Annotated in this window: 50 protein-coding genes (2 of these 50 cut by a window edge); 24 read left to right on the top strand and 26 right to left on the bottom strand. The window is 46.2% G+C overall.

Annotation, left to right across the window (positions count from 1 at the left end; translation table 11 throughout):
- Positions 1 to 741, top strand: partial view of an o-succinylbenzoate--CoA ligase gene (locus AB3114_RS06405; protein ID WP_367342431.1) — the 3' portion only. 675 nt of this gene lie to the left of the window's left edge; 741 of the gene's 1,416 nt are visible here — the last part of the coding sequence; its start codon lies off the left edge, out of view; it ends in the stop codon at positions 739 to 741.
- Positions 742 to 815: 74 nt separating this feature from the next.
- Here AB3114_RS06405 and ppsA read toward each other — a convergent pair whose 3' ends face one another.
- Positions 816 to 3,212 carry a phosphoenolpyruvate synthase gene (ppsA, locus tag AB3114_RS06400; RefSeq protein WP_367342430.1) on the bottom strand — a complete coding sequence of 799 codons (2,397 nt, stop codon included), beginning with the start codon at positions 3,210 to 3,212 and terminating at the stop codon, positions 816 to 818.
- A 341-nt stretch (positions 3,213 to 3,553) separates the two neighbouring features.
- On the opposite strand from ppsA, the gene AB3114_RS06395 reads away from it, so the two are divergent.
- Positions 3,554 to 5,305 (top strand): hypothetical protein, encoded by a 1,752-nt coding sequence (locus AB3114_RS06395; RefSeq protein ID WP_367342429.1) that lies wholly within the window; start codon positions 3,554 to 3,556, stop codon positions 5,303 to 5,305.
- Positions 5,306 to 6,487: an LTA synthase family protein gene (locus AB3114_RS06390; protein ID WP_367342428.1), complete on the top strand. Its 1,182-nt coding sequence runs from the start codon at positions 5,306 to 5,308 to the stop codon at positions 6,485 to 6,487. It abuts the gene before it with no gap.
- Between the two features lie 327 nt (positions 6,488 to 6,814).
- Here the strand turns inward: AB3114_RS06390 and AB3114_RS06385 are convergent, their stop codons facing one another.
- The 6 genes from AB3114_RS06385 to cdaA all read right to left on the bottom strand — a co-directional run bounded on the left by AB3114_RS06385 (position 6,815) and on the right by cdaA (position 14,370).
- Entirely contained in the window at positions 6,815 to 8,155 is a 1,341-nt protein-coding gene (locus AB3114_RS06385) for an NCS2 family permease (protein WP_367342427.1), read from the bottom strand.
- Positions 8,156 to 8,337: 182 nt separating this feature from the next.
- The gene (locus AB3114_RS06380; RefSeq protein ID WP_367342426.1) at positions 8,338 to 9,240 is read right to left on the bottom strand and encodes an alpha/beta hydrolase; all 903 of its coding nucleotides are present in this window, start codon (positions 9,238 to 9,240) and stop codon (positions 8,338 to 8,340) included.
- A gap of 29 nt (positions 9,241 to 9,269) precedes the next feature.
- Positions 9,270 to 11,087 carry a glutamine--fructose-6-phosphate transaminase (isomerizing) gene (gene glmS / locus AB3114_RS06375; RefSeq protein ID WP_367342425.1) on the bottom strand — a complete coding sequence of 606 codons (1,818 nt, stop codon included), beginning with the start codon at positions 11,085 to 11,087 and terminating at the stop codon, positions 9,270 to 9,272.
- A 163-nt stretch (positions 11,088 to 11,250) separates the two neighbouring features.
- Entirely contained in the window at positions 11,251 to 12,606 is a 1,356-nt protein-coding gene (glmM, locus tag AB3114_RS06370; RefSeq protein ID WP_367342424.1) for a phosphoglucosamine mutase, read from the bottom strand.
- A gap of 41 nt (positions 12,607 to 12,647) precedes the next feature.
- A complete protein-coding gene (locus AB3114_RS06365; protein ID WP_367342423.1) occupies positions 12,648 to 13,529 on the bottom strand; it encodes a YbbR-like domain-containing protein in 882 nt (293 codons plus the stop codon).
- Positions 13,519 to 14,370, bottom strand: a complete 852-nt coding sequence (cdaA, locus tag AB3114_RS06360) for a diadenylate cyclase CdaA (RefSeq protein WP_367342422.1) — start codon at positions 14,368 to 14,370, stop codon at positions 13,519 to 13,521. Before cdaA ends, AB3114_RS06365 begins: the two co-directional genes overlap by 11 nt.
- Before the next feature lie 160 nt (positions 14,371 to 14,530).
- Between cdaA and AB3114_RS06355 the strand changes: the two genes are divergently transcribed.
- Positions 14,531 to 15,187: a DUF1361 domain-containing protein gene (locus AB3114_RS06355; RefSeq protein WP_367342421.1), complete on the top strand. Its 657-nt coding sequence runs from the start codon at positions 14,531 to 14,533 to the stop codon at positions 15,185 to 15,187.
- 304 nt (positions 15,188 to 15,491) lie between these two features.
- On the opposite strand, the gene murB is transcribed toward AB3114_RS06355, so the two are convergent.
- Complete coding sequence (murB, locus tag AB3114_RS06350) at positions 15,492 to 16,394, bottom strand: UDP-N-acetylmuramate dehydrogenase (protein ID WP_367342420.1); 903 nt, start codon at positions 16,392 to 16,394, stop codon at positions 15,492 to 15,494.
- 119 nt (positions 16,395 to 16,513) lie between these two features.
- Here murB and AB3114_RS06345 point away from each other — a divergent pair, with 119 nt between their 5' ends.
- Genes AB3114_RS06345 through AB3114_RS06330 form a run of 4 tightly spaced genes read left to right on the top strand, consistent with a single transcriptional unit; the run spans position 16,514 to position 19,527 of the window.
- The gene (locus AB3114_RS06345; RefSeq protein ID WP_367342419.1) at positions 16,514 to 17,050 is read left to right on the top strand and encodes a 3'-5' exonuclease; all 537 of its coding nucleotides are present in this window, start codon (positions 16,514 to 16,516) and stop codon (positions 17,048 to 17,050) included.
- 14 nt (positions 17,051 to 17,064) lie between these two features.
- Positions 17,065 to 17,868, top strand: coding sequence for a Cof-type HAD-IIB family hydrolase (locus tag AB3114_RS06340; protein ID WP_367342418.1), 804 nt, complete (start codon positions 17,065 to 17,067; stop codon positions 17,866 to 17,868).
- 2 nt (positions 17,869 to 17,870) lie between these two features.
- Positions 17,871 to 18,713: a Cof-type HAD-IIB family hydrolase gene (locus AB3114_RS06335; RefSeq protein WP_367342417.1), complete on the top strand. Its 843-nt coding sequence runs from the start codon at positions 17,871 to 17,873 to the stop codon at positions 18,711 to 18,713.
- A complete protein-coding gene (locus tag AB3114_RS06330) occupies positions 18,706 to 19,527 on the top strand; it encodes a Cof-type HAD-IIB family hydrolase (RefSeq protein ID WP_367342416.1) in 822 nt (273 codons plus the stop codon). Before AB3114_RS06335 ends, AB3114_RS06330 begins: the two co-directional genes overlap by 8 nt.
- Before the next feature lie 54 nt (positions 19,528 to 19,581).
- Here the strand turns inward: AB3114_RS06330 and AB3114_RS06325 are convergent, their stop codons facing one another.
- The 4 genes from AB3114_RS06325 to AB3114_RS06310 all read right to left on the bottom strand — a co-directional run bounded on the left by AB3114_RS06325 (position 19,582) and on the right by AB3114_RS06310 (position 22,356).
- Positions 19,582 to 20,106: an N-acetyltransferase family protein gene (locus tag AB3114_RS06325; protein WP_367342415.1), complete on the bottom strand. Its 525-nt coding sequence runs from the start codon at positions 20,104 to 20,106 to the stop codon at positions 19,582 to 19,584.
- Entirely contained in the window at positions 20,099 to 20,563 is a 465-nt protein-coding gene (tsaE, locus tag AB3114_RS06320) for a tRNA (adenosine(37)-N6)-threonylcarbamoyltransferase complex ATPase subunit type 1 TsaE (RefSeq protein WP_367342414.1), read from the bottom strand. The genes AB3114_RS06325 and tsaE overlap by 8 nt, the downstream gene beginning before the upstream one ends.
- A 107-nt stretch (positions 20,564 to 20,670) precedes the next feature.
- Entirely contained in the window at positions 20,671 to 21,648 is a 978-nt protein-coding gene (gene pta, locus AB3114_RS06315; protein ID WP_367342413.1) for a phosphate acetyltransferase, read from the bottom strand.
- A gap of 15 nt (positions 21,649 to 21,663) precedes the next feature.
- Positions 21,664 to 22,356 (bottom strand): uracil-DNA glycosylase, encoded by a 693-nt coding sequence (locus tag AB3114_RS06310; RefSeq protein ID WP_367342412.1) that lies wholly within the window; start codon positions 22,354 to 22,356, stop codon positions 21,664 to 21,666.
- 161 nt (positions 22,357 to 22,517) lie between these two features.
- On the opposite strand from AB3114_RS06310, the gene AB3114_RS06305 reads away from it, so the two are divergent.
- Entirely contained in the window at positions 22,518 to 23,111 is a 594-nt protein-coding gene (locus tag AB3114_RS06305; protein WP_367342411.1) for an LURP-one-related/scramblase family protein, read from the top strand.
- 83 nt (positions 23,112 to 23,194) lie between these two features.
- Positions 23,195 to 23,614 carry a helix-turn-helix domain-containing protein gene (locus AB3114_RS06300; RefSeq protein WP_367342410.1) on the top strand — a complete coding sequence of 140 codons (420 nt, stop codon included), beginning with the start codon at positions 23,195 to 23,197 and terminating at the stop codon, positions 23,612 to 23,614.
- A 91-nt stretch (positions 23,615 to 23,705) separates the two neighbouring features.
- Here the strand turns inward: AB3114_RS06300 and AB3114_RS06295 are convergent, their stop codons facing one another.
- Both AB3114_RS06295 and AB3114_RS06290 read right to left on the bottom strand, forming a co-directional pair.
- On the bottom strand, positions 23,706 to 24,260 hold the full coding sequence (locus tag AB3114_RS06295) for an RBBP9/YdeN family alpha/beta hydrolase (RefSeq protein ID WP_367342409.1): 555 nt from the start codon (positions 24,258 to 24,260) through the stop codon (positions 23,706 to 23,708).
- Positions 24,261 to 24,271: 11 nt separating this feature from the next.
- Positions 24,272 to 25,309: a zinc-binding dehydrogenase gene (locus AB3114_RS06290; protein ID WP_367342408.1), complete on the bottom strand. Its 1,038-nt coding sequence runs from the start codon at positions 25,307 to 25,309 to the stop codon at positions 24,272 to 24,274.
- A 156-nt stretch (positions 25,310 to 25,465) separates the two neighbouring features.
- Between AB3114_RS06290 and AB3114_RS06285 the strand changes: the two genes are divergently transcribed.
- Both AB3114_RS06285 and AB3114_RS06280 read left to right on the top strand, forming a co-directional pair.
- Entirely contained in the window at positions 25,466 to 26,551 is a 1,086-nt protein-coding gene (locus tag AB3114_RS06285; protein WP_367342407.1) for a prephenate dehydrogenase, read from the top strand.
- A gap of 175 nt (positions 26,552 to 26,726) precedes the next feature.
- Positions 26,727 to 28,121: an amino acid permease gene (locus AB3114_RS06280; protein ID WP_367342406.1), complete on the top strand. Its 1,395-nt coding sequence runs from the start codon at positions 26,727 to 26,729 to the stop codon at positions 28,119 to 28,121.
- Between the two features lie 60 nt (positions 28,122 to 28,181).
- On the opposite strand, the gene yicI is transcribed toward AB3114_RS06280, so the two are convergent.
- Positions 28,182 to 30,470, bottom strand: coding sequence for an alpha-xylosidase (gene yicI, locus AB3114_RS06275; protein ID WP_367342405.1), 2,289 nt, complete (start codon positions 30,468 to 30,470; stop codon positions 28,182 to 28,184).
- A gap of 319 nt (positions 30,471 to 30,789) precedes the next feature.
- Here yicI and AB3114_RS06270 point away from each other — a divergent pair, with 319 nt between their 5' ends.
- The 4 genes from AB3114_RS06270 to AB3114_RS06255 all read left to right on the top strand — a co-directional run bounded on the left by AB3114_RS06270 (position 30,790) and on the right by AB3114_RS06255 (position 35,971).
- Positions 30,790 to 32,178 carry an MFS transporter gene (locus AB3114_RS06270; protein WP_367342404.1) on the top strand — a complete coding sequence of 463 codons (1,389 nt, stop codon included), beginning with the start codon at positions 30,790 to 30,792 and terminating at the stop codon, positions 32,176 to 32,178.
- Positions 32,179 to 32,247: 69 nt separating this feature from the next.
- Entirely contained in the window at positions 32,248 to 33,156 is a 909-nt protein-coding gene (locus tag AB3114_RS06265) for an ROK family protein (protein WP_367342403.1), read from the top strand.
- 15 nt (positions 33,157 to 33,171) lie between these two features.
- Entirely contained in the window at positions 33,172 to 34,635 is a 1,464-nt protein-coding gene (locus AB3114_RS06260) for a glycoside hydrolase family 1 protein (protein WP_367342402.1), read from the top strand.
- A 160-nt stretch (positions 34,636 to 34,795) separates the two neighbouring features.
- Complete coding sequence (locus tag AB3114_RS06255) at positions 34,796 to 35,971, top strand: MFS transporter (protein ID WP_367342401.1); 1,176 nt, start codon at positions 34,796 to 34,798, stop codon at positions 35,969 to 35,971.
- A 70-nt stretch (positions 35,972 to 36,041) separates the two neighbouring features.
- On the opposite strand, the gene xylB is transcribed toward AB3114_RS06255, so the two are convergent.
- From xylB to AB3114_RS06210, 9 genes are all read right to left on the bottom strand, one after another.
- Positions 36,042 to 37,547 (bottom strand): xylulokinase, encoded by a 1,506-nt coding sequence (gene xylB, locus AB3114_RS06250; RefSeq protein ID WP_367342400.1) that lies wholly within the window; start codon positions 37,545 to 37,547, stop codon positions 36,042 to 36,044.
- A gap of 87 nt (positions 37,548 to 37,634) precedes the next feature.
- Positions 37,635 to 38,984, bottom strand: a complete 1,350-nt coding sequence (gene xylA / locus AB3114_RS06245) for a xylose isomerase (protein WP_367342399.1) — start codon at positions 38,982 to 38,984, stop codon at positions 37,635 to 37,637.
- Positions 38,985 to 39,147: 163 nt separating this feature from the next.
- The gene (locus AB3114_RS06240; protein WP_367342398.1) at positions 39,148 to 40,299 is read right to left on the bottom strand and encodes an ROK family protein; all 1,152 of its coding nucleotides are present in this window, start codon (positions 40,297 to 40,299) and stop codon (positions 39,148 to 39,150) included.
- Positions 40,300 to 40,467: 168 nt separating this feature from the next.
- Positions 40,468 to 40,590: a hypothetical protein gene (locus AB3114_RS06235; RefSeq protein ID WP_367342397.1), complete on the bottom strand. Its 123-nt coding sequence runs from the start codon at positions 40,588 to 40,590 to the stop codon at positions 40,468 to 40,470.
- Between the two features lie 151 nt (positions 40,591 to 40,741).
- Positions 40,742 to 41,557, bottom strand: coding sequence for a Cof-type HAD-IIB family hydrolase (locus tag AB3114_RS06230; RefSeq protein WP_367342396.1), 816 nt, complete (start codon positions 41,555 to 41,557; stop codon positions 40,742 to 40,744).
- Complete coding sequence (locus tag AB3114_RS06225; RefSeq protein ID WP_367342395.1) at positions 41,550 to 42,740, bottom strand: phosphoglycerate dehydrogenase; 1,191 nt, start codon at positions 42,738 to 42,740, stop codon at positions 41,550 to 41,552. The genes AB3114_RS06230 and AB3114_RS06225 overlap by 8 nt, the downstream gene beginning before the upstream one ends.
- Positions 42,741 to 42,753: 13 nt before the next feature.
- Entirely contained in the window at positions 42,754 to 43,830 is a 1,077-nt protein-coding gene (gene serC, locus AB3114_RS06220; RefSeq protein WP_367342464.1) for a 3-phosphoserine/phosphohydroxythreonine transaminase, read from the bottom strand.
- 215 nt (positions 43,831 to 44,045) lie between these two features.
- The gene (locus AB3114_RS06215; RefSeq protein ID WP_367342394.1) at positions 44,046 to 44,804 is read right to left on the bottom strand and encodes a biotin--[acetyl-CoA-carboxylase] ligase; all 759 of its coding nucleotides are present in this window, start codon (positions 44,802 to 44,804) and stop codon (positions 44,046 to 44,048) included.
- A 71-nt stretch (positions 44,805 to 44,875) separates the two neighbouring features.
- Positions 44,876 to 48,310, bottom strand: a complete 3,435-nt coding sequence (locus AB3114_RS06210; protein ID WP_367342393.1) for a pyruvate carboxylase — start codon at positions 48,308 to 48,310, stop codon at positions 44,876 to 44,878.
- Positions 48,311 to 48,578: 268 nt separating this feature from the next.
- On the opposite strand from AB3114_RS06210, the gene AB3114_RS06205 reads away from it, so the two are divergent.
- From AB3114_RS06205 to AB3114_RS06185, 5 genes are all read left to right on the top strand, one after another.
- A complete protein-coding gene (locus tag AB3114_RS06205) occupies positions 48,579 to 49,241 on the top strand; it encodes an NAD(P)H-binding protein (RefSeq protein WP_367342392.1) in 663 nt (220 codons plus the stop codon).
- Between the two features lie 419 nt (positions 49,242 to 49,660).
- Complete coding sequence (locus AB3114_RS06200) at positions 49,661 to 50,788, top strand: vitamin B12 independent methionine synthase (RefSeq protein WP_367342391.1); 1,128 nt, start codon at positions 49,661 to 49,663, stop codon at positions 50,786 to 50,788.
- A 149-nt stretch (positions 50,789 to 50,937) separates the two neighbouring features.
- Positions 50,938 to 51,318 (top strand): GntR family transcriptional regulator, encoded by a 381-nt coding sequence (locus tag AB3114_RS06195; RefSeq protein ID WP_367342390.1) that lies wholly within the window; start codon positions 50,938 to 50,940, stop codon positions 51,316 to 51,318.
- Positions 51,299 to 52,210 carry an ATP-binding cassette domain-containing protein gene (locus tag AB3114_RS06190; RefSeq protein ID WP_367342389.1) on the top strand — a complete coding sequence of 304 codons (912 nt, stop codon included), beginning with the start codon at positions 51,299 to 51,301 and terminating at the stop codon, positions 52,208 to 52,210. Before AB3114_RS06195 ends, AB3114_RS06190 begins: the two co-directional genes overlap by 20 nt.
- Positions 52,203 to 52,907, top strand: a complete 705-nt coding sequence (locus AB3114_RS06185) for a hypothetical protein (protein WP_367342388.1) — start codon at positions 52,203 to 52,205, stop codon at positions 52,905 to 52,907. Before AB3114_RS06190 ends, AB3114_RS06185 begins: the two co-directional genes overlap by 8 nt.
- Before the next feature lie 200 nt (positions 52,908 to 53,107).
- Here the strand turns inward: AB3114_RS06185 and AB3114_RS06180 are convergent, their stop codons facing one another.
- Positions 53,108 to 53,563: a hypothetical protein gene (locus tag AB3114_RS06180; RefSeq protein WP_367342387.1), complete on the bottom strand. Its 456-nt coding sequence runs from the start codon at positions 53,561 to 53,563 to the stop codon at positions 53,108 to 53,110.
- 160 nt (positions 53,564 to 53,723) lie between these two features.
- On the opposite strand from AB3114_RS06180, the gene AB3114_RS06175 reads away from it, so the two are divergent.
- From AB3114_RS06175 to AB3114_RS06165, 3 genes are all read left to right on the top strand, one after another.
- Positions 53,724 to 55,091 carry an MFS transporter gene (locus AB3114_RS06175; RefSeq protein WP_367342463.1) on the top strand — a complete coding sequence of 456 codons (1,368 nt, stop codon included), beginning with the start codon at positions 53,724 to 53,726 and terminating at the stop codon, positions 55,089 to 55,091.
- Between the two features lie 252 nt (positions 55,092 to 55,343).
- Complete coding sequence (locus tag AB3114_RS06170) at positions 55,344 to 56,708, top strand: DHA2 family efflux MFS transporter permease subunit (protein WP_367342462.1); 1,365 nt, start codon at positions 55,344 to 55,346, stop codon at positions 56,706 to 56,708.
- 213 nt (positions 56,709 to 56,921) lie between these two features.
- Positions 56,922 to 57,098, top strand: coding sequence for a hypothetical protein (locus tag AB3114_RS06165; RefSeq protein WP_367342386.1), 177 nt, complete (start codon positions 56,922 to 56,924; stop codon positions 57,096 to 57,098).
- Between the two features lie 42 nt (positions 57,099 to 57,140).
- Here the strand turns inward: AB3114_RS06165 and AB3114_RS06160 are convergent, their stop codons facing one another.
- Positions 57,141 to 57,671: the 3' portion of an aldose epimerase family protein gene (locus AB3114_RS06160; protein ID WP_367342385.1), read on the bottom strand. Its footprint extends 510 nt past the window's final position; 531 of the gene's 1,041 nt are visible here — the last part of the coding sequence; the start codon falls outside the window, past its right edge — the gene reads right to left on this strand; the stop codon is at positions 57,141 to 57,143.

Below are 57,671 nucleotides of genomic sequence, written 5' to 3'. Positions count from 1 at the left end.
CCAATCACGATCATGTCTGTCGTACCTTTCATGCTGCAAAAATTAGTCCAACGTCAGGAATCAACTGGCCGTCATTATCAACATGCTTTTCGCTGCATGTTGTTGGGTGGCGGAACTACGAACCAAGTGATCTTGAAGCAGTGTGAGCAGTTACAAATTCCAGTTGTCCAGTGTTATGGCATGACCGAAACCTGTTCACAAATCATTGCCTTACGCTCCCAGGATGCTTTAAAAAAGCTGGGCTCCGTTGGTCAGCCACTCTTCACTACCCAACTCAAGTTAGCTAAGAATGGTGAAATTCTATTAAAGACTCCCGCGCTTACACCTGGTTATCTGAATCTGCCTGGTAAATTAGCAGCCAAGATGGTCGATGGTTGGTACCGCACCGGTGACGTCGGCCACTTAGATGATGATGGTTATCTCTACATTGATGGTCGCCTCGATGAAATGCTCATTTCCGGTGGAGAAAATGTCTTCCCCCAAGAAGTAGAACAAGTTTATCAAAGGCTGAACTCCGTTCGAGACATTGCCGTCGTTGGACGTAAGGATAATGTTTGGGGTGAAGTCCCGGTAGCATTTGTAGTTAGCGATGATCCGCTAAATGTCGCTCAACTGCGGTCATACGGCCGTCAGCACTTGGCTCACTACAAAGTTCCCCGGGAATTTATCCAAATTGATCGATTGCCTAAAAACGCAAGTGGCAAGATCAAACGCTATCTCTTAAGGGAAAAGTTATCATAGACAATAAAACGGCGCTGGTGAAAAATCCACCAGCGTCGTTTCTTACTATCTTGGTTTAAGCAGCCTCACAAGGCTTACCATTCGTAGTTCTCTGGATCATGCTGACCACGACCAGTAGCCTTGTCCAAAAGAATCCGACGCTCAAACTGAGCAACATTGCGTTTCGTTGTCTTAACCATGTCAGGGTTGACAGAAATGCAATCAATTCCACTTTGGATCAAGAACCGTGAGAATTCAGGGTGAGTCGATGGTGCCTGACCACAAATGGAGACTTTCTTGCCATCTTGGTGAGCTACACGAATCAGGTGGCGGATTGCCCGCTTAACAGCCAAGTCACGTTCGTCGAAGAGGTGAGCTACCGTATCGTTATTCCGGTCACAGCCGAGCAGCAACATTGTCAGGTCGTTACTACCAATTGAGTAACCATCAACGTACTTGTTGAACTTGTCGGCCAAGATGATGTTCGATGGAATTTCTGCCATCATCATAACCTTAAAGTCATCAGAACGATACAGCCCTTGAGCATTCATAATTTCGGTAATGCGTTGAGCTTCAGCAACCGTCCGTACAAACGGAATCATAACGTTGAGGTTCTTCAGGCCAAATTCGTTCCGCACTTTCAAAACAGCCTTCAGTTCAAGCTTGAAGCCTTCGATGTAGTTCGGGTCATAGTAACGTGAAGCACCACGCCAACCCAAGAGATCAGCTGGTTCGTGTGGTTCGTACTTGTCGCCACCCTTTAAGTTGCGGTATTCACTCGACTTGAAGTCAGAGAACCGTAACGTAACGGGACGTGGCATCATGGCACGACAAACTTTGCTAATCCCGTCAGCTAGCATGTCAACAACCTTATCAGGCCGACCGGTTTCGATCAAGTAGAGTGGGTGCTCATGAATGTAAGTAGTCCACAGGAATTCCTCACGCATCAGGCCAATCCCATCAGCTGGCAAGTTGGAGTACTTATCAGCCAGATCCGGGTCACCAAGGTTCATCATAACTTGAGTGCCAGTTGGTTCGAAGTATTCAGGAGCGGCCAGGGTTGCCTTGACTTCAGTCTTCTTCTCTGGCTTAACGATTGAAGCAACGTTACCACGGTAAACAACACCGTTCTTCGCGTCAACGGTGACTTCTTCACCGTCCTTAAATTGTTCGGTAGCCGCCTTACCTAAAGCTTCCGTCCCGACGATACATGGAATCTGCATTTCCCGGGAAACAATGGCAGCGTGGCAAGTTAAACCACCATTATTGGTGATGATGGCAGCCGCCTTCTTCATTGCTGGAACCCAATCAGGCGATGTCCGCAGGGTTACCAGCACTTCACCCTTCTTAAATTCATCAATGTCGGAAGGATCATCAATGATGTGAACTTTACCAGTAGCAAAACCTGGACTAGCTGGTAAGCCGCGCACAACAACTTCGGCATCCGTAGAGGTTTCCATAGTTGAACTTTCCCCAGCTTTCTTCTTGTTCTTGTTACGACGTGACCAAACAGTTTCTGGACGGGCTTGAACTAACCACAGCTTATTAGTCCGTTCATCCAATGCAAACTCCATGTCCATGTAGCAGCCATAGTGCTTTTCAATTTGCTTGACGTAACCAGCCAGCTCTAAGACTTGGTCGTCAGTCAAAACGGCTTTATCCTGTAATTCTTCAGGTACCTTGGCTTCATAAGTGCCACCATCGTCATTTCGCAGCAACTCAATTGGCTTATGAACGATGTTCTTGCGCACAATCTTCATCGTCTTCTTGTCAACCAAGAAGTGGTCTGGCGTCACTTTACCTAAGACAATGTATTCACCAAGCCCGTAAATCGTATCAATAACAATCTTCGTGTCATCACCGTTAGCAACGTTGACGGAGAACATAATTCCGGAAGCTTTAGAGAAGACCATCATCTGAACAGCTGCAGACAAAGCAACCTTGTCAAACGGGAAGTTTTGCTTGTGACGGTAGTAAGTTGCCCGGTCAGTGAAGAGTGAAGCATAACACTGTTGGACCCGGTTCACAACGTCTTTGGCACCATGGATATTCAAGTAAGATTCCTGTTGACCAGCAAATGAAGCGTCTGGCAAGTCTTCAGCGGTAGCAGATGAACGAATAGCAACGAATGGATTTTCTTGCTTCATTCGTTTTGCCAAATCACTGTATGCCTGCTTGATGTCATTTTCCAAGTCTGCCGGCATCTTGGCGTCAGTAATAATCCGCCGAATTTCTGTGCAGGTAGCATGCAGTTCATCGGCATCTTCGTAATCCTTAATACCTTTCAGCAGCTCACGCACCTGGTCGTTCAAACCAGTCTGTTCCATGAAATACCGGTATGCCCGAGCAGTCGTTGCAAAGCCGTATGGTACCGGAACATTCATTTCCGAAGTCATTTCACCCAGTGACGATGACTTTCCACCAACGATGTTGACATCTTTGCGGTGCAACTCGTCAAACCACAAAACATTAGCTTTCTCTCGATCAATCATAATTTGCTCCTTCCCGGCATTTGCCAATCAGTAAGCGCTTTCAATCAACGCCTTAATTGTAGAATGATATCATCACGAACGTCAACCTAATCTGTTCGTTAATACACAAACTAAATGGGCTAACCGCAAGCGCGAGTAGCGATAGCTAGTCGTAAAAAATTTTCGTTCACATGAGAAATGAAAAATGTAGCGACCATCGGATCCCGTTCGCAATGTTCCTAAACATAAAATTATATTGTAAAGCTCTTATAAAGTTTTAATGACTTTCCATATTTTTTCACAATTTAATAGTACAATACAATGGATTATGTATATTAGTTGCGAAGGAGAGTAGTTAAGCTGTGCATAAAAAACAATTTTCGATCACTTTTATCTTATTAGCTTGGGCAATCTTTAATCTACTGTTTTGGCAAACTTCATCTACTTGGCTGAACGTTAGCGTGGAACACAACATGATCAATAGTGAAGCCCAATTTCTTCACGGTTTAACACTTTTAGGCATCGATCTTCTCTTTATTTGGATTGGTCGACAACTAGCGGCAAGACAATTTGGCTTTCATCAAATCGTCCAGTTCTTCATAAAAACTTGGTTGATGGTTTTTGGTGTGGCTTCACTGATGATGGTAATCGAAGTACTGAATCATCAGTTTACCAGGCAAATCTTTTACCAAACCTTCCTACCACTGGGCCAAAACACATCGCCTCTCCTGACAGGGTTATTATTGGGCGTCATTTTGATCCGTTTGACTGGTGAATTGTCTACCATTGCTATCCCTTGGATGAAATTGACGTTATGGATCATGATCTTTTTACCTACTCTCGGTGGTCATGATCTCTTTAACTGGGCTAATGGCACTAACCCACTGCTCTATGCAATATTAATGGTGCTTGGTTCATTGGCAAGTAAACAGTCACGAAAACGTCTATCTATTATCGGGATACTGAGCTTGATAATCGGTCTTGCATGCTTAATCGTCTTGCCGATAACTGCCATGCTCCTCAACGAAATTAATGGTACCCAACTCAGTCCTAGTCGAATGACTAACGCTGCCAATGCTTTCTTGGTTCTTTTTGCATGGGCTGGTGTTCATGTCATTAATCGTCCGCAAAAATCTAATGATACAACTACCAATTGGCACCAACTTTATTGGACCGGCCTCGCCCTGTTTATCAGCCAGTACCCTCTCACCAGCAGCCTATTTACTAGCGTTGCCAATCAATACTCCAGTAAAAATGCCGCTTTGGTTTTGGTCAGTTTTGGCGCAACTATAATATTATTAATAGTGTCAATAGTATTGACGTCCATATCCTGGTGGATCGGACAAATCTCTACTTTGTCTTCCAAGATCGATGATTTTAGTCATTACCCTAACTGGTCCTCTCCAGATAATTGGGGTCTAGCCACCAGACACTACCTCATCAAACACTGGAACATATTGTTAGCCCTTGTCTTTAGCTACGGTCTAGCTGCACTCTCCATGCTAGCAATGAACTTAAGCCATGACAACCATTGGCACCACGTTCTTACTTACACCTTGACGGTACGGAACCTGATGATACTATTCAACACACTGATTATCTTTGCCCTCTTTGAATTTCTGTGGACTCTGAGTCGCCACTACTGGTTTGCCCTCGGCACCACTTCAGCTGTCTTTTTGGCCTGGATCATTGCCAGTGTCTTGAAGGCCATCTCCCGTGGTGAACCGATTATGCCATCTGAACTCAAGATGGTCAGTAACTGGGGAAATATCATCAAAATGTCAGGTGGAGCTACCGTTATAGCAGCAATTGCTTTAATTGTCGTCACAGTTGCATTAATTATCGTCTTTGAACACTGGCTTCCACAAAAACATCCCCAAACTATTTCCCGGGCAATTTTCTGGCTGTTACTTTTCCCCGTCTTAATCGGCAGTAGTTTCTTCTGGAATCACCAACCCCTGTATACCTTCACTAGGGGGATTGGTAACGACCCACAGTTCTACAAACAATTATGGGGAGCTGAAGCTAATGGTCCCTTCGTGCAACTACTCGACAATATTGACATTCAAGTAATGCACCAACCTCGGGGTTATAACAAGAAAACGATGCTGTAGTTGCGCCGTCGCTACCAAAAAGTTGCCAAACAAATCAACCAAAACCGTCACAACAACTTATCTGATCAAACAATCATCTTTAATCTCAGTGAAAGTTTCGCTGATCCAAGCCGAGTTCCAGGAGTCACCCTTAAACAAAACCCAATTCCCCAGATCGATAAGATCAAGCGCAATAACACCAGTGGTTTAATGCTCAGTTCTGGTTACGGCGGTGGAACTGCTAACATGGAATACATGACCTTGACTGGTTTTTCCATGAGCCTCTTCTCATCAACATTGACTACGCCGTTCACCCAGTTAGTCGGCAATCTAGCCAACAATCCATCTGTTCTGGGTTACTTCAATCATTCAACTGCCATTCACCCATTTACCGGTACTTTCTATAATCGCGATACCGTTTATCAAAAGTTTGGCTTCAACCGATTATACAGTCTGTATGGGCACTATAAGGTAAAACATAAACATTACCTGGGAAATAACACCTACGTGGATGACCAGTCGGCTTACGAAAATGTTGATGATCAGCTCAACCGTCGACATAGCGGACAATTCATCAACCTCATCACCATGCAAAACCACTTGCCATACAACAATCTTTATAAAAACAATGGGCGCTTTTTGGCGAGTGCTCCTTCTGCCGTAGACCAAGATGGACTTAAAAACTTTACCATTGGCATTAATTACACTGACAAAGCCGTTAATAACTTCATCAAACACATTGATCAGATTAATCGACCAATCACCATTGTCTTTTATGGAGATCACCTACCCGGTCTGTATGGTAGTTTGCTAGATAGTAATTGGCTCCAGTTGCACAAAACTGATTACTTTATCTATTCAAATCGCTATGCCCGTCAACATGGTGCTAAGCAAAAACTTAACCATAATACCGCTTATGTATCACCAAACGATTTCATGGCCTTGGCAGCTGAACAAACCAATTCTAAAGTTAACTGGTATCTCGCATTGCTAACCAAAGTTCAGCAAACGATGCCTGCCAACCTGTTAAACAGTCAAGGCAATGCCAAATCGACTAACCTCTTCGTTAATCAAGAGGGACAAGTTGTTCAATCCAACTCATTAAGTCAAAAGCAGCGCCAATTGTGGCACGATTATCAACTCATTCAATATGATGTTACTGGTGGTCACCATTATCTAGTACGTGGCGGTCAGTTGAAATAAAGCAAAGGGGCTGTGACACAACTCCTATTAAATGGACACACAGTACAACAATAGGCCTTTAGCATTCGGCAAATCCGAACGCTAAAGGCCTATTATTGCTTGTGGGGGCGTGACTACGAAGTCATAAATGACTTCTGTCACGTTCCTTTTTTACGCAAAAAAATCACCGCCCTGAGCAGGCGGTGATTGGCATAAGAGAGAAAGAGAATTGATTAGAAGGTAAATTCTTTAAATACCTTGTATCTTTATAGTAGTGCATCATGTAAGCGATGTCAACTTTATTTTAAAATAAAGCGGCCACTTTTTTGGTGACCACTTTAGTCAACATTACTTGCCAGATGGCAAAACGTTAAGGACGTAGAGCATCACGATAAAGACCACGAACAGGCACCACATAACCGCATTGACATCCTTACGACGCCCACAGGCGATCATCATCAATGGATAAGTCAGGAAGCCAAAAGCAAAACCATATGAAATGTTATATGTCAGTGGCATACCGATAATCGTCAAGAAACAAGGCATGGCAATTTCAAATTTATCCCAGTGGATGTCCTTCATAGCAGAAACCATGAGAACACCAACGATGATCAGTGCCGGTGCGGTCACTTGATCCGTAACAACGGTCAGTAACGGTGAAAAGATCATACTAAACAGGAACAGAATCGCAACAACCAAGGCGGTTAAACCAGTTCGACCACCCATCGCAATTCCGGCAGATGATTCAACGTAGCAAGACGTTGGCGTAGTCCCCAAAACTGACCCACCGAGCATTGAGAGAGAATCCGCCATCAAGGCCTGACCAATTCGTGGCAGGCGGTCATTTTTCATCAAACCAGCTTGCTGGGCCAAACCAACCAGGGTACCAGCAGTATCGAAAAAGGCAACCAGCAAGAAGATCAAAACAACGGCCCACATCTGCGGATCCTTCATGGATGGCAGGTATTTGATACCAACAGCAAATGTTGGTTTTAAGCTTGGTGCCACACTGATAATGTGACTTGGCATCTTAATCAAGCCAGTCAACAAACCGATAATCGTTGAGGCAACCATTCCATAAAAAATTGCCCCTGGCACCTTGCGAGCCATCAGGATACCAATAAAGAAGATTCCAAAGATAGTCAGCCAAGTGCTTGGTACTTCCAGTGAGCCAAGGGTGACCAAAGAAGACTTACTGTTCACAACAAGTCCTCCACCCTGCAGACCAACAAAGGCAATGAAGATCCCAATTCCTGAAGCCATCGCCAATTTCAGATCATGTGGAATCGCGTTAATCACGATTTCCCGAACTTTCATAAACGAGAGAATCGTAAACAAAACTGAGGCCACGAAAACGCCTGCCATGGCCTTTTGCCACGGAATACCCATTGCTAAAACAACTGAATATGTGAAGAAGGCGTTGTCCCCTAGACCCGGGGCAATTGCCATCGGGTAGTTAGCCAAAAAAGCCATTAACAAACAGCCGATGATTGCTGACAGTGCCGTTGCGGTAAAGACAGCACCCTTGTTCATCCCCGTTGATCCTAAAACAGATGGGTTAACGAAGAGGATGTAAGCCATTGAAACAAAAGTAGTCAGACCGGCAATTGATTCACGTTTAACGCTTGTTTTGTGTTCGGTTAAATGGAACTGCCGATCTAGCCAACCCGTACTGGTTGGATTTTGCATAATCAAAACTCCTTCAATCTAAATAATAATTGCGTTAAAGTAATAATCGCACAATTGCCTTGCTATTTCAAGATAATCTTCGGAATTTAAGACGATAATTTGTTAAATTGTTTTCTTTTACTGTGCAAAATCCGAATATTAAAAAAGCACAAAGGATTTCTCCTTCGTGCAAATTAATAAGTTTAGCGAACTTTGATTGAAGAACCAGGTAATAAGCTAGCTGGCGGTGCCAAGCGATTCGGTTTCTGGCCCCACAAAAACTGCCCAATTTGCTGGTAGACTAAAGGGCTCTTTCGTAATCCACTGTGCTTAAACTCGACCCCAGTACACTTGACATTCTTAATCTTCAGTAATTGTCTTCGCAGAATATAGTTGAGACTTAGCGCGGACTGAGTTGTCACGGTCCCATCCGATGCCGTCCCGTCATTGACATCACCATAGATATTTAAGACTTGGATATCTTTAGGAAAATAGCGTCCTTCTTTAACTAAGGTATTAAAAGCTGGATACTGGTAATCCCGCGGATAAGCATAGTTAGGCTTATAGTGGTGATTAAGTTGGACCGCGTGAGGGAAATCATTTTCGTGTAACAGGCCGTTATAAGTACCAGCAATCGAGACAAATTTTTCCATAATCGGTAAGTCTTTATGATGCAGCATTTCAGTCTGAAGCAGTGTGACACAACCAGCCGAATGCCCAACAGCATAAAAACGACTAACACCGTCTTCTGTCTTAATATAGTGCAGCGCCTTAGTCAGCCAAACGTTGTCCTGGGGGATTGAGGCATTCCTGTTAACAAAATTAATTTGAATCAGCGGATGATCAATCTCCTGGTACTGTCCTTCAACCTGCAAAGTTCCATCTGGCCAAACATTGATCGTTTGAACCCGCTGGGCGCCATAATAATACTGGCTAAAATAGGTGATCATCCCGTTAGTAGAACGCGGTGAACCCTTCAGGCCATGCACAAATACCGTGGGAATCGGGGAGCTATCACGATTAGGCCGATAGCTTGCCAACGCATTACTGGCCATAATAACTAGGCTGCTAAATAACAAGACGGTCGCACCAATGACGACCGTCAAGAATGTGAGATATCTTTTCACGTTGCACCTTATTGAACAGTAACCGACTTAGCCAAATTACGTGGCTTATCGACGTCAAGGCCCTTGCCAAGGCTAGTGTAGTATGCCAGCAATTGTGCTGGAACTATACTGATAATTGGAGTCAGCAGCTCATTAACATCTGGCAGAATGATATTGTCATCTTCTTTAGCTAGGTGACGGGAAACGATGGTCAACGTTGCCGCACCCCGTGACTGGGTTTCTTCAAGGTTGCTGCGGGTTAAACCAGCCGTCCGGTCTTGAGTAATGATACCAATAACTGGTGTCCGGTTTTCAATCAAGGCAATCGTTCCGTGCTTCAGTTCACCAGAAGCAAAACCTTCGGCTTGAACATATGAAATTTCCTTGAGCTTCAAAGCTGCTTCAAGGGCAACGCTCCAATCCACACCACGACCGATATAGAAAGCGTTGCGTGGCTTAGACAAGTATCGTGATGCAATAGAAGCAATCTTCTCTTTGCTGTCGGTAATGGCTTGAATTCCATTAGCGATGTTGCTCAGTTCTTCTTTCAATGGAAAGTCCATTGCTGCCTGCTTACCCAACTTCTGACCTAACGCCATTGCCAAAATAGCTTCAACAGCAATTTGTGCCGTATAAGCTTTAGTTGAAGCAACCGCGATCTCCGGCCCGGCATCAATCAATAACGTGAAATCCGCTTCACGAGACAAGGTGGACTGATCAACATTGGTGATGGTCAAACTTGGCCAGTGGTGTTGGTTAGTCTGAACTAAGACTTCCCGACTGTCGGCAGTTTCACCACTTTGGCTCAGGAAGATAAAGAATGGGTGATCAGAAAGCAGCGGGTGACTGTATGCAAATTCAGAGGAAATATGAACAGAAGTGTGAATTCCAGTTAATGCCTCCAAAATGCGTTGTCCTGCTAAACCAGCGTGGTAACTAGTACCAGCACCGATGATGTAGATATGATCAGATTGCATCATGGATTCCAGCAGTCCAGTGTCTACCACCGGCTTGCCATTTGGCAGGTAATGTTGGATCAATTTGCGCATGACGCTAGATTGTTCATCGATTTCCTTCAGCATGTAGAACGGATAAGTCCCCTTATCAGCCGCTGATGGGTCCATATCTACCGTAAATGGTTTCCGGTGCTTTTCGTTGCCATCAAAACTTTCAATAGCTACATGGTCGGGTTTCACGATGACCAGTTCGTGATCGTCAATTTCCATAAACTTATTGGTTTCGTCGATCATTGACATGGCATCAGAGCCAATTAAATTGTAGCCGTCAGCCAAGCCCACCAACAGCGGGCTCTTGTTTTTAGCTACATAGATCGTGTCTGGCTGTTCACGATCCATCAAAGCAAAAGCGTATGAAGAATCAGGACTGATCAACCGCAATACCTTCAGCAAAGCAGTCTTCGTGTCCATGTCATTCTTAACTACAAAGTGGTCGACTAACTGCACCACAACTTCAGTGTCAGTTTGACTCTTGAACTGAACATCCTGAAGGTATTCTTGCTTCAATTGCTTGAAGTTTTCGATCACACCATTGTGAACCAAGTAAAAACGACGATCAGAAGAGTACTGAGGGTGAGCATTAACTTCATTGGGTTCACCATGAGTTGCCCAGCGGGTGTGGCCAATTCCTGACATGCCATGAACGTCATCATTAATTGCTGCTTCAAGATTGGCGATCCGGCCCTTACGCTTGATCAAAAAATCATGACCATCCATATCGTTGACGTAGATTCCAGCTGAATCATAGCCCCGGTATTCCAATCGCTTCAAACCGTTAATTAAAATTGAAACGCTACGCTTATTACCTGTAACACCAACAATTCCGCACATTTGCTTATCCTTCACTTTCATTAAAATTGGTATAGACGAATTATAAATTGCCTCTTTTTTTAGTACCTTAAGATAATAACAATCGCGGCCACTATTGTCAATTGAGAACTCTCAATTGGTCTAGCAAGCCGCGATAGCGTTTTCAATATGATTAGCTGGGCGATTAGTCGATGCCGAACTCCCGTCTAGCCACTTCAACAATCTTCATAACATAGGTATGTACCAATTCTTTAGTAGGTGCTTCGGCCATGATCCGGATCAGAGGTTCCGTCCCGCTAGCACGAACCAGGACCCGACCATCACCGTGCATTTCATCTTCCACTTCTGCAGTGATCTTCTTTAATGCCGGATTAGCTAAAGCTGCTGCCTTATCATCAGTCTTAACGTTAACCAGTTCTTGAGGGTAATCCTTAACCGGTGCAGCTAACTCTGACAGTGGCTTCCCGCTTTCTTTAACGACTGAAAGAAGTTGGAGAGCAGTCAGCATGCCGTCACCAGTGGTGTTGTGATCAAGGAAGACAATATGGCCAGATTGTTCACCACCAAGATTATAGCCGTTCTTCAGCATCTCCTCGACAACGTAACGGTCGCCAACTTGGGTTTTAACGCTCTTCATTCCATTGGCTTCCAGAGCCTTGTACATTCCTAAGTTGGACATCACAGTAGTTACGACCGTGTCTTTCTTCAGTTTGCCCTGAGCATCCATGGCTTGGCCACAAATAAACATGATCTTATCGCCATTGACAATATTGCCATCAGCATCGACAGCAATGCAACGGTCGCCATCACCATCAAAAGCCACACCCAAGTCAGCTTTATTCTCAACGACCGCCTTTTGAAGTTTTTCAGGGTGGGTAGAACCACAATTCAAGTTAGTGTTCAAGCCATCAGGAGTGGCATTAATTGGCGTAAAGTCGACGTTAACGTCAGCAAATAGATTGTTAACAAAACCACTAGTGGCACCATTAGCAGCATCAACAACGATCTTCATTCCACTTAAGTCGGTCGAAATAGTTGATTCCAAGAAGGATACATATTTCAATGCTCCTTCACGGTAATCTTCAACTGTCCCCAAACCTTTATCGGAAGGACGTGGCAAATTATCTTCATCTGCGTCCAAAATCTTTTCGATTTCAGCTTCCAAGTCGTCAGATAATTTGAACCCATCACTCCCGAAGAACTTAATACCATTGTATTTGATCGGGTTGTGGCTAGCCGTCAACATAACCCCGGCATCTGCTTCTTGGGCCCGTACCAAGTAGGCAACGCCCGGAGTTGTGACAACGCCAAGGCGCAAAACTTCGATCCCAACAGAAAGAAGCCCAGCAATTAAAGCATTTTCCAGCATTTGGCCAGAAATCCGGGTATCACGTGAAACTAATACTTGCGGTTGTTTCCGTTCAGAATGTTCAGTTAAAACATAACCACCAGCACGGCCTAAACGGAAAGCCAATTCTGGGCTTAAATCTTCATTTGCGACACCACGAACACCATCGGTACCAAAATACTTTAAATTCATAATTAACTCCTTATTTCCGCGGGCATAAATCCCGCTATTGATTATTGATTACTGCTACTACTTGTGGCTGACGAAGTATTGGAAGAACTATTACTACTGCTACTTTCCGTTTCTTCGTTACTGCTGCTACGATTGCTTCGGCTAGAAGTACTGCTTGAATCACTATCAGAATCGGAAGAAGACGAACTCGATGACGAACTCGTTCCCGCTGAAATCGGTACGGTAACCGAAATGTAGTTAGGGCTGATGATGACATTCAAGATGTGCCCATTTTTATCTAGCGCCTGCAAAGTTACTTGGCGATGCAAGTCACTGTTAGCATTTTTCGGTACATTGACATAGGCAACAACGCGGTCAACCTTCCGCACCTCATCACGCGCTCCGCTAATCTGAACATGTGTCATCGATAAGCGTGGCGTCCCGACACGGTAATTGCCGTTGACGTTTCGCGAACTCAATCGAACCTGAACAGCTTTGGTTGCCATCGCACGGGGTTGAATGTTGACGTTAATGCTTGCCGGATCAATGGAATAACGCAATTCAGAATTTAAGCCTGATTGCTTTAATTTAACCGTATGGTGACCAATATCCAATCCTGTCAAATCAGCATACACCCGAAAATTTTGTGTATTAGAAGTGGTAGTGGCTAATGCGGACGGTCCACTAACCCGTACGCGAACATACTGGGGATAACCACTGATAACGTATTTTTGATTATTGGTCTTCAACTGCAGCGGCACTTTAATTGTGACCGACCGATTGGACATCAAAGAACTGCTTTGCCCGCTACGGGTATTTTGGCGCAGGAAACCATCCTTGCTACCGTTGACGTAGACAAACAGGAAAATTGCTAAGACCAAGGAAGCAATCCGCAAAACCCAAATGTTGCTAAAAAAGCTGTCATTGTTCTTATTACTTTTCACTGCTGTCACCTCCCCGGCCAAACAGTCGAGCAAGAAGTAATTCCCAACGGTTAGAACTGCTATTTTGTGCAGTGGATTTATACAGTTGAGCCCTCATAAACTTCAAATAATCTTTTTGGGACATATTGCGCATCAATTCATTATCTTTCGTCAGTGAAACTTCCCCAGTTTCTTCAGAGATAACAATGGTCAGGGCATCAGTCACTTCACTAATACCAACCGCTGCACGGTGACGCGTCCCTAAATCTTTGGGAATCAGCTTACTGTCTGACAAAGGCAGGTATGCGGCCGCAACTGCAAGGCGATTATCTTTGATAATAACAGCCCCATCGTGAAGTGGCGTATTGGGAATAAACGTGTTAATCAACAAAGCACCCGTGACTTCAGCGTCTAGCGGAATTCCTGTTTCAATATACTCTTCCAAACCCGTATCCATCTGAATCGTGATCAAGGCACCAATTCGTCGTTTTGACATGTATTGGATAGCTTGATCTAATTGCTGAATGAGGTTTTCAGCATCTTCATTGCCCGAATGTGTACGAGCAATGAAGGTACCACGTCCCAAATGTTCCAACCCACGACGAATTTCGGGCTGAAAAATAATCACGATGGCAATGACTCCCCAGTTAATGATCTGATCCATCACCCAGGAAACGGTACTAAGGCCGATATACCAACTAATAAGTCGGACGGCTAAAATGATCACAATCCCACGAAAAAGCTGCACTGCCCGCGTTCCACGGACTAGTAGCAGCATTTCATAAATTAGGAACCAAATGACCAGAATATCAACTAAACTGACAAGGCTATGCCACGTGAGGAGCGACGCAAGTGTTTGCATTCTTAAAATACCTCCCCTAAATTACTTCCACATTATATCATTTTCCGTGATAGCTTGAAATCCACTCAACAAACTTTGCCAATATACTGATAAAAAGCGAGCTAAGCTGATGCTTCTTCTGTTAGAATAAACCGTAGAATTTCGTGAAAGGGGAAAAGCCATGCTGCATCTTTCATACCATAATGCTGAACGATTGTTCATGATTTGCTGGATCATCTTACTAGTTTTGACGATGAAGGCGCCCTTCAATTTCATGGCCTTTAACGTTTTTCTAGCAGCGATCCCCATCGAAATCGGCTTTCAAATCCGCCGTTTTACGGACAAACGTTCACTGGCTTTCTGGGCATTACTAATTCTGTGGCTGCTTTTCTACCCCAATGCGCCATATGTCATGACCGACCTCTTTCATCTGTCCTGGTTACATCCCCACACTGCCGTTTCGGGCTTATTGCGCACCGATCCTAAAATGTGGGCTACTTTTTGTTTAATGGTGACAAGTGCTTTTGCAGCTGTATTGTTCGGCACAGTCTCATTGCTAACCGTCAGCCGTCTACTAACATTGGTCACTACTCCCAAACACCTGGGTATGCGGTATTTCTGGATCATTTTCTTTACCATCTGCTCCAGCATCGGCATTTACATCGGTCGCTTCCTGCGACTCCATTCCTTTTACCTATTGATGACGCCTAGTTGGTTTTTAAGACAGTTATTGAGTATTTTTAAACCGCAGATGTGGGACTTTGCTTTATCCATGACCATCACCCAGTTATTACTGGCCCTGCTCGTCAATTTAATCCGCAAATCAGCTCACGAATAGGAGGAACATTCCAATGATTCAAAAGGCTATTATCGCAATTTTCACCGCCATCATCGCTCTAGTTGCGACAACAAAAACTGTCAAAGCACCAGCACGCAAAAACAAAAACAAGAAAAAATGAATGAAAAAAGCTGGGAAGAGAGCGTGACAGAAGTCATTTATGACTTCGTAGTCACGCCCCCACAAGCAACAATAGGCCTCTAGCGTTCGGATTTGCCGAATGCTAGAGGCCATTGTTGTACTGTGTGTTCACTTTTTATCCATGTAATAAGAGTTATGTCACAAGCCCATTTCAAGCTTTTGATTATTTATGGTCTCGTCCGATAATCCGCACTTCCGTCTCCAGTTGAACGCCAAATTTGGCTTTAACTGTTTCTTGAACGTGTTTGATGACCGCCTGGTAATCACTGCCGGTACCACCGCCAATGTTGACGATGAAGCCCGCGTGCTTCTTCGAAACCTGCGCACCACCGACCGTGTATCCCTGCAAACCTGCATCATGAACTAGCTTCCCAGTGAAGTGCCCCTTTGGGCGTTTAAAAACGCTCCCGCAAGAAGGATATTCTAGGGGTTGCTTTGCCCGGCGACGTGCATTCAAGTCGTCCATCTTGGCCGTGATGGCTTCCTTATCACCTTTTTTCAGTGAAAAAGTTGCTTCCAAAACCACACCATGGTCATCCTGAACGGCACTGTGACGATAGCCAAAGTCTAATTGCTGATTGTTCAAGGTCTGGATCGTCCCGTCAGGTAGCATTACCTTAGCCTGACTGACAACAAACTTAGTTTCCCCACCGTAAGCACCGGCGTTCATGAAAACTGCACCACCGACACTGCCCGGGATCCCAGCTGCAAATTCAACACCCGTCAACGAATGGTCACGAGCAAACTTCGTTACGTCGATGTAGGCTGCACCAGACTGGGCAATCACGTCACAACCATCAACGCGCATGCCGTTCATCTCAGTCATGATCATCGTCAAACCGGCAATCCCGCCGTCCTTAACAATCAAATTACTAGCATTGCCCAGGTTGGTAAGCGGCAATTTATTTTGACGACAATAATCAACTAACTGTTTGACCTGGTCGACATTCTTAGGAAAAGCCACCCAGTCGCCAGGGCCACCCGTTTTGGTGTATGTGTAATTACTTAATGGTTCATCTTTTTTGATCTTGATGTCCGGAAAAAGCGTCCGCAAATCTTCTGTCATTATTGGTCCTACTTTCGCAAAATATTACTACCACATTGTAACACCACTAGCTTGGTGAAAGGTCAGATCCATCGTATAATTAAGGGAACTGATAACCAACCTTTAAGGGAGATGTCTAAATGAACTTTGTCGCAATGGATTTTGAAACCGCAGCTGGTCAACGAGACAGTGCCTGTTCACTAGCCCTTTCAATTGTTAGAAACAACCGCATCGTTGATGAATTTTACAGCCTCATCAACCCCAAAATGCCTTTTTCGTGGCGCAACATTCAAATTCACGGGATCCACGAACGTGATGTGGCAAATGCTCCCATTTTCCCGGAAGTGTGGGAACACATCAAAGAATTCTATACTCCCGACCAATTAGTCATCGCCCACAACAACCGTTTCGACAACAGTGTGCTTGCTAAAACCCTCGAGCATTACGGGATCCAGCCGCCTGCTTATCTGACCCTCGACACCGTAAAAACGAGTCGTCACTTCTTTCCTCAATTGCCCAATCACAAATTAAACACAGTTGCGGATGCCTTGCACATTGACTTGCATCACCACCATAATGCCTTGGATGACGCCCAGGCTTGTGCTGACATCCTCATTTACCAGGACCAACACTTTGGCCCCCAACAGTTAAAACCATTTATCAAATTACACGGTTAATAAAGGAGAAACTCATGATTAAAGCAGTCGCTGTCGATATTGATGGCACATTTCTGGATGATAATTACCACTATGACAAAGAATTATTCCAACGCATCTTCGCTAAAATGCAGAGTGTCGGAGCCCACTTTACTTTTGCTTCCGGCGATCAGTACGCTTTCTTGCAATCGCTGGCGCCACAATCCGCCGAGGCCATTAGCTACGTTTCCGACAACGGGGCAATGGTCGTGGACGAAGGTGGCAAGATGGTCTCTTGCGGTCAGTTTGACCCACAATTAGTGCCCCAAGTCATCGATTTCCTTCAGTCCGCTGGTCCTAATGTCGACTATGCTATTTCTGGTCCCCAATGCCTCTACGTCCCTGATACGATGTCAGATGATGTACTAAAGATGATGATTGCCCCTTACCCCAAACGTCAGGTTTTTCACGACCTGAGTGATATCAAAGGGCCAACTTTTAAAATCGTTACCCACGTACCCGAAAAAATTAAACATGATTTCTACCACCGGTTAGTCGATCACTTTGGAGATAACTTTCACGTCACCATCAGTGGCTTTGGCTGGGTCGACCTTATTATCCCCGGCTGTGACAAGGGAAGTGGCCTGCAAAAATTGCTCAAACGTTGGCACTTATCGCCAGATGAATTGGCAGTCTTTGGCGATGGCGAAAACGACTTAACGATGTTTAAGTTAGCTGGTCATGCATATGCTATGTCCAACGCTAATGACACCGTCAAAGCTGCTGCTACCGACATCGCACCAAGCAACAACGAGCAAGGTGTGTTGCAAGTAATGTCACAAATCTTTGGGGTTAAATAAGCATGAATGATTCAAACGATATCAAAATTGTGGCCGTAGATATCGATGGAACATTTTTGACCGACATGGATAAGGGTCGCACTTATAATAAAAAGCTTTTTGATCGTGTATTCAATGAGCTGCAAAGGCGGCATGTCCATTTTGTCTTCGCCAGTGGCGAGCCTTATGACAGTCTTTGTAGCATTATTCCCGATCGGATCCAGCAGATCAGCTACGTTGCCGACAATGGTGGCCGGATCGTGGACCGGGGCACTGACGTTTTTCATGGTCAATTTGCTCCCGCGACGGTCCGAAACGTTGCTCATTTCTTAGACCAACTACCGGGTGTCGTCTACACCCTCTGTGGTCTGGAATCATCATTTATTCTGCTGAACCAACCGGTTAGCTACCGTAATCGGATCCAACATTATTACCCTAACTTGACGCCGATCAATTCACTGAGGGAATTGCATGGTCCCATCTTTAAATTTGCTATGAACTGCCCACAGGACAAAACGAGGGAATATTGCCAAAAAATATTAGATCAGTTTAGCGACGTCATTTACCCGACCAGCAGCGGCTTTGGCTCAGTTGATCTAATCATCCCCGGTTTAGACAAAGCCTCAGGATTAACCAAATTAATGAAGCGGTGGGATTTGAATCCTAGTCAACTAGCAGCCTTTGGTGATGGGGGCAATGACGTCACCATGCTCCAACTAGCCAAGTACTCATATGCTATGGCTAACGCTCCCAAAGCCGTCAAACAAGTAGCTTCGCAGATCGCGCCGAGCAACAATGACCAGGGTGTACTCAAAGTATTAGCCAAACATTTTAACGTAAAAACAGAGGAGAATGACAATGATTAAAGCAGTCGCAGTCGACGTAGATGGAACATTTTTATCCGATAAAGATTTCCCCATCAAAGGACAACTTCGCAGTTATGATGCCGAATGGTTCAAACGAATCTATCAAAAGATGCAAAACCTGGGTGCCCACTTTATCATCGCCAGTGGTGACCAATACGAATACCTGCGCACGCTCATCCCAGATGAAGCGGACCACGCGGCTTTCGTAGCCGACAATGGTGGCCTGGTCGTCGACCAAAACCAGCAAGTTGATTGTGCGGAGATCACCCCAGGGATTCCACAAAAAGTGGGAGCCCTCCTTCGCAGCTTACCTGGTGCTTGTTACACCTACTGTGGTGAAGATGGCTGGTTCATCCCCGCTGACCAACCGGATGAGTTTAAGGAAAATATGAAGAACTTTTCTGTCCGGCGCCACATCATTCACAATTTTGATGAAATCACTGGTCGCCTCTTCAAGCTAGCAGTTGTGGTACCCGGCGACAAAACTTTTGAGTACCAACGGATTATCGACCAAAAGTTTGGTCAATACGTTTACCCGACCGTTAGTGGCAACGGTGCCATTGACCTGATTGTTCCAGGTATTGATAAGGCTGCTGGCCTCAAGCAGCTTCTGAAGCGCTGGCAACTTACCCCTGACCAGCTGATGGTCTTTGGCGATGGGGAAAATGACATCACGATGATGCACCTCGCTGGCCACGCTTACGCCATGGCCAATGCACCGGCTAACGTTAAACAAGAAGCTAATCATGAAGCCCCGAGCAATAACGAACAAGGGGTCCTGCAAGTGATGGCCAAAGAATTCGGTGTTCAATAGTATATACGCAAACGACCACATAGAGGCTTTCAATATACCTCCACGTGGTCGTTTTTAATTTTGATAAATCATATGTACTAGTGGTTTTTCAATCCCATTGGCCGTCCGCGTTTTTCCTCGGGACGTCGCTACAAAGCCATAGTGATGGTACAAATTGATCGCACGCTGGTTATCGGCAAATACGTCAAGAACGAGTTGGTTTAAAGAACTACCATTTTGGTACCAGTCGATCATAATGTCTAGCAATGCACTGCCGATGCCATTATGCCAGTAATCGCGTTCGACCACGACACCCAATTCACCCGTACCTTGCTGTTCGCTTTTCACCATAATCGTGCCAATGCCGATGACTCGGCCGGCATACAATGCGGCTACTACCTCGCAGTCACGACTCCGTTGAATGGTGGCCAAATTATCAGCTTCATTAGCATTCGTCAAATGGTCCAATCCGGTGACAAGAATGGCATCACTCTCTTTGCTAGCCTTACGCAGAAACTGAATGATAGCCGGTGCATCCACGGGCTGTGCTTCACGAATTTGCACATCCCCATCATTATCGCTGTCTGTGTGGTTAGCCATGTTGTACCAAATCCTTTACCAACTGCGTAAAGTGCTGACCGTGTGGTTCAAATTCCAGTACTCGCTGGCTTTCATCATCTGTCCGTTTAAAGTGAATGGCTAAGAAATCGTCAGGTAGTTCATCCGCCACGTATTCAGCCCATTCGACAACGCAGACACCATCACCATCAAAGTATTCTTCGAGACCCAGGTCATCGCCACCGCCGTGCTCCAAGCGATAAACATCCATGTGGAAGAGTGGCAATCGGCCATCCCGGTACTCCCTGATGATCGTAAAGGTCGGGCTCTTTACCAGCTCAGGAATTCCTAAGCCAGCCGCAATTCCCTTTGTAAAAGTGGTTTTACCTGCCCCCAGGTCACCATTCAAAACAATTACGTCGCCCGGCATCAAATTCGGGGCCAATCGTTTTCCCAAAGCAATCGTCTGTTCCCGACTGCTTGTTTTAATTGTTTCCACGGTTACTTTCACCTCACCAAATAATTCTTCGTCAATTTTAACATGATGAAAGGCAAAATAATAACGGGATGGACACCTGAGCATCTATCCCGTTATTGTATCTAACCTTAATCTTCGACTTGTGCCGCCGTGATCATTGCAACCTTGTATACGTCATCAGCCACGCAACCACGTGAAAGGTCAGCAATTGGCGCATTCAGTCCCTGCAGAATTGGACCAACCGCAGTAAAGCCACCCAAACGTTGGGCGATCTTGTAACCGATGTTCCCTGCTTCCAGACTCGGGAAGATGAAGACGTTGGCCTTACCAGCTACAGGTGAACCAGGAGCCTTTAACTTAGCAACTTCAGGAATCAAAGCAGCATCAAACTGCATTTCCCCATCAATCGGTACATCTGGAGCTGCCTTCTGGGCTAACTTAGTAGCTTCGGCAACCTTGGTTACCATGTCACCCTTTGCAGAGCCCTTCGTAGAGAAACTGAGCAAGGCAACATGTGGATCAATGCCAAAAAGCTTAGCAGTCTTGGCGCTTTGAACAGCTACTTCGCTCATCGTCGGCGCATCTACCTCGATGTTAATAGCGCAGTCGGCAAAGACATAGCGCTGATCACCCTTCTGCATGATGAAGGCACCGCTGATCCGGTGAATACCAGGCTTCGTTTTAACGATCTGCAAAGCCGGACGCACAGTATCCCCAGTGGCGTGAACAGCACCGGAAACCATGCCGTCAACTTTGCCCATGTAAACCAGCATCGTCCCAAAGTAGCTGACATCTTGCAGCATTTGGTCGACTTGTTCTGGCGTATTCTTGCCATGGCGACGCTCCAGCAAAGCATCGTGCATTGCCTTTTTATCAGCTTCCGGGTACTTATCTGGATCCAGCTGCTTTACCCCGCTCAAATCTAAGTCTTCTTTGTCGGCTACAGCCTGAATTTCATCTGCTTTTCCCAGCACCAGTGGTGTTAAAACACCATCCGTTGCCAAGTTGCTAGCGGCTGTCAATACCCGCGGGTCGTTGCCTTCAGGGAAGACGATAGTCCGGTTAGTACCTGCAAGTTGATCCTTCATCTGCTCAAAAATATCCATAATCTGTGCACTCCTTTAATCCTGTACTTCAACGTGGTCAGGAAGTTGCCAATCGATTGGCTGTTCCCCCATTGATTTCAGTGCTCGATTTGTTTTACTGAATGGACGCGATCCAAAGAAACCACGATGAGCCGATAACGGACTGGGGTGAGCTGATTCCAGGACAATATTGCGACTCGTATCAATCAGTGCCTTTTTATTGCGGGCTGCTCTGCCCCACAAGATAAAGACCACCGGTTGAGGACGATCCGATAGAGCTTTAATTGCGGCATCAGTCAACTTTTCCCAACCATGCCCGCGGTGGGAAAAAGCTTGACCTGCTCGCACCGTGAGAACTGAGTTTAGTAGTAAGACACCTTGATCTGCCCAATGCTTTAAATAGCCATGGTGGACAGGTGGATAGCCCAAATCGGCTTGTAATTCCTTATAGATGTTTTGCAACGATGGTGGAACCTGCACTCCAGGCAAAACCGAAAAGCTGCAACCATGCGCCTGATGTGGCTCGTGATACGGATCTTGACCCAAAATTACCACTTTAACCTTGTGATACGGTGTCCACTCAAATGCCTGAAAAATATGGTGCATCTCGGGATAAACGGTGTGATGGGAATATTCCTGTACCAAAAAGTCATGTAGTTGCGCATAGTAAGCCGATTCAAATTGCGGTTTGAGTACCGGCCACCAATCATTATTAATCAGTTCTCTCACAATTAAGCACCTCGATTTCTATTTTATCATAACTTGATCGTTTATTATCCTTATGTTTACAGAAATGGCAACGCTTTCTACTGAAAAGAGCCAGATTTGTGTTTTTCAAGAGCACATGCTGGTAAAATATAGGCAACAGGCCAAGCAGGGAGGGAATTGTCATGCGCAATCTTTATTTACGTGACCGGGCTACCGACAGCGGAGCTACTGTCATCCACGATCAGAACGGTCGGCAGTGCTATCTGCTAACCGGCAAATGGGGCCTTCGTCACGACGCCCTCTCGTTATATACGATGAGCGGTGAGCTATTGGCCGAGGTAAGACAATTATCATTAGGTATAATGCCCAAATTTGCGTTGTACCAAAATCATCAGCGAGTTGGAACGGTTGGCAAATCGCTCGGCTTTTTTAAAGAGATCGTCTATATCCAAGGTATTAGTTGGCTCATTGTAGGTAATGGCATTAACAACCATTATCGTTTTCTGCAGGGTCACCGTTTAGTGGCCACAATGGCTCCAGTCAACAAAACCGGCTTCAACATCACTGAACTAGCAGTCCACGATGAAGCCGACGAACCACTTGCCATCCTCGTTGCTACTATTTTAAATCATTGGTCACATAATGGCGACAAACTCCCCCTGGTCAATCGTTTGCGTCAGCATTTTGGTCGTAAGGCAAGCGAAGCCTCACCATGCGACTTTACATTTGATAAATTCATCTCTAAAATGCACTCGTTAGATCCAAGACATCATTAATTATTACTCGATTAAGGTGGACATTTGACAAAATTACATTAATAATAGAGATGGGATAAATAGTCAGAGGGAGGAACTATGCAATGACGGTAACAATTAAACAGTTCTTGCAGATAAACAATATTACAACTGAAGATGTAGCTAGAGAAATGAACATCAGCGACGAGCAGCTCCAAAAGATTTTTTCTAAATCCGTTGTGGACTGGCCAGTTAAAGCCATCAACGCATTAGCTGTGATTACTCATTCAAACCCTGGTGAAGTGCTCGACGATCTGCAAGACGTCGATTTCCAACTCGAAATTGATGATGATGCCCAAACAATTCAGGGTGTCAAAATCGAAGACCCAGCACAGTTCAAACAGATGAAAGTTGGCGTCCGGACCACCTGCATTCAGGGTTGGGAACCAACACCAGATGACATCAAACAACTGCTGGAAGACCTCAATGATCCTGATACGCCGGACCGGAAGGCTTTGGCCAAGTTGTTGGAAGATGACGATTAATAAATTTGCAAATACACGTAAAGAGCCCAAGCAGACAAAAACGTCTAACGTTCGATCCCGAACGCTAGGCGTTTTTATCTGCTATTACTTATTACAAATTAGCTAATCGCTGCAATTCCTTTAAAGCCAGTGGAAATTCCTGATAACCATCGCTAGACAAGAAGTGTCCACCCGTCGGTTGCACAATTAACTTAGCACCAATTCGTTGCGAGACTGCCACCCCATCCTGATATGGGGCAATTGGATCATTTTGTGCACAAATGACAGTGGACCCTGCTAATTTAGGCTTCACCTGGCCGTAATCGATGGGTGGCTGAACAAAGCTGTTTAACTGCGGATAGTCTGGCAGACCCTGATCGAAAGCTCCGACCAAAAGCAAACGCACATCCTTCACCTGGTGACGCTCAACATAACGCAAAGCCGTGATGCAACCGAGACTGTGGGCAACCAAAATCATCCCCGGTTTCGCTTCAATCTGAGCATCACATGCATCTTGCCAGTGTGACGGATCTGGATTAAATGGTTCAGGTAATGTCAGCCGACTTACGATAATGTCCGGTTTAGCTGCCTGCTCTAACCAAGGAAACCAGTCGTCGTCCCGCGTCGATGTGCCGTGAATGAGATAAGCTCTTTGTCGTTTTGTCATAATCTATAACCTTAAAACTTGATCAAAGACTTGATTGTCTTGCGATCTGCCATGTCCTGGTAAGCTTGTTGAATTTGGTCCAGAGTATAAGACTTAGTAAAGATCTTACCAGGATTGATTTCCCCATCCAAAACAGCCTTCAATAACAGGCCCTTGTCATAGGTTGTAACCGAAGCTGGACCGCCAGCGATAATCACATTACGGTAGAAAGTTTGAGCAAGATCAAACTTGGAGTCATGAGGCAAACCAACTCGGCCAACAACGGCTCCTGGGCGAGCAGATTGCAACGCTTGTTGCGTGGACTGACGAGCACCAACACATTCGAGAACGGCATCGGCACCAGCGCCATTAGTCAATTCCATTACTTTCTTTACAGCATCATCACCACGTTCTTCAATGATATCAGTTGCGCCAAATTCACGGCCGAGTTTAGCACGATCTTCATGGTGACTCATCAAAATAATCCGTTTAGCGCCACGTAATTTGGCACCAATGACAGCACAAAGACCAACGGCACCATCACCGATAACAAGGGCTGTATCACCCTTTTGAACGCGCGCTGTGCGAGCAGCATGATAACCAGTCGGCATTACGTCAGATAATGATTGAAGCGAAGCCAACATAGCATCAGTGTAGTCTTCCGGCTTGCCAGGAATCTTAATCAATGACCACTGACCATGTTGGTAACGTGCGTATTCTGCCTGATAACCACTTGAGAAGTTATCATCGTGAGATAAACAGCAACCTTCAAAGCCTGCACGACAAGCAGCACAGTGACCACAACCATGAGTGAATGGCGCAATGACAAAATCACCCTTCTTCAAGGTTGTAATGGCAGGTCCAGCGTCGACAACAATCCCTAATGCTTCGTGGCCAGAGTTTTCACTATTTTCCTCTTTAGGCTCCAATCCACGAAACGCCCAAAGATCCGAACCACAGACACTGGCACGCACGATCTTCAAAATAACGTCGTCATCTGCCTGAATCTTTGGCATATCAGCGTCAACAATTTTCATCTGACCTGCTTTAACAAATTGTGCTTTTTTCATAGTGTACCTCCTTCAGCTCTTCATACAACAACATTAACGTAACACATGGAGTTCACTCAATGTCAACAAATTTACAAGAAATTTTGACTGAATTGTCAGCATCCAATATAATCACGGACAAAGAGCAACATCAACAACACATTGGAGGAAACCATTGTGACAACTATCTTCATTAAGGGATTCGGTCTAATTGGCAGTTCACTCGGACGTGCTATCAAAGAAGAACATCCCGAGTACCAACTGATAATCTGCGATTCTGATCAAGCAACATTAGATTACGCCAAAAAGAATCATCTTGCCGATGAAACTTTTAAAGATTATCAAGGAATCGAACAAGCTGACTACATCATTCTGGCTGGTCCAGTGTCAGTCATCCGCAAAGACTTGCAGAATCTTTCAAAAATACCACTCAAAAAAAGCGTCATTATTACTGACGTGGGCAGCACTAAACAATCAATTATGCAAGCAGCTCAGGGCTTACAATCTAAAGGGATCACCTTCATCGGCGGTCACCCGATGGCCGGTAGTCACCAGTCAGGTGTACGTGCCGGACGGCGTAACCTAATCGCTGGTGCATACTATTTTCAGGTCTACCAACCCTCAGATATTCATGCCGCCGAACAAATCCAATCATTATTAAGTGGCTTACATGCCCACTGGATGCCAATCAGTGCACCATCGCACGATATGATCGTCGCCCAGCTCAGCCACGTGCCACACGTCGTGGCCGCTGCCCTTGTCACCCAAACAGCTGACAGTCTGCGCCGGGAGCCTAACGCTCTTCAGTTAGCTGCTGGCGGATTTAAAACGATCACCAGAATTGCGTCATCGGATCCAACGATGTGGACTGCGATCCTGGTCAATAATCGTCAAGACATTCTCCAGCAGTTGCAAGCTTACATCAATGCTCTGCAAAACGTTAAAGAAGAATTGACAAAACAAGACAAGGCCGCCCTCTTTGATCTCTTCAGCACCGCTAAGAAAATCCGGGACGGTCTGCCAAATAACCAGGAGAAGCAGCTACTCTCTAACGTCATCGTCCGTATTCCTGACCGCGACGGGGCCATCGCAACGGTGACTACCAAGATTAGTGAGGCTGGCCTTAACGTCCGTAACTTGCAAATCATGCAAATTCGTGAAGGCATCGATGGTATTCTTCAACTCAGCTTTGCCAATCAAGAAGACGCGGATCGCGCTCGTCAGTTACTCAGCGCTGATTTCGAGATTCTCAAGCACTTATGATCTCCAGTCTTAATCGTTTTTAATTATTTACTAATTTATTACTCATTACCTCTTGAAAAAGTTCACACTTTCTTATAGAATTGGCTCAATTATGTGTCATCGTTCACTAAGGACGAACATTGGCCAAGCTTTTCTGCCATAATGACACGAAAATACAAAGTAAAGAGGAATTAACATGAGTGAAAAGCAACCTGAACTCAAACGTTCAATGACTGCTGGTCAAATGGAAATGATCTCCCTTGGTGGGGCCATCGGTGTTGGTCTGTTCATGGGTGCCACTTCTACCATCAAGTGGACTGGTCCTTCCGTTATGCTGGCCTATGCTTTAGTCGGTGTGATTTTGTACATCGTAATGCGTTCGCTAGGTGAAATGATTTATATCAACCCCGGCACTGGTTCTTTTGCGGATTACGCTACCCAATATGTCCACCCATTGGCTGGCTACATTGCTAAATGGGCGAACGTCTTTGAATATATTGTTGTCGGTATGTCCGAAGTTATCGCTGCCACTGAGTATCTTCAATACTGGTGGCCCAAATCACCGACCTGGATTGCCGGAATCGTCATCATCGTTCTCCTGGTACTTGCCAACTTAGCGAGCGCCAAAGCCTATGGTTCCTTGGAATTCTGGTTTGCGATGATCAAGGTTGTCACCATCATTTTGATGATCATCCTCGGGCTTTTGATCATCTTCTTCGGCATTGGCAACGGTGGCCACCCAACTGGCTTTTCTAACCTTTGGTCACACGGTGGTTTCTTCACCGGCGGTTTTAAGGGTTTCTTCTTCTCAATGTCCATTATCGTCGGTTCTTATGAAGGAATCGAATTGCTAGGGATTTCGGCTGGTGAGGTTGCCAATCCCCAACAAGCGATTGTTAAATCCGTCAAGTCCGTGCTTTTCCGGATCTTGATCTTCTACATCGGTGCCATCTTTGTTATCGTAACGATCTACCCATGGAACAAGTTGACGGCTATCGGTTCCCCGTTCGTCCAAACATTCGCTAAGATCGGCATTACTTCGGCTGCTTCCATCATCAACTTTGTCGTGTTGACGGCTGCCCTTTCCGGTGCTAACTCCGGAATTTACAGCTCCAGCCGGATGCTCTGGAAATTATCCCAGGAAGGCGATGCCCCAAAGATCTTCAGCCACTTATCCAAGCGGATTGTGCCAAACGCAGCCATTCTTGGAATTTCTGGCGGGATCCTCATCGGCTTTATCTTAGACATGATCGCAACGGCCGTTAACAAATCAACTTCCGACATGTTCGTCATCGTCTTTTCATCATCCGTTCTTCCCGGAATGGTGCCGTGGTTTGTCATTCTGCTGGCTGAATTGCGCTTCCGCCGCAACAACCCTGATTTGATGGCGAACCACCCCTTCAAATTGCCACTCTATCCAGTATCAAACTACTTTGCCTTCGTGATGTTAATCGTGATCGTGATCTTCATGTTCATCAACCCTGACACCCGTGTTTCGGTGACGGTCGGTGCTGTCGTTCTGATCATTGCCACCCTGGTCTACTTGCATCGTTGGGGCTTGAGTCGAACACCACATGGATTAAACAAATAAGAATAAAAAAGAGGATTTCCGTTTTGGAAATCCTCTTTTTGTGTGGCAATCAAACCAACTTTATAAGCTGATTGTTTGTTTCTTATCAGTCAGTTCAACCTTCTTGACATCACCGCCGATGTGTAAGAACAGTGTTGGCAATGACTTCAGCGGGCTGACATCGATCGTCAGCTGACCATCCTTAACATCAACTGTAATTTCACCATGGTGTTCACCATTTTCATCAACAACGGCTTGACTATGGTGGCCTTCACTCGGCTGGTAAACGTGAACTTCTGGTGCACTCAGGTAGTCGTATTCAGCATGTTCTGCCTGCGGGTTAGTCAGCAAAATGGAATCTTGCTTTGCCAAGAGTGGTAATGACATGTAGTCATACTTCTCGTCGAACCATTGACCATGATCTACGTCGTAATCCTTGCCAGTCAAAGTGTTAGTCCAGTGGCCTGCCGGCAAGTAATAGTGGGCTTCGCTACGGTCATTGAAGATCGGTGCAACCAGCAGATCATCACCGAGCATGTACTGGGTTCCCAGTGATTGTGCTGAAGCATCGTCAGGAAATTCCATGAACATCGGCCGCATCATCGGGTAACCACTTTCGTGCGTTGCCACGGCTTGTGAATAAAGGTATGGCATCAGAGAAAGCTTGTTCTTAACGAACTTCCGTGAAACCTTAACGGCTTCTTCACCATAGTGCCATGGAACACGGTATTCAGTACTGCCATGATACCGACTGTGGGTGGAAAGAAGGCCAAATTGTGTCCAACGTTTGTAAAGGTCTGCAGGACAGTGGTCGTTGAAACCGCCAATGTCGTGACTCCAGAAGCCGAAGCCAGAACTCATGAATGACAAACCACCACGTAGGGAAGCGGCCATCGAAGTGTAACGTGAATCACTGTCACCACCCCAGTGAACAGGGAATTTCTGTGATCCAACCGTTGCGGAACGGGCGAAGACCGTAGCAGCCTTTTCACCGTGTACTTCCTGAATAGATTCAAAGACAGCCTTGTTGTAGAGATAAGTGTAGTAGTTGTGCATCCGCTTTGGATCAGAACCGTCATAGAAGACAGCGTCCTTAACTGGGATCCGTTCACCAAAGTCCGTCTTGAAGACATCGACACCCATCTTCAGTAAGTCGTGGAGGTAGCCCTTGTACCACTTAACGGCTGCTGGATTGGTGAAGTCAACAAAGGCGTTGCCTGGTTGCCAGAGGTCCCACTGCCACGGGTTGCCATCGTGACGTTTGATCAGGTAGCCCTTGTCGCGAGCTTCCTTAAAGAGCCGTGACTTCTGGGAAATGTATGGGTTCAGCCATACACAAACCTTAATGCCCCGGTCGTGGATCTTCTTGATCAAACCAGCTGGGTCCGGGAACATATCCTTATCCCATTCGAAGCTCGTCCATTCAAAGCCCTTCATCCAGAAGCAGTCAAAGTGGAAGACGTCCAACGGCACATCGTTTTCTTTCATCTTATCGATGATGCTCAAAACCGTCTTTTCACTGTAGTCAGTCGTGAATGAAGTCGTCAACCAGAGACCAAAGCTCCAAGAAGGTGGCAGTGCTGGACGACCGGTCAGCAGGGTGTAACGACCAAGGATGTCCTTGGCGGTTGGCCCGTAGACGATGTAGTATTGGATGCTCTCGCCCTCAACTGAGAACTGAACCTTGTCATTGTATTCAGAAGCAACTTCAAATGACACGTTTTCTGGTTGGTCGACGAAGACCCCGTAACCATGGTTAGTCATGTAGAATGGAATGTTCTTATAAGTCTGTTCACTACCAGTCCCGGCATCCTTGTTAACGATGTTGACTGACTGGCCGTTCTTGACGAAGTTCGTAAAGCGTTCGCCAAGTCCGTAGACATTTTCGTTGACGTCGAGATTCAAGGCTTCACGCATGTAATGCTTGTGGTTCTTAGTATCCTTGATCTCGCCTTCCATGCCGTCAACTGATTCGGTCAACAGCTTGCCATCACCGATAAACTTAATGTCAAATGGTGCCTTGTTGCCAAGGGAGAACTTAGCGGTCAACTTGCCAGATGTAAAGCTAACGCTTTGATCTTCCTTATTAACATCTAATTTCTTCTGATCATCATTCAGGTGGAATGATGGCCCCTTTGGCAGTTGGTCAAAGTGGGTCAGCTTAATTCCAATAATGTTTTCTTGTGGTGAAGTAACATCAATCGTCGTCCCACCGAGGTCGTTCATCTGTGAACGGTTATGTACAACGGCATAAGGAGCAAATAGCGTTGCTTTAGTCTGATCTTCATTTAAGTGGTAATCATAAACTTCATGTGGTGATTGGATCGAGAAGTTATCCCGAACCAGCCACAGGCCATTAGTAAATTTCATAAATTGTTCCTCCTAAAACACTCTTCAATAAGTTGTTATTGAGAACCAACTAACTTGACACTTCAAATTGTAAGCGCTGACGAGGAGAAAAGTCAACCCGAAAACGGCATTTATTTTATTAAGATTTTTAAATGAGCTGTAATAAAGGAAAAGAAATTTATTTACCTAAAAATTATCAAAAATGCGTAAACGATTACAAGAAAGCCCTTGCATTATCGAGAAAATAGAGTATCATAAGTTGGTGTAGAAGAACAACTAACATTGACAAGCAATTGTTATTTCTATTATCAACAGATTTGAATTTTGGAGAGTGATTACAATGGATAAAGCATCAAACGTTGATGTTGAAAAGACAAACTTTGTCCACTGGCCAGAACGTATCTCATACGCCTCCAGTGACTTTGCTTGTAACTTATCTTTCGGTTTAATTTCAAACTTCTTAATGTACTTCTATACTGATGCCTTTGGTATCTCTGCCGCTGTTGTTGGGACCCTGTTCCTGGTCGCACGACTGGTTGATGCCGTTGATGGTCCATTCTGGGGCATCATGATTGACCACACCCACACCCGTTGGGGCAAGAGCCGTCCTTACTGGTTATGGTTCACTATTCCATATGCTATCTTTTGTATTTTAACCTTTACTACACCAAACATTAGCCTCCAAGGCAAGATCGTTTGGGCTTACATCACTTACATCGGTGTTGATGTTCTTTACTCATCAGTCAACATTCCGATCACTTCGGTTCTGCCAAACCTGACGCCAAACCCGAATGAACGTGTCACCCTTTCGACTATTCGTCAATTCTTTGGAACTGCCGGTGGGACGATTATTTCTGTTGTTGCTTTGCCACTGGTACAGGCTCTTGGCCACGGCGACCAACGTAAAGGTTTCTTCTTCACAGCTGTCATTATGGCTATCCTCAGTGCCATCATTTTGCTGAATACTTTTGCTAACACTCGTGAACGTGTTCAAACCAAGAACTCCAAGAAGGCTTTGCCAATCAAGACTTCACTGAAAGCTTTGAAGCGCAACTGGCCTTGGGCTGTTATCATCTTTATCAACTTCATTTACTGGTTAGGGATGCAAACTCGTAACCAAGTTGCTGTTTACTTCTTCAAGTACAACATGCACGCTGCTTGGTTAACTTCTATCATGTTGGGCCTGCAATTAGCTGCCCTGCTGACTGTTGCAATTACGCCATGGTCTTCTAAGCACTTTGGTAAACGTAACACCATGCTCACCGGGATGTTAGTTGCTATCCTGGGTCAATTACTGATGGCTGTCGGTGCTAAGACGCTGAACGTTTGGGTTATCGTTGCTGCCAACATCGTTGTTAACCTTGGTACTGGTTTAGTTTCCGGCCTGATCGCCGTTATGCTGGCCGACTCCGTTGACTATGGTGAATGGAAGAACGGTGTTCGTGCCGAAGGTATCGTTACCTCATTCTCAAGCTTCAGTGCTAAGTTCGGGATGGGTATTGGTGGTGCCATCACCGGTTGGATTCTAAATGCCGGCGGCTACGTTGCCAACCATGCACAAAGTGCTTCTGCCTTGAACGCCATTACTGCTAACTATGTCTGGGTACCAATTATTGGTTTTGCCCTTTCAGCAGTTGCTCTGATCTTCTACAAGGTTGACTCCTTCGAAGGTAAGATGCAAAGCGACCTGCACGCAAAGCACATGCGTGAAAACCAAGAAAACAAATAATGAATAACTACTAATTGATTGAGGCCAGGGCAATTGATTTTGCCTCGGCCTTTTTTAGGAGAAATGATCATGACAGAAACACCTAAATACCTCAGTATTGACATCGGTGGATCCAGCATCAAGTACGGTCTGCTGGATCATGCTGGTCAACTAATGGAACGCAACAAAGTAATTACACCGCAATCCCTCGACCCGTTTGTTGAAAAAATCATTGAGATTGTTAACGCTTATAGCGACCGGATCAAAGGAGTTGCCATCTGCGCACCCGGTAAAATTGATCCTCGCGATGGTCGTATTTACTATGGCGGAGCGCTGACGTTTCTCGATAAGCTCAGTCTTCCAGAAAAAATTCATCAACGTTTTGGTCAAGACCTGATCGTCACCGTTGAAAATGATGGTAAATGCGCCGCTCTGTCTGAGTTATGGCTGGGCAATCTTCACGGCATTGAGAATGGTGCAGCCATCGTCCTGGGTACTGGCGTCGGCGGCGGACTCATCATCGACGGACACCTTTACCGTGGCAGCCACTTCCAAGCTGGTGAACTCAGTTTCATGCCTTCATATGGCACAAAGAACGATATACTAAAGAATAATTACGGCATCGACGGCTCAGCCGTCAAAATGGTTAAAAAGATTGCTAAGCACTACGAATTCGACCCTAATGATGGGCTGAAAGCCTTTAAGAAAATTAAGAAAGGCAAAAAATATGCTAACAAGGTCTTCAATCATTATTGCTACGGCATCGCTGAGCTCATCTTTGCCATTCAATCAGTCATCGATGTCCAGCGTTACGTTATCGGTGGTGGCATTTCTGCTCAACCGCTGGTGACTAAGCGTATCCGTCACTATCTCAAGAAAATGGTCGCCAAACAGGCAACCATCAGCCATCCTGAAATTATGACCGCTCGTTTTCACAATGACGCTAACCTATACGGCGCACTGTATAATCTCTTGCTGAACGTTAATAACGAACTATAAACTGGAGGACTCTATATGTATCAAGAAAATCAACCAACTGGATTCCCGAAACACTTTCTGTGGGGTGGTGCCACTGCTGCCAACCAAATCGAAGGCGCTTGGAACATTGATGGTAAACAATTATCTGATTCCGGTTGCATCAAAGGGGCTGGGGCAGGATCCATCGCCGACACACTCGACAATGCCACCCGCAAGTCCTTGCAGGAAGCTATCGACGATCCATCAGCCACTAACTATCCCAAACGGCGCGGGGTTGACTTCTATCACCACTATGCAGAAGATATTAAAATGATCGCCGACATGGGTGCTAAGGCATTTCGAATCTCGATCGCTTGGTCACGGATTTTCCCGCATGGTGACGAAAAAAAGCCTAATCAAGCAGGGCTGGACTTCTACCACCACGTCTTTGACACCATGCACCAATACGGAATTGAACCGGTTGTCACTATTTCCCACTACGAAATGCCTGTCGGTTTGACGATGAAATATAATGGCTGGGCCAGTCGCGAAGCCATCAATGATTTCATGCGCTATGCCAAGACCATTATCGATGCCTACCATCACCAAGTGAAATACTGGCTTACTTTTAACGAAATCAATACTGGTTTGACTGGTTTCCACGAAACTGGCGCGACCGAAGAAGATCTCAATACTGAAGATGAGAAACTCCAGCGACGTTTCCAAGCCCTTCACCACCAGTTTGTGGCCAGCTCACTGGCAACTAAGTACTTGCATGAAGTTGATTCGACCTGTCAGATGGGTTGCATGCTAGCTAAGGCAATTACCTATCCAGCAACGCCAAATCCGCAAGACGCTTTAGCAGCCCAAGAAGAAAACCAGCTGACCCTCTTCTTTACTGACGTCCAAGTGCGCGGTGAATACCCGAACTACATGAACCGCTACTTTGCTGAACATCATATCAAGATCAAGATGGATACAGACGACCAAATGATCATCAAGAAGTATCCAGTCGACTTCATCAGCATTAGCTACTACCACTCCGACGTGACTGCTGCTGAAAAGGGCAAGGAAGGCTTTGCAAGCAATGGTAAACACGTCCACAACGACTTCCTGGAAGAGACACCGTGGAAGTGGTCGATCGATCCTGAAGGCCTTCGGATGTCACTCAACACCCTCTGGGATCGTTATCAAAAACCAATCTTCATCGTGGAAAACGGGATGGGAACTACGGATAAGGTTGGCGATGATGGCATCGTCCACGACCCTTACCGGATCGCCTACTTCCGTTCCCACATCAAGGCAACCCTGGAAGCCATTAAGGATGGGGTTCCCGTCATCGGCTACCTGGTATGGGCCCCAATCGATATGGTCTCCAACTCCACTTCCCAGATGTCCAAACGTTATGGGTTGATCTACATTGACCTCCATGATGATGGCACTGGAACGATGAAACGGACCCCCAAGGATTCATACTACTGGTTCAAACGGGTCATCCAGAGTAATGGCAAACAGTTATAAATTAGAGAAACGAAACAGTACAAAGAACGGCTACCACCACGTTGAATCGTAGGTGATAGCCGTTTTGCTTTATTAATTTAAGTAAATTATGAGAAATTATTAATTTTTCTCCATCTAAGGCCCATTTCATCGTAGAATAGTAAGCACGGAGGGAAAAGTTTTGAAAAAGCATAAATCAATTTACACCAAAGACGTTGTCCTCGTCATGGCGGCGTCTTTCTTCTTCATGTTCAGTTCCATGTTCGTGAACCCGTTGATTAACGGCTATGCAAAGGAACTCGGGGCTACCAGTTCCTTTGCCGGCTTAATCGTTGGTTTGATGAGTCTGACAGCGATGTTTTTGCGGCCGATTGCTGGTCATTTGACTGACCGCTTTTCGCGCTATGGACTGTCATTCGTTGGGGGAATTTTTATCTTTCTCGGTATTTGCGGCTACATCGTGACGCCGAACGCCCCGCTGTTGCTGTTATTCCGTCTCCTAAACGGGACCGGCTACGTGTTGGCTACCGTCTGCATGACCACGTGGTTGGCCTTTCTGGTCCCACGCCAGCATGTCGGTGAAGCGATGGGTTTTTACGGACTGATGAATGCCCTAGCCATGGCGATGGGTCCAGCTATTTCCATTAACCTCTATCACCGCATCGGTTATCGCCATTCCATCATCCTGGCAGCCTTATCTGCCCTGCTAATGATCATCAGCATCCAGTTTGTCGGCAATCATGCCAAACCGGCGGCAGCAGCTAAGCAAACTAAGCCAGAACATTTTGAAATTATTCAGCCCCGGGTCATCCCCGTTGCCCTGCTGATCGCCCTGTTTGCCATGCCATATTTTACGACCCAAGCCGACATCGTCACCTACGTTGAACAGCGCCACTTGACCGTCGCTGTCGGCTATTACTTCCTGATCTACGCCGTCGTCCTCCTGGTACTGCGGGTAGCTCTGAAAAACTACTTTGATACAGTGCGCTTCGGCACCTGGTTCTGGGTCAGTTTCATCGCGATGGGCGTTTATATTATCTTCTTGACCATCATGAAAGCCAACTGGGAGATGGCCATCGCCGCCGCGGGAATGGCTGTCGGTTACGGGATCATTTATTCTGTTCTGCAATCCACAGCAATGCTGCTGGCGCCAATGAGTGAACAAGGACTGGCTAGTGCCACCTTCTTCCTTGGGTTGGATGTTGGGATGTCCCTTGGCCCGATTCTCGGTGGGATTATCGATGAAGTATTACCCGTTAAATACTTCTATCTGGTTGAATTCATCTTGATGCCACTGATCTTGATCATCTACCTTATCTGGCGTCGTCGTTTGAACGGTGCGATTGATAATCACTAATCAAATACAAAAAGCATGTGTTGCTTATCTGCCTCATGATGAGAAGCAGTTGAACAACACATGCTCTTTTTTAGTTTTCACGCCGCCACTGCAGCAACTGGTGCGACATCGTCTTCGTCTGTTGGTAAATCTGCTGGTAAATCTTATACAGCTGATCATAGCGCTTTACTGCATCCGCATTTGGTTGATAATGCTTGCCAAAGTGCACAAACGCCTGAGCGCAATCTTGCAGTGACTTGAACCAGCCAAGGCCGGTTGCTGCAATCATCGCTGCCCCAAGACCTGGTCCCTGCTCGTTGGTCAAAGCGATAACTTCCTTGTTAAAGATGTCAGCCTGGAGTTGAAGCCAGAATTCACTCTTAGCACCGCCACCGATGGCGATAACCGTGTCAAAGTCTTGACCATTTTGTTGGTAGATGTTCATCACGTCACGGAAGCTGAAGGTGATCCCTTCCATCACGGCTCGGGTAAAGTCATCACGCGTCTGCATGTTGTCAACACCAATAAAACTACCCCGAATATCTGCATCAGCGTACGGTGCGCGTTCGCCATCAATGTATGGCGTGAAGAGCAAACCATTAGACCCTAACGGACGCTGACTAGCACGGAGGACCATCGTGTCAAAGTCAACATCAGTAGCAAAATGATGTTTGAACCAGTTTAACGAATTTCCTGCGGACAAAGTGACCCCCATCGAATAGTAAGTCCCGGGAATTGCGTGGCATTCATACTGAACCGCACCGTGGTAGTCATTTTCTGAATCCTTTTCGTACTTCAGGACAACTCCGGACGTCCCGATACTGCTCATCACCATCCCCTGGTGCAAGATGCCAGCACCGATAGCACCAGCGGCATTATCGCCAGCACCACCAAAGACCTGGGTTGATGTGCTCATACCCGAAACCTTGGCATAGTCAGTCGAAATCTGACCAGCCTTGTCGATCGATTCAATTAGCGGCGGGCAGAGGGACATTGGAATGTCGAAAGCCTGACAGATTTCTTGGCTCCACTGCCGTTTGTGAATGTCTAAGAGTACCGTCCCGGTAGCATCTGAGTAGTCCATCGCTTGCTTACCTGTCATGCGGTAACGAACGTAGTCTTTAGGAAGCAGGAAACTCTTGGCCTGTGCCCAGATTTCCGGTTCATTTTCTTTAACCCACAAAAGTTTGGGCAGGGTGAAACCCTCCAATGGCTGGTTACCAGTCAGGTAAATAAAGCGATCACCCATCTTCTGTCTGATTTCCTGGCACTGCTTAGTTGTCCGCGTATCGTTCCATAAGATGGCGGGACGCAAAACTTTGCCTTGACCATCGAGCAACACTAAACCGTGCATCTGCCCCGAGTAAGAAATGCCCTGAATTGCTTCGGCATCAATCCCGTCATCATTAATTAAATGCTGAATTGCGGTCGTCGTTCCCTTGACCCAGTCTTCAGGATCCTGCTCGCTAAACCCCGGTTGAGGCTGGTGAAGCGGATACTTATAGCTTTCCTGGGCAGCAATCTGGCCTAAGCGATCCATCGCTGATACCTTAACAGAACTGGTCCCCAGGTCAACACCAATAACATATTCATTCATTGATAAAACCTTCTTTGACGGAAAAGAGACCCGCCGTTGTGAGCCAGCGAGCGCGCCTCTTTTCTTGATAGTTTGTTAGTTTAGCAATTACTTAGCGAGCGTTTCGATCATGAAGTGGTTGATCGTGTCCTTGATTTCTTCAAGGTGGTCAGACTGAGTAGCAGCACGCAATTCAGATTGTGGCGTGTCGATGACAGTCTTTTCAATGCTCTTGAAGTCTTCCTTGCCTTCTTCGATCCGTTTGCCAAGACCTTCATCCCAGCTAGCGTAACGCTTCTTAACGATTTCGTCCAGGAAGCCATCTTCCTTCATTGCGGCAGCAACCCGCAGACCAGCAGCAAAGCTGTCCATGCCGACGATGTGACCATAGAAGAGGTCTTCTGGCTTGAAGGAAGTACGACGTGGCTTGGCATCAAAGTTCAAACCACCACGTGGGCCAATGCTGCCGTTTTGAACAACTTCCCACATAGCAGCAGTGGTTTCATAAAGGTTGGATGGGTATTCATCAATATCCCAACCGATCAGCTTGTCACCCTGGTTAGCATCAAGTGAACCCAGCAGACCAGCTTCACGGGCAACCCGAATTTCGTGCTGGTAAGTGTGTCCAGCTAAGTTAGCGTGGTTGCCTTCCAAGTTAAGCTTGAAGTCTTTGTCCAAACCATATTCACGCATGAAGTTGATAGTAGTTGCGGCATCAAAGTCGTACTGGTGAGTGGTTGGTTCCTTCGGCTTTGGTTCCAGCAGCATCTGAGCGTCAAAGCCGATCTCGTTAGCGTAGTCCTTAGCCATGTGGAAGAACTTAGCAATGTGTGATTGTTCACGCTTCATGTCAGTGTTCCACAGTGATTCGTAACCTTCACGACCACCCCAGAAGACATAGTTTTCAGAACCGACACGCTTACCAATTTCCAAACTGTGCTTCAATTGAGCACATGCATAAGCATAAATCTTAGCAGATGGGGCAGTCCCGGCACCTTCAAGGAAGCGTGGGTTTGTGAAGAGGTTTGAAGTATTCCACAGAACCTTCATACCAGTTTGCTTTTGGTATTCAACAATCTTGTCAACAACCTTGTCCAGGTTCTTGTTGGTTTCACGAAGGGTGTCACCTTCTGGTGCTAAGTCACGGTCGTGGAAGCAAAGGAAGTTAACGCCTAACTTTTGGTAAAATTCAAAGGCGTAATCAACCTTGGCCAGTGCCCGGTCCATCGGGTCGCTGTATTTGTCATAAGGACGTTCAGCAGTACCATCACCGAATGGGTCCACCAGACGTTGGTCAAAAGTGTGCCAGTAGGCAACGGCAAAGCGCAGCCAATCCTTCATTTTCTTACCAAGGATGACTTCATCTGGGTTGTAGTACTGAAATGCTAAACCACTGTGTAAATCCTTGTGTGGGCCAACGTACTTAATCTTATCAATGCCTTTCCATAAATCACTCATTACGATTTCCTCCTAAAATGGATCTTTAATTTCAATTTGGTTTGTTTAAACAACTAACTTACATTTATTAATATAACGCTTACATTTTTACTTGTAAAGGTTTACGGACAAAAAATCCCAGAAAAAGCAAATTCGCTTTTCCCGGGAAATTTATTGGTTATTCTTAATAGGTATAATGCAGCTGCAAATGCCCCATCTCAAAGCAACGATTGACCACTAGTGAGAAAGAGCCAAGCAGTTGGGCATAGCGTGAATGCTTGATAATCGCAATCGGTTGATCCTGCCCCATCTTAACCAGTTCCGCCTTTAGTTGCACATAAAGCTCAGGCACCTCATCCATCAAGGTCGAATTGATGTACAAAACCTCAGGGTCATATGACACTGTTGCCCCAAAGATAGCCCGCGCTAGTAACGAGGAAAAGGCCCTAAATACCGCATCAATTTGGGGATCATGCTGGTCAATCAAACGTTGAATGCTATCACGATCCACTTTCTCACCTGTCACCTCACTTAACTGTTGCATCAGAGCATATTCTGAGCAAAAATCTTCAATCTTGCGCGGCTTTTTGCTATGGGGATCGATGTAAACATTACGACCAATTTCACCAGCGACACCATGACTGCCACGGTAGAGCTGGTTATTGATGATTACGCCGGCGCCGACACCACGGTGGATACTGACGGCTACCAAATTGTGATTGGGATAGCGGTCATCAAAGTCGCGTTCGTAAATAGCGGACAGGTTAGCTTCGTTCTCTACGACGACTGGCACATGATACTTGTCGTGGAAGTGTTTTTGCAAATTGATATCATCAAAGTCAACAAAAGGCGAATCGAGGATCTGATCATGCAAAACGACCCCATGGACGGAAAAGCCAATCCCAATCAAGCCATTAATGGTGTTGTTGTCCGATACAACACGGTCTAGTTCGCGGTCAATCATCGGGAGAATATCAGCCAGCTGGTTACTAGTAATACGTTCCTGTTTAAAATAATTGATCTCGCCATCTAAATAATTGACCATCATGTGAAGATGATTATAGCCAAAGTCAAAGCTAGCGATCAAACCGTATTTTTTATTGATCCGAACGAGCTTAGGCCGTCTGCCCCCACTGGATGTTGATTCGCCCTGACCAACTTCTTCAAAGAGTTGTTGTTCGTCCAGTTCATTATAAAGCGATGAAATGGTTGACTTATTCAGCCCTGTTTGGTGGGCAATTTCAATTCGCGATGTGGGTTGGTTATTAAAAACCTGTTGCAATAACAATTTTAAATTTTGACGATGTTGTGATGGTTTACTTGTTGAAGGTTTCATATTCTTATCTCCATTAATTATTCCTGAGTTAGTTTGTTTTTTAAACTATCGTCTTTATTATAGCACTGGTTGAGATGGAAACGCTATCATTGATGGTAAAACCATACACCTATTGGAACTAAAAAAACGGCTGAGCCCTCGCTCAACCGTCTCGAAATGATCAAATAATTAGTTGATTTTTTTTGCCTCATCCATTGCCTTCATGATTGAAGGGTTCTTTGAATGGCAATCCTTGATCATTTGAACATCCTCTGCTGACAAAACAACTTGGTACTTCTCATTTTCAGCCATTATTATTACCTCGCTTTTTTATTATACACTTTGACTATACCACGTCAGAGCATAGATGAGGTAGAAAAATTAAGATTCACTAAGAAGAAGCTCCGCAAAGGTGAGTTAGCCGTTCACTTTAAAAGTCGCGCTCATTGACGCAACTTATTTATTATTTCAACTGTCCCCCATTATCCACCAACTGTTCGAGAACTTGTAACACCCCACTCTGGTCATTGCTCGGGGCACGGTGGTGCGCTAATCTGGCGATTAGAGGACTGCATTTGGCCATGCCAAAACTGTTCGGTGTACACTGCATCATCTGCTGGTCATTATCAGAATCACCGAAGACCATCAATTCATCTGCCTGCAGTCCCCACTTTTCTAGCAGATGTTTCAGGGCAAAACCCTTGTTAACACCAGGAATGATGATGTCCATCGCACCCTGACCGCTGGCTACCGCCTCAGCATCTTTGCCAAAATGGCTGTTAAACTGCTGGCAGAGTCGGGCAATCCGGGCATCATCCCCGATAAATAGACTGATTTCACCATACTGGTCTGCTGGCAGTTCGTCGAAATTATCCATCTCCCGAACAGCGTAATTATACTTGTACATCATCTTTTTAAATACCGGCCCACAGCTCTTCAGCATGTAGCCGGCTTTCACACCATTCAGCAAAAAATCGACATCATCCAAAGCCAGCAAGTAATCGACAATTTTGCGAATCACGGCCGGCTGAAACGACGACGAAAGCACGAGTTGCCCATGGTCAAAGATGAAAGCTCCATTGTCACTGGCATAGACCATCTCATCATTCTGGTGCGGAAAAAATGACCGAATTTGTTGGTACTGGTTGCCACTGGCTACCATGAAACGAATCCCTAACCGACTTAGCTGGTCATAGACGTGATCAAAGCGTTGCCGATCATAATCGTTTTGGCTATTAAGGAAAGTCCCATCCATATCGGTCGCCACGAGTTTAATCATCATCTTCCTCCTTCGGGTTAGCCAGCGCCCGCACGCGAATGACAGCCTTGATTTGTCGCAGCTTTTCTTGCAGTTTTACCAGCTCCGTGTCGGGAACAGCATCCATATCAATGACGGTGTAGGCAATCTCGTTGCGAGAACGGTTAATCATGTTCGTGATGTTCAGATTGTTCTGGGCAAGGATAGCTGTGATCTGGCCGACCATGTTCGGAACATTCTGGTGGATGACCGTGAGACGCAACGGAGCGCTAAAGCCCATTTCCACCGTCGGAAAATTGACGGAATTGATGATTTCGCCAGTTTCCAGGAAGCGACGCAATGTTTGGGCACCCTGCTTAGCGCCATTGACCTCAGCTTGCTTCGTTGTGCCACCAATGTGCGGCGTTACCACCGTGTGTTCGTGCTGTAAAACTTGGGGACTAGAAAAGTCCGTCGCGTATTCACGCAGCTTGCCGCTATCTAAAGCTGCACAAACCGCGTCGTCATTAACAATCCCGTGACGCGAATAATTGAAAAGGACAGCACCGTCCTTCATCTCAGCCAGTTCCTGATCACCAATCAAGTCGCGGTTTTTTTCCGTATACGGAATATGGATGGTCACATAGTCGGCGTCTTGCAAAACGTCACGCAGCTGTTTAGCCCGCGGAATCGAATTAGACAAGCGCCAAGCTGATTCAACGGAGATATACGGGTCATAACCGACGACGTTCATCCCGAGGTTCAGGGCAGCCCTAGCAACCCGCGAGCCAACGTTACCTAAACCGATGACCCCGATCTTTTTACCCAGCAATTCCGTGCCAGCAAAGTGATTCTTGCCTTTTTCCGTGCTGACGGAGACGTCGCCACCACCCAGTCTTTTTGCCCATGAGATTGCCGGGATGACTGGCCGCGCCGACAAAATTAGCATGGCAATCAGCAGCTCTTTAACCGCGTTAGCGTTTGATCCGGGAGTGTTGAAAACGACCGTCCCCTGTTTAGTGCATTTCTCTAATGGAATGTTATTAACCCCAGCTCCAGCACGAGCAATGGCTAGTACTTGCTCCCCAAATGGGGTTTCGTGCATGTTTTGACTACGAATGAGCAACGCATCAGGATCCTGGCCGTTATTAACTCGGTAATGATCGTCCGGAAAAGCGTCGATTCCTTCTTGGGCAATGACGTTATAAGTTTTGATATTAAACATTTTGTGGTGCCTCCTAGTGTTCCATTTCGAACTGTTTCATGAATTTCACCAGGGCTTCCACACCAGCTTTTGGCATGGCGTTGTAAAGACTGGCACGCATTCCGCCAACCGAACGGTGGCCTTTAACATTTAGCAATCCGGCTGCAGTAGCGTCTTGGACAAATACTTGATCCAGATTCTCGTCTCCCGTCACGAAGGGAACGTTAGTAATCGACCGGTCCGCTGGCTTAGCGGTCGCGCGAAACAGCTTTGAATTGTCAAGGTAGTCATAAAGCAAACCTGCTTTATCTTCATTGCGCTTTTGCAGGGCATCAACGCCGCCTTGTTCTTTCACCCACTTAAAGACCAAGCCAGCCACGTAAATGGCAAAGACCGGTGGCGTATTCAATGCGCTGTGTTTCTTAGCTTGTTTCACGTAGTCGAGCATGGCCGGCAAGTTTTGCTGTTCATCTAATAAATCGTGTTTGACGATCACGACCGTCAGTCCAGCTGGCCCGATGTTTTTCTGGGCGCCAGCATAAATCATGCCAAAGTCCTTCACATCATAGCGTTGGGCTAAAATATTGGACGACATATCACCTACTAGGACCTGGCCTGGCAATTGTGGCAACTGCCGGTACATCGTTCCCTCGATCGTGTTATTTAATGTTAAATGAATGTAATCATAGTTGCCGTTAAGGTGGTAATCCTTAGGTAAGGACGTATAGTGATCTCCCTTGCTAGAAGCCACCACATCAGCCTGAATGCCTGGCAATAAATCTGCTTCTTCTTTAGCACGATCGGCCCAGTGGCCGCTATCCACTAGCCCGAGACGATGATAATGCCGTGCCAGATTGAGGGGTGCCATTGTAAACTGAAGGGTTCCCCCGCCCTGTAGGAAGAGCACATCATAGTCGTCCGGAATCGCCATCAACTGGCGCAGATCTTCTTCAGCCGCTGCGGCCAAATCTTCGTAGAGTGAGGAACGGTGACTCATCTCCAAGATACTCATCCCACTACCGTGGTAGGATGGCAATTCGGCCTGCACTTGCTCGATTACTGGTGCCGGCAAAACGGCTGGGCCAGCGGAAAAGTTATAAACCTTCGTCATCATTCTTCACTTCTTTCATCGATAATTGGCCAATTGGTGACGATTACAATTAGCTATCAATATTATACACGAAAATAAGATAAAGATAAGCTTTAAATTAAATTTTAATTAGAATTATATAAGAAAATGGCAACCAGATCAAATGATCCGACTGCCATTACTTTACTTGTCAACTACGCCCCGATTAAGAATCGGTGGATTCCAGCATTATTTTTTCATTGAACACGGACGGTCCCGGCACTAAAAGTTTTCAAACCATTCGCCGTTTGGATTTGCAAATAACCATCACCAGTAATTTGCTTAAATTGGCCCAACGTCTTCTGACTGCCGATTTGCACCATCAAATTTTTACCACGAAGATATTGGTGATCCTGGTACACCTGGAGCACCTCTGTCCAAGGCGTTGTGAGCAGGTCTATAAACCTAGCACCCAATGCGTCCACTAAGGTTTTCCGCTGTTTTGTCGTCACCGGATCGTCGCTGATAGCCCCGGCGCGATCACGCAACTCAGCTGGCAAATCATCTGGAACCGTCAAGTCAATTCCCCAACCGACGACAATGCCACACAATTGGTTATGCTGATCTAAGGCGGTTTCGGCGAGGATTCCCGTTACCTTGCGATCTCCACGGTATAAGTCGTTGACCCATTTGATGGTTAAGGGGCAATGAAAGGTCTGACTAGCCACCTGGTAAGCAGCGACGGCCGCCCGAACTGTCAACTGTTGTGGTGTCCAACCAGCCGGCAAGGCACTCATCGGCAAACCAACGGAAAAATAGGCACCCGAATTGGGAGCGGAATAAAATTGACGATCAAATTTCCCGTGGCCAGCTGTCTGCTCATCAGCCACCATTAAAATAGGGCGTGTGCGTTGTTGTTTAGCTAATATGTCTTTCACAAGCGTGTTCGTCGAGGTCACTTGCTGACGATCGATGACTTCAACACCCCGCGTTTTTAACTGAGAAAATAATTCCATATCTGACTCCTGCACATAAAAAGGAGCTGGAAAACGACTCGTTTTCCAGCTTCTTGTATTTTAGTGTCCGTTTACTTCTTCTCTAAAGTCAGCAGCAGGTCATGGTCCTCAAGAGAATCGCCAACCTTAGCCGTGACGCTATTGATCGTTCCGCTAAATGGAGCCTTGACGTTAGTTTCCATCTTCATGGCTTCGGTGATGACCATGACGTCGCCAGTCTTGACTTCGTCACCAGCCTTGACGTTGACCTTAACGACATCACCACTCAGTGGCATCCCGATCTGGTTAGGATCAGATGGATCAGCCTTTGGAACGACTTTGACCTTGTTCTTCAAACTGTTATCCATGATCTTCATCAGGAATTGCTTGCCATTCAGGGCAAAGTGCAATGTCCGTACACCCTTCTTGTCAGGAGCAGAGGCAAACATGTAAGTCAGAATCATCTGACGACCCTTGCCCAAAGTAATGTGGACCGTCTCACCCGGACGCATCCCCTGATAGAAGGTGGTCGTATCGAGCAGACCCATTTCACCATATTCGTTGTTATTGTTGATGTAGTCAAGGAAGACCTTCGGGTACATCACGTAACCCAGGACGTCGTCTTCGGTTGGCTCACGATGGATCTTGTCAGCCAATTCCTTCTTGACAGCATCGAAGTCAACCGGCTTAGCCAGTGAGCCAGGACGAACCGTAATCGGCTTGCGGTCCTTCAGCACAACCTTTTGCAGGTCCTTCGGGAATCCACCATACGGCTGACCTAAGTCCCCAGCAAAGAAGTTAACCACTGAATCAGGGAAGTCGAGTTTCTTGCCCTTTTCCAAAACGTTATCTTTGTTCAAGTTGTTTTGGATCATGAAGATAGCCATGTCACCAACAACCTTGGAACTTGGGGTCACCTTAATGATGTCACCCAACAGATCGTTGACTTCTTGGTACTTCTCTTCAACTTCTGTGAAGTCCTTGATCCCAATCGATTGGGCTTGTTGCTTCAAGTTGGAGTATTGGCCACCAGGCATTTCGGTAGCGTACAATTCTGGCTTTGGTGAGTCGACACCATTGCTGAAGTCCTTGTAAAGTGGCCGAACTTCGGACCAGTACTTGTCCAGCACTTGGGAGTTTGCTAAGTTCAATTCTGGTTGACGATCGTCACCTTCCAGGGCCTGGTAGAAGGTTTGCATGGATGGCTGACTGGTCGTTCCGGACATCGAACTCATGGCAACGTCCACGACATCGACGCCGGCATGGGTAGCAGCGACGTAGGTTGCCACCCCGTTACCAGTAGTGTCGTGAGTGTGGAGGTGGACAGGGACATCCAGTTTAGCCTTCAATTCACCAACCAGTTCGTAGGCAGCCTGTGGCTTCAACAGGCCTGCCATATCCTTGATAGCGATACTCTGTGAACCGGCCTTAACCAATTCGCTAGCTAAGTCTAGGTAGTACTTCAGGGTGTACTTCTTTTCCGTTGGACTCAGAAGGTCACCAGTGTAGCACATCGTCCCTTCGGCGATCTTACCCGTTTCGCGAGCGTACTCCAGCGGACGCTTCATCTGTTCGATCCAGTTTAGCGAATCAAAGATCCGGAAGACATCGATGCCTGACTTAGCACTGTGATCGATGAAACGCTTCAGAGCGTTATCTGGGTAGTTTTGGTAACCAACAGCGTTAGAAGCACGCAGCAGCATCTGTTGCATGGTGTGTGGCATGTTGCGAGTCAAAGCAGCCAGCCGCTTCCAAGGATCTTCACCCAAGAACCGGTAGCAGACATCGAAGGTCGCACCGCCCCAACTCTCGACAGAGAAAAGGTGCGGCATGGCCTTGTCGTAAACCTTCATGGCCGGGTACATATCAAAAGTCCGCATCCGGGTAGCAAAAAGGCTTTGGTGAGCGTCACGCATCGTCGTATCAGTCAGCATGACCCGCTTGTTATCCAGCACAGCCTTCATCGCTGCTTCTGCACCCTGTTCATCCAGAATGTCCTTGATGGTCTTAACCGTGCCGCTAGCCGGCTGAATCTGGTCAGCAGTCGGTGCATCCATCTTTGGCACCTTGACCTTGTCCTTGCGTTCAACGCCGGCAAAACCGTTAACCGTAACGTTACCGATGTAGCGGATCAGCTGGGTTGGGGTATCCGGCTTGTGTTCGAAGTGGAACAGTTCCGGCGTCGTGTCGATGAAGGTCGTCTTAGCGTTCCCGTCCGCAAAGGTTGGGTGACGCAAAACGTTGAGCATGAACGGAATGTTGGTCTTGACACCACGAATGTTAAATTCGTTCAATGCCCGCTGCATCTTCTTGTTGGCATCGGTAAAGTTATCGGCCTGAACACAACACTTAACCAGCAATGAGTCAAAGTATGGCGTCACAACGTATCCAGCATAGGCGTTCCCGTCGAGCCGAACCCCGTTACCACCTGGTGAGTTGTAGTTAGTGATCTGACCAGTATCAGGCATGAAATTGTTTTCTGGATCTTCAGTCGTTACCCGGCATTGGATAGCGCAACCGTGAAACTCCAACTCGTCTTGCTTTGGCAGATGAATATCCTTGTACAGGTCCTGGCCTGCAGCAACCCGAATTTGGGTCTTCACAATATCGATCCCCGTGATCATTTCGGTAACGGTGTGTTCAACTTGGACACGTGGGTTAACTTCGATGAAGTAGAAATCATCTGGTGTTTCCAAAAATTCGATCGTAGCGGCGTTCTGGTAGTGCACGCTCTTCATCAATTGCACAGCCATGTTGCAGACTTGATTGCGCCGTTCAGGGCTCAGGACAACACTTGGGGCAAATTCAATGACCTTTTGGTTACGCCGTTGTACAGAACAATCACGCTCAAACAAGTGCATCACATTTCCGTGTTCGTCGGCGATCACTTGGACTTCGATGTGCTTTGGGTTCTCAATGTCCTTTTCGACGTACATCTCGTCAGAACCAAACGCCTTCAGAGCTTCATCCTTAGCCTGTTCAAATTCATCGTCCAGTTGCTTGTCAGAGCGAATGATCCGCATCCCACGGCCACCGCCACCCATAGCAGCTTTGACCATGATTGGGTACTTAACCTTGTGGGCAAACTCGCGGACTTGTTCAATATCCTTAACTGCACCCTTCATGCCAGGAATAGTGTGCAGACCCGCTTTGGTTGCAACTTGCTTAGCAACCAGCTTGTCACCAAACATTTTCAAATGTTCGACTTTTGGACCAATGAATTTGATGCCATTGTCCTCACAAGCCTGGGCCAAATCTGGATTTTCAGAAAGGAAACCGTAGCCGGGGTGAATGGCTTCAGCACCACTGGCTTTAGCTACACGAATAATTTCATTGATGTCCAGGTAAGCATCAATCGGTTGTTCGTCTTTTCCGATTTGGTACGCCTCATCAGCGGCAAACCGGTGAGTGCTGTATTCGTCTTCCTTGGCGTAAACCGCCACCGCCTTAATCCCTAGTTCGTGACACGCACGAATGATTCGGGTGGCAATTTCACCACGGTTGGCAATTAAAATCTTATGAAACACTTATTTTGCACCGCCTTTAACAGAGAAATTGCTTTGTTAACAACTCAACAAGGTTGATTATAACATTTTTAGGGACGCAAAAAACCTCCCGTAACGATTTTTCTAACATTTTTCTTTCATAAGACTCATTGTTTTATAATCTTCGCTTTTTGCAGTTTCCGTAATAATCACTAAACAGATTGATGGAGAACGTTTGCTTGCCCATTTTTACTAAGAAAGTTTAAAATGTAACCGTATCAAAGTTAAAACTTTTGAAGGGAGAATTATCATGACAAATGTTCTTGTAATTGGTGCTAGCAGTCGTATCGCTCTTTGGGCCGACCCGATCTTAGCAGCAGATCCAGACGTTAACGTCACCCTCTTCGTTCGTCAGGCTCAACGCTTAGGACCGAGTCTCCAAAATCAACACATCATTACGGGTGACGCCACTAATCTCGACGACGTCACCAAGGCTGTTAAAGGTCAGGATGTCGTTTATGCTAGTCTCGCAGGAAAGGTCATTGACGAAGCCCAGACGATTGTCAACGCCATGGACGCCAACAACGTTAAGCGCCTGCTCTGGACTTCTTCATTAGGAATTTACGACGAAGTACCGGGTAAATTCGGTGAATGGAACAAGAAAGTGCTGGGCGACTACCTGACTAAATACCGGAAAGCCGCTGATATCATTACCGCTAGCGATCTCGATTACACCATCATCCGGCCAGCATGGTTAACCGACCTGGACGAAAGCGACTACGAAGTTACTCGTGATGATGAAAAATTCAAGGGCACTGAGGTTTCACGGCGGAGTGTTGCTGAATACGCCGTTAGTCTGATTAAGGACCCATCCAAGGACAGTAAAAAGTCCGTTGGCCTCAACAAACCAAATACTGATGCTGACAAACCGCGGGCCGAAATTCTCAAAGCCGATGGCATGTCTGAAGACTAGACCAATCGCCAGGCTTCAGAATCAAAATTAAAAAGTTATAAAAAACATCTTGCATTTTGATGAGGCTATGATATTCTATGGTCGTTAAGCAAACGAAATTAAATAACCGATGACGAGTTAAGTAATCACCCAGTCCTCTCCAGCAAGTCGGGATAATGAAAGCCGATGAGGTCGCTAGGCGATGAAAATGGGCTTCGAGGTTTGAGCCGCGTGAGTTTTGCAAGCGCGACCGGAGTTCGCCTTCCTTACCAGGGCGCAGTTGTGTTAGCGACTGGTCGAGGTCTTGCGCGTGAGCGTAGGGCAAATGCAAGGTGGTACCACGTGTCAACGTCCCTGCTGAAGGATTTCCTTCAGTGGGGACGTTTTTTTGTTTGCTAAGTTGAATTGATTATCAAATTATTAGAAAGAGGCTGATCTTTATGTCAAAATCACTGCAAGCACCATTCCGTTACGATGTCGTCGGTAGTCTCAAACGTTCCCAAGCATTAAAAGATGCAGAAGCAAAGCTCTTTGCACGCAAACTAGCCATTGCCGATTTCGCTGACATTCAGCGCGCAGAAACCAAGAAGATTGTCCAAAAACAAGCTAGTCTTGGCTTCCACGCAGTGACTGATGGCGAATTCAACCGCAGTTGGTGGCACTTGGACTTTCTCTGGGGACTCGGCGGCACTGAACGCTATGATTATCAACAGAGTTACAAGTTCAAGGACAGCAAAACCCGCACCGACAACGTTCGCTTAGCTGGCAAAATTCATTACAACCCAACGCACCCCTTCTTCACCTCATTCAAGTACTTCAACAGCGTTACCCCTGACGGGGTGCTTGCCAAACAGACCATTCCTTCACCAACGCTGCTCTTCCGTGACAACCGGAGCGATAATTGGTCAAAGTTTTATGACAGTTGGGATGAATACCTGACAGACGTTGCCAAAGCCTACCACGAAACCATCCAGCACTTCTACGACTTGGGATGTCGCTACTTGCAACAAGACGATACCACCTGGGCCTTCCTGATTTCGAAACTCAACGCCACCAAAGATCAACCGGACGAACACGCTAAGTACGTCAAGCTGTGTGAGGACGCCGTTAAACTGATCAACCAAGAACTGAAAGGTTTGCCTGCTGACCTGACAATCACCACCCATATCTGCCGAGGTAACTTCAAGTCCACCTACCTCTTCAGTGGCTCTTACGACGTCATCGCCAAGTACCTGGGTCAGCTGAATTACGACGGCTTCTTCCTTGAATACGACAACAAGCGTTCTGGTGGTTTTGAACCACTTAAGGACATCTACAACGGCCGGCCAAACATTCGCATCGTGCTAGGCCTAATCACTTCCAAGTTCCCTGAACTGGAAAATCCTGATGATGTGAAAGCCCGGATCAAAGAAGCCAGTCAGTATGTTCCGTTGGATAAACTGGCTCTCTCCACCCAGTGTGGGTTTGCTTCCACTGAAGAAGGCAATAAAGTAACCGAAGATCAACAGTGGAAGAAGCTCGAACTGGTTCGGGATATCGCTCGTGACGTCTGGGGCGACGCCGACTAAGATCTTTTAAGCCACCAAATCAATAAGAAATCACTGCCGTGCAGATGCACGACAGTTTTTTTGTTGACAAAATCTCTAGCATCGTTATATAGTTAGTTAGTCAAGCGATTAACCATTTAACTATTGAAGCTAAGGAGGTGCACTTGCCGATGTTTCATTTTGACGATTCGGGGCCGATCTATACCCAACTTGCGGACCAGCTTGAGGAGTTGATCTTTACAGGTACTTTTCAGGCTGGCGACCAGGTTCCGTCAACTACCCAGTTGTCGCGAGAGTTGCACATCAATCCGGCTACCGTATTGAAGGGCATGAATCGCTTAGTCGATGACGGATTGCTGGAGAAACGTCGGGGGCGTGGAATGTTTGTTACCCCCAGCGCACGACAGCAAATCATGACCAAACGCAAGAGCAATTTTTTTGATGATTACATCAAGTCGGTGATCACCGAGGCTCAAAAGCTCGGGCTGACGGAAGACCACCTCATCGAATTAATCAAACGGGGGTATCAACATGACCACAATGAAAATTAAGGATCTCAGCAAACATTTTGGCCGGGCCGACATCCTTGAAAATATCAATCTCAACTTTGCAGAAAATGGCATTTATGGTCTCTTCGGTCGCAACGGTGTCGGCAAGTCGACCCTGCTCAACTTGATTGTCGACGGCATCCGCCCAAATACAGGTGAAATTACCGTTGACGGCGAAAGCGTTAAGGATAACAGCAAGGCACTCTCTAAAATTTGGTTAATGAATACCTCAATGCCGTTTGGCAAATGGACCAGCATTCAAACGGTGATGAAGTGGGTGGATGCCATTTATGGCGACTTTGACTTTGATAATGCTTTGCGGATGCTAAAGACTTTTGAGCTTTCACCAAAAGCCCACATCGGTCGCCTGTCTACTGGTCAACAGACTAGCTTTAAACTCGTCTTGGCACTGAATGTCAACGCCAAGATCATCATGCTCGACGAACCAGTTCTCGGTCTGGATGCCAATCACCGGGAATTCTTCTATTCTGAACTGATGAGGACTTACGGCGAAAAGCCACGCATCTTCATCGTCGCAACGCATCTGATTGAAGAAATTGCCCACTTAGTCGACCACGTCATCATTATCAATGATAAGAAAGTTGCAGTGGATGACACGACTGATGCCATGCTGGCACAAGCCTATCGCATTTCCGGGCCAGTGACGGATGTCCACAACTTCATCCAGGGCAAGCGCGTCCTCACCCAAAGCCCTGCATTAGGTAAACTCAGTCAGGCCGTGATTTATCAACAATTGCCGGCTAACTTGACAGTACCAGACAGCCTCAGTCTTTCCCACCTCGACTTGCAATCACTCTTCATTGCCTTAACCAGTCCGGACATGGCTGCTGTTGCCAATGCAAAATCACAAAAGGAGGTTGACCACCATGAATAAGGGAGCAAAGTTTTTGCTAAAGTACCGGCTGATTTCTAACGGAATCGCTCTCGGTATTGCAGCCGCAATTTACATTTTAATAACACTGATCTTTAACATCGGCAATATTATGCATGGAAAATTCTTCGACTTTTGGCCCGTTTTGCTCGGTGGGCTGACAGGTACTGCCATGATCTGTGCCATCGTCATGCTCTTTGTCTTACCGCGGCGGACATTTAACATCGCCAACCAGTTTGGCATCGACCGGAAAACTTTGTGGTGGACAGACATCTTTACCCCCGTTTTCTGGACGGTCGTCTTGCTGGTACTCGGCTTACTCACCCAGTTATTTAGTAGTGGCTCTGGAGTAATTAACAGCTCACCAAGCGGCTTTTGGGTCGGTCTTGCCATGATTTTAGCGATGTTCTTCGCCTTTCAGGTATTGGCTGATCTCGTCGCTCTCGTCCACGGTTTTTGGAAAGTCGTTGTGGTCATCGGGGTACCAACTTTGCTGATGTCGCTACTGATCTGGATCATGGTCCGTATTGCAGCGTGGATGTCCAAGACTGACTGGACACTGACTCATCACCAGCTCAACCAAATCCAGCACGTGCTCGTCAATCCAGGCACCTGGTCAATCTTCCTGATCATCTTCATCGCAATCATGATCTTCTTTACTTGGCTCTGCACCAAGTTTATCCGGCTGCAACGGGACTAATATAAATAAGCTGAACAATCACCTTCTTGGAGCTTCGTTGGGATAGCCTAGGATAATCGCTGACACGGAACGGGTCGATGATTTATCCGTAGCTATCCTCTAGAAGCTCGGTGATTTTTCGCGATTGCAATGTAATTATTCTCACCAAAAAAGCGGAGGCTAGGAACTCTTAGGATTCCTAGCCTCCACTTTTTATAAAATTAATTGTTTTCCGAATAATAGGCATCCAGGATTGCCTGGCCTTGCTTTCTGAGAAAGTCTTCCCAGTCAACCCGCTTCCATGCGTGGAGCTTGTTGTCCTTATCGATGCCGACCGCCATCACGTCGGTCAAACCGCCCAAACTGTTGTAGGGATTGTTGCTACCGTTGCCCAGTCGGGACAGAAAGTCAATGTTGTCATTATCATTCATCACATCAAAGGACAAATCACCGATGAAGTCCTGCAAATCTTTGTTATTACTGTACTGAATGATTTTGTCCAGCTTACTGATTGCTTGCTGGTGATCAGTATCAAGATCCCAAAAAAGATCATTGAGGTCTTGCAGTGCCAGATCATTTGCATCCTGGACCACTTTCAAACCGTTAAAGTACTTCTTGGTTGTCTCCAGCATCCCCTGGTCGCCGGCAAAATCCAGTTCTTCTCTAAAGTCTGCCATTTATATTCACCACTTTCTATAAGTGAATTATATCACATTAAACATCAATAAAAAGACAGCGCCGCGGAGAGCATCCCCTATAAAATACGCAATTTTCATTCTTATAACAACAAAAATTAAGTGCTACTATTAACTGGTAATCATATTAACTAGAAAGGACATTTTCGTGAGTCAAATTAATCTTTCCAAACACACCCGGCGAATCATCACCATCATCCTCTTGCTGTCAGCCTTTATCAGCTTGGCTAGCCAAACGATGATGGTTACCGCTTTGCCGGTAATTTCTAAAACCCTTAACGTCTCATTAAACAATGCGCAATGGCTGACTACTGGCTATACCCTGATCATCGGGGTCATCATGCCATTATCATCTAACATCTATGATAAATTCACCAATCGTCATGTCTTTTTGACAACCATCGGTGTCTTCATCATCGGCTCTTTAATTGGCTGTCTAGCCACGAATTTCTATACCTTATTATTGGCCCGATTGGTTCAAGCCGCCGCTAGTGGCATGCTGATGTCGTTCCAGATGACGACAATGGTCTCCATTTACCCGATCGAAAAACGTGGCGCTATCCTGGGTCTATCCAGTCTAGTCATTTCTTCCGGGCCGGCATTTGGACCGACACTAGCCGGATTAATCTTGCAAAACCTTTCATGGCGATGGCTCTTTATTCTCGTCCTCCCGTTCATGATTGTAGTGTGGATCGTCGGTTACTTTAAACTGTCGAACTATTCAAAGCCACGGGACATTCAGATCGACTACTTGTCCGTTCTGATTTCCTTAATCGGTTCAGCGCTCTTCCTGGGTAGTTTAACAGTCTTTGAAATCAACTTAGCGGCTGGTATTATCATGATGGCCGTCGGGATTCTCTTCATCGCCATTCTGGTGCGTCGCCAGTTACGTTTAAAGAACCCACTATTGAAGGTACAAATTTTCCGCTACCCGTCATTTACCTTGATGACGATTGTCGGGATCTTCGCTTTCATGGTTCTCTTAGGTACGGAACAACTGATCCCAATCTGGGGTGAAAATTCACTGCATATCTCCAGCTTCATTTCTGGTTTAATCCTGCTACCAGGAGCCATCATCAACGGTTGTGCTGCCTTTCTAGTAGGCCGACTGTACGACCAATACGGGCCAAAGTGGTTGATCATCACTGGTGGTATTTTAATGCTGATCGCCTCCGTCCCACTGGTTCACATCAGCAATGGTAGTTCACTTGCCATGATTACCATTGCCTATGCTATTCGAATGTTAGGCAACGCGATGGTCTTCAGCCCAGCTTTATCGGAAGCCTTCTCCGACCTTTCTCAACTGGAAAACAGTCACGGCACGGCCCTCAACAACACCTTGCGGCAGGTCGCTGGAGCCATTTCGGTCACTTTGGTGGTTGTCATCGCTGATGCTCCAGCATCACTGATCACTGGCATTCGTACTGCCATGTGGGTGACGGTAGCCTTGGTTATCTTGATGCTATTAACCTTTGGCATTTATCTGCGGCAACGCTCGGCTGCCAAATAATTGAATATGAATAATCTCAGCACCTGCTTGATGAGCAGGTGTTTTTTTATTATCTAATAAATAACATCTTAGTAATATTAATTAGCAGCTGTAATGCTTTTCATTTCTTAAAACAACATGCAAAACTAACCAACAAAAAAATACTTACGAGCACAAATGGAATCTGTTAGACTAACCAGCTGGAGAAAGGGAGAGGTATTATTGAATAATCATTTAACTGCTCGCCATTCCATCAAACACCCTAAATTAGCCATGGCAGCCATGCTGCTCGGGGCTTTTGTCGGAATGCTGAGCGAAACTTCATTGAATATTGCATTGCCCAAACTGATGCTAGCCTTTCACACCAACCTGGCTACCATCCAGTGGTTGGTGACGGGCTATATGCTAGTGATCGGGATCATCCTGCCATTATCCAGTTTGATTTCCAAATGGTTCACTAGCCGCCAAATCACCGTCTTTGGGCTGGGTGCCTTCATCATCGGGGCAGCCATCTCAGCCTGTGCCAATGACTTTACTGTTCTTTTAGTTGGCCGAATGATCCAAGGGATTGGGACCGGTCTGATCATTCCATTAATGTTCGCCGTTGCGATGCAAATCTTTCCACCCCAGAAACTGGGTGGTGTCCTTGGCATCTGTGCCCTGGTTATTATGTTTGCCCCAGCAATCGGACCAACCCTGACTGGATTGATCCTCGGGCAATTCACTTGGCGGTGGATTTTCTGGCTCTTTATTCCATTCTTGGCAATCGCGATGATCTTTGCTATCGGCTTTTTAGACAACGTCAATCACCTTAGTCGGCCACACGTCGACTGGCTGTCGATCATCGAATCAGCCATTGGTTTTTCCGGTCTTGTGATCGGTGCCAGCCTAGCCAGTCGTGATGGTTGGCTATCTGTCCCCGTCCTGTCAGCCCTCATAGTCGGCATCATCGTCTTGGCATGCTATGCCCACCGTCAACTGCACTTAGCTGAACCAATCCTGAATCTTAAGCTCTTTAAGACAGGGGCCTTTACTACAGGATCCATTCTAGTGATGCTCGACTTTGGTATTATCCTCGCCATCATGTACCTTCTGCCAAACTACCTGCAGAATGGCATGGGAGTGCCGGTCGTTATGACTGGAATCATCATGCTGCCAGGAGGGATTGTCAACGCCATCGTCTCTGCCCTGGCGGGTCGACTCTATGACAGTGTCGGCGCCAAGCGCCCGGTAATGGCGGGCTTTGTTCTCGCCTTCATCGGTGCCCTGATGTTTGCCTTAGCTAATGCTAAATCAGCTATTATCTATATGATCCTAGCCCACGTCATTTTGATGATCGGCTGTCCGCTGGCCATGTCACCATCACAGACCAGCGCTCTTGGTTCGCTGAACGGACTGGAATCGGCAGACGGCAGCACTATTTTAAATACCATGCAGCAAATCGTTGGCGCACTTTCCACAGCTCTTGCTACCAGCTTTTACGAAGCCGGCCGGCATGCCGTTTCTGCCAGCATGGCCATTCGTTACACGCAAGGTTTTCACTGGGGGATCTACTTTTCTTTGGTTCTCATTATCTTAGCCATTCTCGGCAGTTTGCGCCTAACAAATCAGCGTAGTGCTTCATCTGATGTCAATTAACTTATACTAATATCTATAAATATATAGTAATTACTACACAAAGATGTGTAATAGCCGTGGGAGGTCTTTTTCATGGCACAAATTAACATCAAAATTGATGGCCAACTAAAAAATGACGTCAGTAAAATTTTTAACGATATGGGCTTGAACATTACTTCGGGTATCAAGGTGTAGCTTAAGCGGGCTCAGCAAGATCACAAGATCCCATTTGAAGTGTGCAGCCAGTCCTCATCTTTTGACGCTGACCAAGTTGCTAGGGATTATCAGGCCGGCGACCCTACGGTGGTCCACAACTTGAATAGCCTATTCAAGTCGCTCAATCATTTGCAAAAGGATAATTCCACCAACGATAGCATTGGCGGATCGATCCTAAAGACATTCCATGACTAAGCCAAAAAGGCTCAGGGCGCGTTGCTCTGAGCCTTTTTCTGATTAGTATGTAATTTCGTAGCGGATCTGGTGATGAACCGGTTCCAGAGATCGCAAGATAATATCGCCAAATTCCGGATGATGAACAGAATCAGGTAAGGTCTGGGCTTCCAGTGCAATGGCTACCCATGATCTTCCAGGACGATTCAACTGCACACTATCAGGCATACCATTCGCAGTGTACACAACTAAAGCGTTGCGATCAGAAAACATTTTCATCTCACGACCAGATTCAGGATCACGCAGAACAGCAATCGGTTGGTGATCCATGCTCGTACTTGGCTCAACCACAAAGAAATCATCAAAACCCTTTTCACGAGTCTTTAACATTTCATGCAAGGCATCCCCGAGCAACCGACCATGCTTAAAATCATATGCTGAATCTTGATTATTAACTAGCTGTCCTGTCGGGATTTTGCCATCATCAACAGCCAGATGTTGTTCGGAATTGATCATCAATTCTTGAGCTTCAACAGTTCTTGCATCTCTATCAGCTAGATTCCAATAACTATGATTAGTAGGATTGAATAAGGT

The organism is Limosilactobacillus sp. (assembly GCF_040772465.1).
Taxonomy (GTDB): Bacteria; Bacillota; Bacilli; order Lactobacillales; family Lactobacillaceae; genus Limosilactobacillus.
Note: the sequence above shows the minus strand (reverse complement) of the source record. Positions and strands in the feature narration are given on the sequence as shown.

What these genes read in the sequence shown, in the direction of transcription:
- AB3114_RS06180 (WP_367342387.1), bottom strand. Translation starts at nt 53,563, where the DNA reads ATGGCAGACTTTAGAGAAGAACTGGATTTTGCCGGCGACCAGGGGATG.
- yicI (WP_367342405.1), bottom strand. Translation starts at nt 30,470, where the DNA reads ATGAAATTTACTAATGGCCTGTGGCTGGTTCGGGATAACTTCTCGATC.
- AB3114_RS06265 (WP_367342403.1), top strand. Translation starts at nt 32,248, where the DNA reads ATGACAGAAACACCTAAATACCTCAGTATTGACATCGGTGGATCCAGC.
- AB3114_RS06290 (WP_367342408.1), bottom strand. Translation starts at nt 25,309, where the DNA reads ATGAAAAAAGCACAATTTGTTAAAGCAGGTCAGATGAAAATTGTTGAC.
- AB3114_RS06235 (WP_367342397.1), bottom strand. Translation starts at nt 40,590, where the DNA reads ATGGCTGAAAATGAGAAGTACCAAGTTGTTTTGTCAGCAGAGGATGTT.
- AB3114_RS06280 (WP_367342406.1), top strand. Translation starts at nt 26,727, where the DNA reads ATGAGTGAAAAGCAACCTGAACTCAAACGTTCAATGACTGCTGGTCAA.
- xylA (WP_367342399.1), bottom strand. Translation starts at nt 38,984, where the DNA reads ATGAGTGATTTATGGAAAGGCATTGATAAGATTAAGTACGTTGGCCCA.
- murB (WP_367342420.1), bottom strand. Translation starts at nt 16,394, where the DNA reads ATGACAGAAGATTTGCGGACGCTTTTTCCGGACATCAAGATCAAAAAA.
- AB3114_RS06205 (WP_367342392.1), top strand. Translation starts at nt 48,579, where the DNA reads ATGACAAATGTTCTTGTAATTGGTGCTAGCAGTCGTATCGCTCTTTGG.
- AB3114_RS06300 (WP_367342410.1), top strand. Translation starts at nt 23,195, where the DNA reads ATGACGGTAACAATTAAACAGTTCTTGCAGATAAACAATATTACAACT.
- AB3114_RS06345 (WP_367342419.1), top strand. Translation starts at nt 16,514, where the DNA reads ATGAACTTTGTCGCAATGGATTTTGAAACCGCAGCTGGTCAACGAGAC.
- AB3114_RS06170 (WP_367342462.1), top strand. Translation starts at nt 55,344, where the DNA reads ATGGCAGCCATGCTGCTCGGGGCTTTTGTCGGAATGCTGAGCGAAACT.
- AB3114_RS06330 (WP_367342416.1), top strand. Translation starts at nt 18,706, where the DNA reads ATGATTAAAGCAGTCGCAGTCGACGTAGATGGAACATTTTTATCCGAT.
- AB3114_RS06335 (WP_367342417.1), top strand. Translation starts at nt 17,871, where the DNA reads ATGAATGATTCAAACGATATCAAAATTGTGGCCGTAGATATCGATGGA.
- AB3114_RS06385 (WP_367342427.1), bottom strand. Translation starts at nt 8,155, where the DNA reads ATGCAAAATCCAACCAGTACGGGTTGGCTAGATCGGCAGTTCCATTTA.
- AB3114_RS06340 (WP_367342418.1), top strand. Translation starts at nt 17,065, where the DNA reads ATGATTAAAGCAGTCGCTGTCGATATTGATGGCACATTTCTGGATGAT.
- serC (WP_367342464.1), bottom strand. Translation starts at nt 43,830, where the DNA reads ATGACGAAGGTTTATAACTTTTCCGCTGGCCCAGCCGTTTTGCCGGCA.
- AB3114_RS06270 (WP_367342404.1), top strand. Translation starts at nt 30,790, where the DNA reads ATGGATAAAGCATCAAACGTTGATGTTGAAAAGACAAACTTTGTCCAC.
- pta (WP_367342413.1), bottom strand. Translation starts at nt 21,648, where the DNA reads ATGGATATTTTTGAGCAGATGAAGGATCAACTTGCAGGTACTAACCGG.
- AB3114_RS06240 (WP_367342398.1), bottom strand. Translation starts at nt 40,299, where the DNA reads ATGAAACCTTCAACAAGTAAACCATCACAACATCGTCAAAATTTAAAA.
- AB3114_RS06295 (WP_367342409.1), bottom strand. Translation starts at nt 24,260, where the DNA reads ATGACAAAACGACAAAGAGCTTATCTCATTCACGGCACATCGACGCGG.
- AB3114_RS06200 (WP_367342391.1), top strand. Translation starts at nt 49,661, where the DNA reads ATGTCAAAATCACTGCAAGCACCATTCCGTTACGATGTCGTCGGTAGT.
- AB3114_RS06325 (WP_367342415.1), bottom strand. Translation starts at nt 20,106, where the DNA reads ATGGCTAACCACACAGACAGCGATAATGATGGGGATGTGCAAATTCGT.
- AB3114_RS06230 (WP_367342396.1), bottom strand. Translation starts at nt 41,557, where the DNA reads ATGATTAAACTCGTGGCGACCGATATGGATGGGACTTTCCTTAATAGC.
- AB3114_RS06195 (WP_367342390.1), top strand. Translation starts at nt 50,938, where the DNA reads ATGTTTCATTTTGACGATTCGGGGCCGATCTATACCCAACTTGCGGAC.
- AB3114_RS06225 (WP_367342395.1), bottom strand. Translation starts at nt 42,740, where the DNA reads ATGTTTAATATCAAAACTTATAACGTCATTGCCCAAGAAGGAATCGAC.
- glmS (WP_367342425.1), bottom strand. Translation starts at nt 11,087, where the DNA reads ATGTGCGGAATTGTTGGTGTTACAGGTAATAAGCGTAGCGTTTCAATT.
- AB3114_RS06190 (WP_367342389.1), top strand. Translation starts at nt 51,299, where the DNA reads ATGACCACAATGAAAATTAAGGATCTCAGCAAACATTTTGGCCGGGCC.
- ppsA (WP_367342430.1), bottom strand. Translation starts at nt 3,212, where the DNA reads ATGATTGATCGAGAGAAAGCTAATGTTTTGTGGTTTGACGAGTTGCAC.
- AB3114_RS06260 (WP_367342402.1), top strand. Translation starts at nt 33,172, where the DNA reads ATGTATCAAGAAAATCAACCAACTGGATTCCCGAAACACTTTCTGTGG.
- xylB (WP_367342400.1), bottom strand. Translation starts at nt 37,547, where the DNA reads ATGAATGAATATGTTATTGGTGTTGACCTGGGGACCAGTTCTGTTAAG.
- AB3114_RS06215 (WP_367342394.1), bottom strand. Translation starts at nt 44,804, where the DNA reads ATGGAATTATTTTCTCAGTTAAAAACGCGGGGTGTTGAAGTCATCGAT.
- AB3114_RS06305 (WP_367342411.1), top strand. Translation starts at nt 22,518, where the DNA reads ATGCGCAATCTTTATTTACGTGACCGGGCTACCGACAGCGGAGCTACT.
- AB3114_RS06185 (WP_367342388.1), top strand. Translation starts at nt 52,203, where the DNA reads ATGAATAAGGGAGCAAAGTTTTTGCTAAAGTACCGGCTGATTTCTAAC.
- AB3114_RS06355 (WP_367342421.1), top strand. Translation starts at nt 14,531, where the DNA reads ATGCTGCATCTTTCATACCATAATGCTGAACGATTGTTCATGATTTGC.
- cdaA (WP_367342422.1), bottom strand. Translation starts at nt 14,370, where the DNA reads ATGCAAACACTTGCGTCGCTCCTCACGTGGCATAGCCTTGTCAGTTTA.
- glmM (WP_367342424.1), bottom strand. Translation starts at nt 12,606, where the DNA reads ATGAATTTAAAGTATTTTGGTACCGATGGTGTTCGTGGTGTCGCAAAT.